The sequence below is a fragment of the Allobosea sp. GW823-FHT01F03 genome (assembly GCF_058798075.1).
Genome location: NZ_CM179505.1, coordinates 818207 through 875877 on the forward strand (window position 1 = coordinate 818207; position 57671 = coordinate 875877).

Below are 57671 nucleotides of genomic sequence, written 5' to 3' on the forward strand. Positions count from 1 at the left end.
CGGAAGGCCTAGCTCGATCAGGCGTTCCGTGAGTTCGAGCGCCTGGGGAAACGTCGCGGCCGGAAGCGCAGCTGCAGCCTCCGAGGCGGCGATGCGGTTGATCCTGGCCAGCTGATGCCGCTCAGCCTGAACGATCCGATCGAAATCTGCATGGCTGATCCCGCCTTCCATCCAGGTCAGCAGTTCGGGCTGACTACGGTGGAAGGCTGCCCCTTCGACAGGCAGCGGCTGCTCCGGGATGACGAGCGGGAGATCGCTCGACACGAGTCTCGCTAGATCGTCAGCCCGCCAGACGGCAAAATCGATCCGTGCGATCGTGGCGTGGTCCCCGGCCGGAACGAGTTGCAGGGCACTTTTACGCAGGTCCCATGTCATCGCAGCGAAGGCGGTGCTGCGACGGCCCGTCCGTTCATAGGCCCGCAACGCGTCGTCACGGAATGAGGCATCGTAGGGGAGGGCCGGACTCATCACCAGCACCGGCTCGTCCGGTGTGGCCTCGCCGATCAGCGCGATCAGCCGGGCGCGGGCGCGTTCCACCCACGTCTCCGGTGCTTCGTCGCGCAGATCAACCACGCTGATCGCTCCGGCCGCGCTCCTGAGCGCGTCCACCTTCCCGGTTTCGACGACGGGAAATTCCGCTATCGCGAGTGCCGGCTTGCCGGCTCGTCGCCCGCCCTCCAGACGCGCTCCGATCAGCAGGCGCCGCGCTCCGAAGCGGGATCGATGTCCCTGCAGGCTCACGATCTGCTGCGAGCCCGACAGATAGGCCAGAACGGGCCAGGTTACGGCTCCCGCCGGCTGCGCCTGGCCGACATCGCCACGCAGATGTATTGTATCATCGCCGGTGCGCTCAGCCGCATCCGTGACTACCGTCACCGAAGCTGTTGCGTCCAGCGCCTCCAGAAGATCGACCTGCGGAACCTGCAAGAGCTGTCGCAGGCAAAGCCAGCGTGCGCGCCGCGCGCCATTGCCCTCGTCCGCAGCCTCCTCCGCCAGTGCGGCGCGCGCGTCCTCGGAGAAGGCGGCGATCCATTCGGCCGGGAGCAAGGCGAGGCGCGTTGCTCTGTCCGCGCCTGCGACAGCGGCCAGGCCCTGCCGGATTTCGTTCACGCCGAGGACGTCCTCGAAGGATCCATACATGACGGCCGGATCATCCATCTCGTCGCGTAGGATGCAATCCAGCACCAGGCGCCTTGCGACCAGCTGCGGATGCCGGTCGGCTTGCGCGATCGCCAGCAGGAAAGCGCGTTCGATTCCTGCGGAGACCAGCGCGTCGTCGATCGCCCTGGCCGCTTCGACGACGCCCGGAGCATCGACCGGCAGTTGTCCTTCGCGCTGCGGCCCGAAGGGCTGCCCATCCTCGAATGTCAGGGTGAGCCCAGCACGCTCGCCCGGTTGCAGGAGCCTTGCGAGCGGCACGGCAAAGCCACAAGGCAGCGGCTCAGTCAGGCCCGCCTCCCGAGCATGGGCCGGCGCATCGGCCGTCACTCGGACGGAGCGCCCATTATCTGCTGTGATGACGAGATCGAGCGGTTCGGCGATGACCGAAAGATTCGCCGCCCAGCCGGAAATCAGCTCACCGGAGATAATCCAGGCTCCGCAGGCATCGACCCGGCCATCGTGGCGCCGCGCACCGCCGCCGGCGCGCAGCGCCATCTGGACATCCGGATCGCGCAAGGATCTCGGCGCGATCGCGCGTGCTTTCTGTTCGCGAGCTTCGGCATCGCCGTGCAGGCGCACCGGCACGCCGAACAGGGCGAGCGTGGCGATGGCATCGTCCTTGGCCAGGGCGCCGGAGGACTCTGCGGCGCCGTCCCCGGAGCGCTCGTGCTCGGTCCTGTCGAAAACGGCTCGCAGTTGTGTCGTTCCCTCCGCTCGAACCGTCCGTCGCAGGGTCTCGCCTCGCCGCGTCGTGGCTTCGACGATTGCGGCGCCTTTGACTGCGACCGGAAGCGCGATGTCGAAGACGCCCGGCGAAACCTGTTCCGCCTGCGCGGCGGCCGCGAGCAACGATGCCAGTGGGAGTGTCTGAAGCGTGAGGCTGGCAGGCACCTCGAGAGTGAGCTCGCTGTCGAGGTCGAGTGCGCCGACGCTGCTCAGATCGAGGCTGAATCGTGCGCGGCCGAAGCCGGCGGAGATATCGGCCTCTTCGACAACCGCCAATGTCGAGGTCAGCGGAAAATCCTGCGCTGCGAGCACGATGCTCAGATCGGGGCGCGGTGCTCCGTAGACAGAGCCAACCAAACGCCCCGCATCGAATGCAAGCCGCCCCCACCGCAAGCCCGGGGTTGCGTCGGCCACGAAGGCTTTGCGGAAGCGCGCCAGCTCGATCGTCCCGGTATCGGTGTGTGCCTCCACGACGGCGATGCGTGTCTGGCCGTCGACGAACAGCCGGGGCGGCGTGAAATGGAAGGCAACCGCATCGGTGCCGGAAAGGCTCTTGGGCTGGAGGTAGGCGGAGCCCGCCAGGGCGCCATCAAGCTTCAACGAGATACTGGACAGGCGCTCGAAAGGCACTGCGAACCAGCCCCGGACGCTGCCGGCGAGATTCGCGTCGACGAAGGCCTCGCCCGCGCCCGGCGCATCGCTTCCAGTGGACATATTGCCACCCGGCATGGTCAGCGATGTGCCATCCTCAAGAAGCACCTCGACCGGCGTGCCGATCTCGAAGTCTTCGGGCAGCTCAATCTGAAAGCCATCGAAGCTGCCTGATACTGTCGAAAAATGGCAGGCGAGCCCCGTGATCTGTCGCCCCCCGCTTTTGACGACGACTTTGGCCGGGCGTTCCCCGGCCATGCCGCGCGCGCGCCCGACGATGACACGGCCGTTACGGAGGCCGTCGAGGCTCCCGGAGAAACGCTGCGGCGTAGGACGCTCCTTGCGCCTGTCCGAGCTCCCATTGGCGCTGGGCTGTGCTTCCACCTCGCGTGCCGGCTCCGCACGTGGCTCTTCAGGCTTCTGGCCGCGCCTGGCGGCGGCCCTCAGAACGAGGATTTGCAGCTCTTCATCCGTCTCGGCAAGGATGCGGGGGTCCTTCGACAAGGCCTTCACCGCCTCGAACGCCTCGCGCGTGCCGGGGTCGTCGAGCCGCTTGAGCAGATGCGCCAGATGAACCCAGGGATCAGCATCTTCCGGCGCGAGTTTTGCTGCGCGCCGATAGGCGGTGGCGGCCTCTCCCAGCTGTCCGCTCTCCTTCAGCGTATGGGCGTATTGCACCCACAGACCCGCTTCATCGGCCGCTACCGCCACAACTTGAGCGTATGTCTCGGCGGCTTCACGCCATGCGCGTGCATCACGAAGGCCATCTGCCTTGGTAATCAGATCACGAATGAACTTGTCGTCCGCGCCCCCCGCGGCGAGTGCTTCGCCAGCCGGCAAAAGCTTCTTCGACGAAGGTCTTAGCTTCCGAGTAAGGCGCATCAAGTTCATATCGCCGACCTTCCCCACGTCGAAGCGCCACGCCTCGCCTAAGCAGACGAGTATTGTAGAATGCCGAAATTGCCGCGGGGAGCCTTACCTAATCAAAGCGTTATATGCGAGAGTAAAAAACGGTAAGGATTACCTATGACTATCTCCTGGTTGCGTTTCGTCAGACGGTTCTCCTCTGCCCGGGAAGGCGGCGCTCAGCCCCATTTCGCCAACGATGCGGTCCTGGCCGAGGCCGACGCGCTGCGTGATGGCGGCCGTTGGGTGGAGGCTGCCGCTGCCTATGCGCGTTTCCTGCAGATCAATGATTCACAGCCGGCGATCCATGTCCAGCACGCGCATGCGCTCAAGGAAGCTGGCCGGCACCGGGAGGCCCTCGCGGCCTATGCCCGCGCCATCGCGCTCGCTCCGGACGATCCGGAGGCGATTCTTCATCAGGCCCATCTGCTGAAACGAATCGGTGATCCGGCGGCCCTTCAAAGCTTCCGCCGCCTTGCCGTGCTCGATGCCACCGCCGTCTCGACAGAAGAGCTGTCGCGGCTCGAGGCGCTGTTCGGCGATTCGGACCCTGACGTCGAGCCCGAGGCGCCGGTGTCGCCCGCCGCCGAGATCCCGCCGCCACGCCCCGCAACCCGCATCGTCGAGCCTCTGCCGCTCGGGCTGCATCCGCGACGACGGGCGGTTCGCTTCGTCGCAGACGTCGATGTCGAGGCTCCTGCTCCGAAGCTGCGCGTCATGCTCGATGGCGAGATCTGGTGGAGCGGCGACATCGAGACGCGACCGGGATCGCGGTCCCGCCGGATCGACAGCATTTTTTCCTTCCCCGAGCCCGATGGCCCGACGGATCGTCGCGAAGTGCGGATCGAGGCGCTCTCGGGCGGCATCGCCCCGGCCCAGGCCTCGCTCGCCTTGCCCTACGCCGCACGGTTCGAGGGCGAGTTCACGCTTGGGCCGCCCGGATCCGATGGCGACCGCATCGGAACTGCCCGTTTTGTCGACCATGAGGGGCTGACGATCGCGCCGGCCTTGCGGGCGACGGATGCGGATGGTGCGTTCGTCCCGATAGTCCTCACGAGCTGGCGGCGCGAAGGCACGGGATTCGAGATCGTCTTCTCGACCGTTCGCGCCGGGGCTTTGCAGCTCTATCCGATGTGGAGCACGCAAGCGCTCTTGGAATGCGAGGCCGGCGAGGCGGATACGGGCACCTTCGCAGCGGCTTCCACGGTCGAAGCAACCGAGGTCGTCGGCCGCATCCTCGGCGTCGCCGACGGGCATGTCGAGGGCTGGGCGCTGCGCCCTGGCCAGCGCGATCGCGCGGTGATCGTCGATATCTTCGCCGTGGGAATGCTGGTGGGTTGCGGCCGGGCCGATCGACCGCGATCGGACCTGGCCGAGACGATCGGTGATGGCGGTGCCCATGGCTTCCGGATCGTCCTGCCCTGCGGCCTGCGGGAGAACACGCCGCTTACGGCGCGCGCACGCGGCTCCATGACCGATTTCGCCACGGGCCGCGTCCAGGCGCGAGCCGCCGGCGTCCTGGCCACACCGGCGCGGGACGCGGTCTCTGCCGTCGATGCCGCGGCGGCGACGGCAAAAGCCGCGCGATCGATCGCAGCGCTGCTGCTATGTGACGGCGATACGGCCTGGTGTGACGAGACGAGCCGCGTCCTGATCGAGCAGGGCCTGCCTGTTCACCGGATCATCCGCGGCAGTGGGGGGGTCCCCGAGAGCCTCGATGCTGCATTCACCGGGATCGAGCAGGATCTCGTGCTGGTTCTCGGCGAGGCCGCGCTCTGGAACGAGGCGGCGCTCGCCCCGATGGCCCAGGCGCTGGCTGCCACCGGTGCCGTGGTGGCCGTGCCGATCCTGCAACCGTCCCGTTCCTCGAATGGTCCCGGCGCACCGGATCAGTGGGGCTGGTCGCTCGACCTGTCATGCGGCGAGGCGGCCCTGCGGCCGTCGCCGCCATCGCCCTGGCTCGCGCAGGCCGCGGCGGCATCTCCCTTCGTGACCGTGGCCGGGGCGGACTGGACGACTGCAAGCCTGATCGACCGGCGACGCTGGCTGGAAGGAGGCGGGCTCGTTCTTCGATCGTCGACAGAGGCGACGGCTTCGCCGCACAGCCCTGCCGCACCCATCGCGGCTCTCGCCGAGACCGAAACGATCTTGGCGACGCAGGCGGTGATCCCGTTGCGCGGCACGCCGTCGGAGGCGCCTGTCCCGCTGCCCGCGGCCTCCGCTGACAGGCTGGCGCGGGCGCAGAGGCAGAGCCCGCTCCTGGCAGGAGCGCTTTTCGCGAGGCCGTCCGTCATCGCGCTGCTGGTCACGTCGACGCGGACCGATGCGCTCGAGGGCGATGCGATCGTCGCGCGCGAATTCGCTTCGGCGCTCTCGGCGGTGCTGCCCTCAGCCGAGTTTCGGCTGATTCCGCGCGAGCCCGATGGCGGGGCGGATCTGGCCGGCATCGATGCTGTGATCTCCCTTCGCGAAGATTGCGATCCGCGGCGTTTCCGCCATCTCTCGCCGTCCTGCCGTGTCGTGTTCTGGATCCGCAACTGTTTCGACGCCTTCCTGGAGAACGAGAACTGGCGGCGTGCCGACGAGGTGTGGATGTCGTCCGAGCATGAATGCAGGCGGTTCAGCCGGCATACCGGGCTTCCGGCTCGTCTCCTCAGGATCGCGACCAATCTGCAGCTGTTCGGGGCTGCGAGGCCCGATCCCGACCTCGCCTGCGATATCTGCTTCACCGGTTCCTATTGGGGCGTCCATCGCGAGATCGCGACCAGCCTCGCGCCCGAGATCCTGGATGCCACGGTGCGCATCTTCGGCGCCGGCTGGGATGCGGTGCCGGAGCTCGCCGCGGTGGCACAGGGGCCGGCGCCCTATGCCTGGATGCCGGCGATCTATGCGAGCGCCAAGCTCGTGATCGACGACGCCAACCATGTGACGATCGACAGCGGTTCGGTGAATAGCCGGGTCTATGACGCGATCGCCGCCGGCGCCCTGCCGATTACCAACGGCGTCGCGGGGGCGCAGGAGACCTTCGGCGACCTGCTGCCGACCTATCGGGATGCTCATGGTCTGACGGGGCAGATCCGCCGGTGGCTGACGGATGAGCCGGGCCGCCTCGAGCGTGTCGCGGCGCTTCGGCGTCTGGTCATGGAAAAGCATGGATTCGAGCATCGTGCCCGGGACGCCGCGCGTTTCCTGTCGGAGCCGGCGCAGATCCCGTTCGTCGCCGTGACCGGAGACGGGCCGGAGGCGGGAGCGACGGCGGATGCCCGGCCTGCCGGGCTCGCACCGCTCATGACGGCGCTGGCCCGCGCCGGCTGGCGCGCCGACTGGATCGGGCAATCGCACTGGGACGGGCGCCTGGCGGCGAGCGCCGATCTGCGCCTGCATGTCGGCGCCGCGCCGCCTCCCGCGACGCGAGCCGGCCAGGGTTCCGTCGCCTGGATCCTGTCCGAGGCCGACAGCTTGTCGGCGCGTATCGTCGGGCGCGAGAACGCCGTCTTCGTCCCTGCGGCGACGAGGCAGGCCGTGCCGGACCTGCCGCGAGCGGTCCGGACCCTGGACTGGCCGACGCGGGATGAGGAATTCGAGGCGATCGTGGCGCGTTTCGCAGGCCCGCGATGATGGAGCTCCGACCAAGACCGGCGCCGTTGAACAGGCGGCTCCATCGCTGTAACGATGCAGCCGCCCGGAGAGGTCCTACGCAACCTGGGATATCGCGCAGCCTGATGCCTTCCTATCACGGTCAGTTTCGGGCGATCGCGCCATGATGTCGGCTGCGTCCTTGCTCTATCCCGCCCCACCGACGATCGAAGAGCGCAGCGGTAGCGAATTCATCCCCGCTCACCCCATGCCCTTGCGGCGTGATCCCAATCTGCTTCAGATCGTCATCGGCGCCCGCCGCAGCCTGATCGAGGGCTGGACCGAGAGCTATTACCGGTCAGGGATCGACAGCTTCCGCATTCTGCGTCGCCAGATCGTCTTCGTGAACAGCCCGGAGCTCATCCGATACGTCGTGGTGACGCGGCACAGCAATTTCGAGCGCAAGAGCCCGCAGATGCGGCGTGCGCTGGAGGCCCTCCTCGGAGACGGGCTCTTCATCAGTGATGGCGAGACCTGGAAGAGGCGGCGCCCGCTGGTGGCGGACATCGTCCACAAGCGCAGGCTGCCCGAATTCGGCCAGACGATGGAGGATGCGGCGCTCGCCGTCGCAGAGGAATGGGGCGCGTTGCCGGCGGGCTCCGAGGTCGAGCTGACCGAGGAGATGGGGCGCCTGACCGCCACGATCATCTCCCGGGCCGTCTTCGGCAAGAACATCCCGCGCGACGCGGCCCAGCGGGTCATCGACGGTTTCAGTGCCTATCAGCGCCAGACCGATGCGTTCAATCTCGGCTATTTCCTCGGCGCTGATGACGGCTGGCCGGCCTTTGGCGGCAAGCGGCGGCGCCGTGCGATGGCGATGGTTCACGACGTCATCGAGAGCGTGATCAACGCTCATCTGGCGGGCGAGGGGGATGCGGGCTCGATGGTCGACCTGCTGATCCGCCGCAACCAGAAGAGCGGGGGAGAGCCGCTGGATCTCGCGGCGCTGCGCAACGAGGCGGCGACGATCTTCATGGCTGGGCACGAGACGACGGCGACGACGCTGGCCTGGGCCTGGTATCTGCTGGCCAACGCGCCCTGGGTGGCGCGCCATGTCCACGAGGAGATCGAGACGGCCTGCGGAACGCGTGCCCCGAGCCTGGCCGATCTGCCGCGATTGCGCTGGTGCCGCGCCGTCATCCAGGAGACGCTCCGGCTCTATCCGCCGGTCCCGCTGCTGCCGAGGCAGGCTCTGGAGGCCGACCGCATCGGGCCTGTCGACGTCGAGAAATCGGCCCTGGTCATGATCGCGCCCTGGCTGCTGCACCGCTCCGTCGATCTCTGGGAGAAGCCGAACCATTTTCTGCCGGAGCGCTTCCTGTCCGGCACGCGGATCGACCCCTTCGCCTATATTCCCTTCGCGGTCGGCCCGCGAATCTGCCCCGGCATGAATTTCGGACTCGACGAGGCGACTCTGTGCCTGGCGATCCTGGCGCAGCGCTTCGAGGTGCGTCCCCGGGAGGGCTACAAGGTCGAGCCGGTCTGCCGCCTGACGCTGCGCCCGAAAGGCGGCCTGCCCGCCCGCATCGTCGCGCGCTCTTCCCGCCCACCCCTCTGAGACGGACCGCCACAGCCATGCAGAGCCTGGAGAGAATGGCGCATCGGGCTCTACGGCGCCTGCCCATCCCGGTGGTGTCGAATCTGGGCGCCCGGCTAGCTTGGCTCAAGATCCGCTTCATCGATCCCGACGTCGCCCGCAAGGCCCGGGCCAATGTCCGGCGGCATCATCCGGAGATGCCGGAGGCGGAGGTCGAGAAGCTCGTCTGGCGTTTCGTCGAGAATGTCGGTCGGCTGATGGCCGAGTTCTCGATCGTGCATCGCTTCGCCTCGGCCGACCGGATGGAATTCGTTGGCGTGGAGGCGCCGCGCGCCAATGTCGGCAAAATCCCGACCATCGCGCTCTGCCTGCATCTCGGCAATTGGGAGGTGCTGGCTTCGGCAATGCAGATGATCGGCGTTCCGATCGCTTCGATCTCGGAGATCCCCGACAATGCGGCGCATCGCGACATCGCCGATGCGACGCGCGGCGGCTTCGACGTCAATGTGCTCGCTCCCGATCGGAACGGCCTGCGCCGTGCGCTGTCGATCCTCGCCGGAAACGGCGTCCTCGCCATCTTTCCGGATGAAAAACGCGGCGACACGATGATGGCGCCCCTGTTCGGACGCGCGCCTCACCTCAAGGGCAATCTGGCCATGGCGGCGAAACTCGCCCGGCGCAGCGGGGCGCAGCTCGTCGTCGTCTATTGCGAGCGGGTCATGGAGACGCGCTTCAGGCTGCATTTCGAGGGACCGTTCTACATGGATCCGGCGCAGACCGACCCGCTCGCCGATGTCGCCTATCTCAACGGCCGGATCGAGCCCGCCATCCTGCGCCATCTCGACCAGTGGTACTATCTGGACGATTCGATCGGGCCGATCGCATAAGGGACCGACCTCGTGACGGCCCGTTCGGAGAATGCTCCCGTGCCAAGCAGCGATCCGCTGAAGGTTGCCGTCGTCTCGGGCGGCTCGAGCGGCATCGGGCTGGCATGCGCGCGCGTCCTGCTGCAGCGCGGCCATCGCGTCGTCCTGCTGGCCCGAGACGCGGATCGCCTCGCCAGAGCCGCCGCGGCGCTCGATCCGGCGCAGGAAGGCCGTGTCGATGTTCTGGCCTTCGACGTCGCCGAGGCCGGAGCTGCGCAGGAGGCGATCGCCAAGGTGGAGGCCCGCCATGGCCGTATCGACTGGCTCATCACGGCCGCGGGGATCGTCGAGCCGGGACTGTTTCGCGATCTCGATCTGGCGGACCACCGGGCGCAGATGGAGATCAATTATTTCGGGACGCTTCACCTGATCCGGGCAGCGCTTCCCGTCATGCGCCGCCATGGCGGCCGGATCACGCTCGTCTCCTCGGGGGCGGCCTTCATCGGCATCGCCGGCTATAGCGGCTATGCGCCGGGCAAGTTCGCGGTGCGGGCGCTCGCGGAGATCCTGCGCGTGGAGCTGGCCTGCGAAGGCATCTCGGTCAGCGTCGCCTTTCCGCCCGATACCGAGACGCCGCAACTGGATGGCGAGAGGCCGAAGCGGCCGCTCGTGACGCGGCTCGTCTCCGAGCAGGGCGGGGTGATGACGGCGCAGCGGGTCGCGGAGAGCATGATCGCCCAGGCCGAGAGGGGGGCCTTCGTGCTGGCTCCGTCCAGGACGATCGCGCTGCTGGCCCGGTTCCACAGCCTGTACAGACCTGTGCTGGCATGGCAGCAACGGCGTATCCTGGCACGAGATTCCGGTCGGCGCCCGGAGTCGTGAGAGGGGGATAGCGGTCCATCGTCCTGCGGCGGCAGGCGTTCCCGGCAAGGCAAGGCATGATCTATATCTGCTACGGCATCACGAAATCGGCCAGCACCTTCCTCTATCAGTTGACGGAGGAGGTCTTCAGAGCGGCCGGTCGGCCGGTCGCCAGGCTGGGCAAGCCGTTCAGGAAGCTTGATTCTGTCGAAAACTACTTCAACTTCATCGACCACGAGCTGCTCGGGGAGATCGAGCGCCATATCGACGGCGCGGATGTCGTCCTCAAGACGCATGGGCCGCCGCGCGGCGATGTCGCGGCGCTGGTGACCGCGGGCCGGGTCCTGGCGAGTGCGTCGATCAGGGATCCGCGCGAGATCGCGCTTTCGATGCTCGATCACGGCACCCGTTCGCGGCGCTGGCGGAACAAGCCGTTCTCGGAATTCGTGACCGTGGCGGACACGTTGAACTCGCTCGACATCCAGCTCGGCTGCTTTCGCGAATGGGCCGCGGCCGAAAAGGTCGCGATCTTCAACTACAACGAGGTCTGCTACGATAGCGGCGCCGTGGTCCGTGCCATCGCAAGCCAGATCGGCGTGAGCGTCGATGTCGACGGCGTTCTGGGGAAATTTCGCGACAAGGGCGTCATCGGGCAGTTCAGCAAGGGCAAGGCGCTGCGCTATTCCGAGATGAGCGAGGCCGACCAGGCGACGTTCCTCGAACGTTACGCCGAGCTCTACGCCGCCCATGCCTTCGATACCGAGAAGGCCCGCCGGGTGGCCGCGGAACAGTCCTCGCTCGAAATGCGGGCCTCGGGCGAGCTCGCCCAGCACATCACCAATCTCAGGCGCCGCCTGCGCATCTGAGGGAAGCGGAGCCCGGCCGAGCCGGCGTCAGCCCAGGACCTTGTCGTAAACGGCTTTGACCCGCTCGGCGTGCCGCTCTGGCGAGAAGAATGCGGCCCGGCTGCGCCCGCGGCTCGCCAGTTCCGCGCGTAGATCGGCATCGGCATCGAGGGTCCGGATCGAATCGCGGATCGCCTCGATCTCGTAGGGGTTCACCAGCATGGCGGCATCGCCCGCGACCTCGGGCAGAGAACTGGTCGTCGAGGTGATGACGGGCGTTCCCAGCAGCATCGCCTCGAGTATGGGCAGGCCGAAGCCCTCGTAGAGCGAGGGAAACAGCACGGCCCGCGCGCCCCTGATCAACGATATCAGCGATCCTCGCGGCACATAGGGCAGGCGCTGGACGCGGCGCTCCGGCCGGATATGTGAGCCGTCGAAGCGCCAGCTCAGCAGGCGCTCGTCCTGGAGCGTCTCGAGATCCTTGTCGTATTGCCAGCCGAGGCCACCGACGAGAATGAGCGGCCGCGTCGATCCGGAAGCTGCATAGGCTTCGACCAATCGCGAGATGTTCTTCTTCGGCTCGACGGCGCCGAGGAACAGAAAGTACTCCTTGAAGGCGAGGCCATAGCGATTCTCGATATCGCGGGCCACCACATCATCCGAGGTCGAGACGAGGGCTTCGTCCAGCGAGACGGACTGCCATGTGTTGGTGATCCGATTGTCCGGAATGTCGAAGAATTCCTGCACGTCACGACGCGTATGCTCGGATACGGTGACGATATGATCGGCCTCTTTAACGAGATGGCGGATCATCGTGTAGAAATACTTCTTGTTGTCCAAAGTCGCGTAGGGCAGGCGCAGCGGGACGATATCGTGGATGGTATAGATATTGGCCGCGCCCTTCACGAAGGCCGGGGTCGGGCGGGTCACGTGGAACAGATCGTGACGCCCCTCGGATTTCACCGCCATTCGCCGCCCGAAGCGATTGAAGTGGAGAAATGCGCGCTCCCAGAACCGGACGGCCCCATGCGTCGGATGGCGCCTCTGCGCGGTGGTGCCGGAGCCGGGGTCGAGAACGATGCGCGGCGCCGGCAGGCGCTGGGTCCGGGCGCCCGCAGGCACGCCGATCGTCCAGTCGACCGCACGGCCGATCATCTTGAGCGGATCGATGGTCTTCGGAGCGGCCGCCTCGTTGAGAACGACTTCGGACAGGAGAGCCTCGCGCCGGTTGATGGCGCGTTCGATGCCGATCAACAGCTCGACGTCATGACCGAGGCCGGTCGCGGTGCTCGCGAGATTGCGGGCATAGGTCGCGATTCCCGTGCCCTGCTTGAGCGTCATCGCATGGGCTTCGAGAAGGATGTTCTTCGGCACCGGCTGGGTCCCTGTTGGCGATGTGTCGTCGAAAGTCGCCGATGACGGAGTGGGCGCAGCCTCGCGTGCCACGGGACGAGGAGAGGTCATTCGGCCCCGCCGCGCAGAATCTGCTTCAGCGAGGCGTCGCCGAGGTTCCGCACTTCCCGGACCAGACAATCGACGGCGTCGTCGATCTGGGCGTCGCTATGGGTGGCGTTGATGAAGAAGCGCAGACGCGCCGCCTTCTCCGGCACCCCCGGCGGCACGATCGGAAAGGCGTTGACGCCCTGATCGAGCAGGCGCTCGGCCAGCATGACGGTCGGAACCGTCTCGCCGATGACGATCGGAACGACGCCGAAGCCCCAGCTCTCGCCGGTGTCGAGGCCGGCCTGCCGCGCCCGCTCGCGGAAGCGCTGCGATTGCCGCTGCAGGCGCAGGACACGCTCCGGCTCGCGCCGCATGAGATCGAGCGCCACGGTGGCGGCGACCGCGTTGGTCGCCGGCATCCCGACGCTGTAGACGAAGCCCGGAGCCTGATGCTTCAGCAGATCGACCGCTGCGGCGCAGCCCGCGACATATCCGCCGCAACTGACGAGCGATTTCGACAATGTTCCGAGCCAGAGGTCGACGCCCTGCGGTGCAATGTCCTGATGCTCGAAGATGCCGCGTCCGCTCCGCCCGAGGACACCCAGACCATGGGCATCGTCGATCATCAGCCAGGCGGAGAAGTCCGTCTTGATCTCGATCAGCCGCGCGAGGTCGGGGCCGTCGCCATCCATCGAGAACAGACCCTCGCTGACGATCAGCACCCGCTCGAACTGGTGCCGGTCCGCCTCGAGCATGGCCTGGAGGGCATCGAGATCATTGTGGGGGAAGATTCGTCGGGTCGAGCCGGCGAGCTGAGCGCCGACCACGACACAATTGTGGATCAGCGCGTCGTGAAGGATCAGATCGCGCGGCCCGAGCAGCGTGGCGATTGCCGATACCGCGCCGGCATGGCCGGACACGAAGGCGACGCAATCATCGGTCTCGTAATTGCGGGCGAGCGCACTCTCGAGGTCCCGATGGACCCGGCGTTCGCCTGCGGTGATCCGGCTGGCCGAAACGGAGCTGCCGTATTCCGCGACCGCCTTTGCGATCGCATCGGCGATCTCCGGGTGACCGTTCAGACCGAGATAGTCATAGGAGGCGAAGTTGGTGACCTGCCTGCCTTCGACGACGGAGGTCGCGCCCGCCCTGGCCTCGTGGAGGCGATAATACGGGCTCTCCAACTTTGCGAAGTCGGCAAAGCTCCTCTGGAACGCCATCTGCTGATAAAGCGGATGATCCTCGAAAGCCATGCTGACGCGCGGCAGATTCCGAACGCCGCGACCGGCCAGGGCCGGTGCGGCTTGCGGAATCTCCTCCATCTGCACCAGGAGTTTCGCCAGGGCGCCGTCTGAAAGGGGGCGGTTGTCGTGGCTCATTCGGCGGCGCCGCGGCGAGGCTGACGAACCATCGTCTCGATCTGGCTCGCCTGTTCGGGTGAGATATCCATCTTCGAATGCACGTTCGCCAGCCTGATGATGGTCGCCTGCATGCTCTCCGCCGAGGCCGGATCGGTCTCCTCCTCGGCCTGATCCAGCTGGTCGACGATGGAGCCCGCCATGTCGAGGAGGCTGCGGTCGCCGGCACCCACCACCGTGATCTGGACGTCGATCGCCGCCTCGAGTGCCATATGCAGCTCCAGAGCCATCAGCGAGTCGAGCCCGAGATCGGCGAGCGGCCGTGTGAGGTCGACATTGCTTTCCGCCATGCGCAGGATCTCGGCCACCTCTCGGCGCAGGACGCCCGTCACGATCCCGATGGCCTCCTCGCGGCTCTTCCCTCGCAGGCTGGAGCCGAGGTCTTCGGCATGGGCCGCGCGCGCCTCGCCGCCGGGATTGCCGAGATCGATGAAGGCCGCGCTCTTGAGCAGGTTGAGTTTCTCGGCCCCTGCACCCGGTGTGATGCCCGCGAAGAACTGCACGGGATCGACGGCGTTGCCGAGTCTCAGGAGCCGGCCGAGATGTGCCAGAGCCTCGAAAGAGCGCATCGGCACCACACCGGTCGCCCGGCGCAACCGCTGCCCGAGGCGCTTGTCGCGGGCGATGAGGCCGACATCGGAGATGGCGCCCCAGCCGATGGCGAGGCCGGGCTTCCCCAGGCTCCGGCGGCCGCGCATGAAGCCTTCGAGGAAGCCGTTCGCCGCGACATAGGCGCTCTGCCCGGGACTGCCGATCAGCGTCGTCGCTGACGAATAGGCGACGAAGAAATCGAGCTGATGGTCCGCGGTCGCCTCCGACAGGTTGATGATGCCGTCAACCTTGGTGCGCAACACCGCCTCGAGCCGTTCCGGCGCGAGATTGGCGATCAAGCCGTCGTCGAGATGCACCGCCGCATGGATCACGCCGCGAAGCGGGCCATGGTCGCGGGCGAGACGCGCGACGGTCTCCCTGACGGCAGCTCCATCGCAGATGTCGAGCGCTTCGACGATGACCTGCGTGCCAGCGGTCCGCATCTCGGCGAGCTGCGGTGCGAGCTCCTCGTCCACCGCGCCGCGGCGGGAGAGCAGCGCGACATGCGAGGCGCCCTTGCGTGCGAGCCATTGGGCGGTGGCGAAGCCGAGGCCTGCCGTGCCGCCGACGACGATATGGAGCCCGGGCGGAACCGTGTAGTCCAAAGACGCCAGATCGGTCCGCGCCGTCCGAGGCGGACGGATGACGATCTTGCCGACATGCTCGGACGCCTGCATGGTCCGGAATGCCGCGCCGACTTCGTAGGCTTCGAAGCTGCGATAGGTCAGCGGCCGCAGACCCTGCGTCCGGAAAGCCTCCGACAGCTCGGTCATCATCCCGCGCACCAGGTCGGGATCGACGGCGAGCAGTTCGTCGAGGTCGACACCGCTATAGGCGATGTTGCGCAGGAAAGGCCGTAAGGCCAGCTGCGTATTGTCGAGAAAGTCGCGCTTTCCGAGTTCCAGGAAACGCCCGAACGGCTTGAGCAGGCGGAAGCTAGCCAGCATGGCCGGGCCGGCCAGTGAATTGAGCACGACGTCGACCGGGCCGAATTGCCTGCGAATCTCGCCGGCGAAACGTTCCTGACGCGAATCGAAGACCGCGTCGGCGCCGGCCGCGGTGGCGATGGCGCGTCGCGCCTCGTTGCTCGCCGTCCCGAAGACACGCGCCCCGTGCAGCTTGGCGATCTGGATCGCGGCGAGGCCGACGCCGCCGGCCGCACCGTGGACGAGGACGTCTTCGCCGGCGCGGACATGGCCCCGCGCGACCAGGGCATACCACGCCGTCGAAAAGGCGACGGGGATCGTGGCCGCGGCTTCGAGGTCGAGCCCGTCAGGCGCCGGGAAGAAATGCCAGTCGGGGCAGGTGATGTGGGAGGCGAACGCGCCGGCGGCGAAGCCCATCACCGGATCGCCCGGCCGCAGCCGCGTCACGCCCGGGCCGACCCGGCTCACGCGCCCCGCGCATTCGAAGCCGAGTGCCGCGCGGGTCAATCCGGCGCCGAGCAGATCGTCGTCGAGGAGACCGAGGCCGACCATCACGTCGCGATAGTTCAGCCCGGAAGCGACGATCTCGACCTCGATCTCGCCGTCCCGCGGGGCCTCACGCGGCTGGCGTTGCCATTCGAAGCCGTCGAGACCAACGCCATCGGCGAAATGGAGGACGGCACGTTCATGCGGACCGAGCGGCGTGTCGAGCGCGATGCCGCGCCGAACACGGCTGACCTCGACGCCCGAATCGGTGATCCGAATGTCGCGCTCGGCATTGTCGAGGGCGAGAATTCCGGTGAGATCGACGCCGGCCGCATCCGAGATATCGACGAGGCGCAGGTCGATCTCGGGAAATTCGTTGATCGCGACGCGTGTGAAGGCCGAGACGCCGGCATCCTCGCCCAGGCGAGCGCCGTCGCCGGTATGGGCGTTCTGGGTCAGGACCAGCATGCGGCAAGGCCGCCCTGCTTCGGCGAGCAGCTTCAGCAGCGCCGCCAGGCTCTCGATGCGCGCAGCCAGTCGGCTGGTGGGCGGCGCGTCCGGGGCCTCGGGCGCGACGACGACCGTCGCGCGCTCGCCGGGCGGCAGCGCCGCCAGCCAGGTGCCGAGCGCCTCGATGTGGTCGCGATCGACGATCTCGGGATTCGCCAGGCCGTAGCGCGCTTCGTGAGCGCCGACGATCGCGACATGGTCGGATGCAGCGGGCGCGATGTCGGAGCGGACGGCGCGAGCGCTGGCCAAAGCCAGAACGCGATCAGCGTCGTGGCCGGTTTCGACGGCGGCGACACGTGCCGACTCCAGACGCCGCCGTAAGCCGTCCGGCCCGCCCAGCGACGGGTTGCCACGATCCTGCCAGATGGACGGGGTCGAGCTCCCGAGCAGGAAGGCGAGGTGCAGATCGTCGACGGGCGCGGCGAGCAGGATCGGCGCACCGTCTTCCAGGAGGTCGATGGCGCTGCGCTGCGCCGCCTCGTTCGTCTCCTGGAACGGCGAGAGCGGCATGCCGAAGCCGATGAGCGCATCGAAGCGCCACGGGGCCGATTTCTCGCTCCCGTCGAGGACCAGCATGTCGAACAGGCTACCGACGCCCGGCCAATGCCGCTGCTCGTCGGCCCTCGCGGCGTTGGCGACAGCGAGCATGACCTTGATGCGCCCATCGCGGGTCGCGGTCGCCAGCGCTTCCGCCAGTCCGCTGTTCCAGTCGCCGGCGACGAGCACCCGCAGCGGCCGCGTGGCGGCGGCGGTCCAGAGGTCCAGCGTGTGGCCGACCGCATCGCGCAACGCCCCGGAAAGCCCGAGCAGGCTCCACTGGTCATGGGCGAAGCCGGCGGGGCGCGCATCGATCTCGCCTGTGCGGAGGAAGGGCCCGGCCTGGGTCAATGCCTGCGCCGCCAGGCGCAATTCACGGTTCGCCGCCGGGAAACGCTGCATCAGCGTGCCGAGCAGGGCTTCCGGCGAAGGCATGGCGAAGGTCGCGGAGAGCCGTGTGCCGGCCTCGGTGCTCTCCAGCCCTCCCGCCATGGCGAGAATGTCGCGCGCCATCCCGAAAAGCGGCTGGGCGGCTGTAGCAATCACACCACTGGTCGCGGCGCTCTCGAAGCTGTCGCCGCTCTCCGGCGGCAAGAGATCGCAACAGAGCTTTCGCGCCAGGGAAACGGCGAAGGCCTTCAGCAGCAGCGAAAGCTGCTTCGCCTCGCCGGGTTGGCCCCGACCGGGGTCGGCCGCAGCGAGCGGAGGCGGCGGCAGGGCGACGGGAGCGACCGCCAGACGCTCCTCCCGAAAAGTCCGCTCGACCATGAAGGGCTTGACCAGATGGACGGAGCGCAGGACCGCAGCCTCGATCGAGGCGACGAGTTTGCCCCGATCGCACATGAGGGAGACGGAGAGCGTCTTGAAGCGGTCGGTTTCCCGCAGCAGCTTGGTCACCGAATGCGTGATCTTCGCCCCCGGCTTCCAGACGCGGATCTGCCGGAAACGGATCGGGAGATGCGCCTTGCGCTCCCCGTCCCGCTGCGGCCGCGCCAGGAAAAGCCCATGGAAGCTTCCGTCCAGCGAGACGGGGTGCAGCACATGCAGGTCGTCATAGGCTCCGACGCCGCCATCGGGCACGGAGAGGCGGCTTTCGCCAACGGTGTCGTCGCGCCGTGTCGAGAGTACGACCTGGAAGCGCGGTCCATAGTCGAGACCTGCGCGCTCGGCCGCAGCGTAGATTTCCGCGCCCTCGTTCAGGATCGGGTTCTCGACCGCGGGGATCTCGGGCGTCTGCGCCGCAGAGGCGGTGTGCAGCGGCCCGAGCACGCCGCGGGCGTGCAGTATCCAGTCGCTGCCGGCGAAACGGCGCCGGCTCCAGATCTCGATCGTGCCGGTATGCTCGAAATGGCGGGTCGAGATCTCGCGCGTTTCGTCATCGGCGAAGGTCATCGCCTTGGTGATGTCGAATTCCGCGATCTCCAGGGGCACCGCTCCGAACAGCTCCCGGCCGGCCGCCAGGGCCAGCTCGATCAGCGCCGCCGCGGGCATCACCACGCCGCCATCGACCCTGTGATCGCCGAGATAGGGCAGCAAGACAGGGTCGAGCAGATTGCGCCATTCCGGCGAACCGTTTGAAACGCGCGCTCCGAGCAAGGGGTGTAGCGGCAGGCTTGCTATCAGGCGACCATGGGCGTTGAGCGCTTCGCTCGTGCCGTCGAAGTGATACTGCTCCGGCTGGAACGGATATGGCGGCAAGGCTTCGACCGCAGCCGGCGGCTCGCCGAAAACGGCCTGCTGCTCGTGCCGGACGCCATTGACCACCATGCGAGCGACCACGCCGCGGATCGGATCCCGATCCGCGGGGTCGCTTGCCGACAGCGTCGACAGGATCGGGTTCTGGGCCTGGCTCGCCCGCAGGATATCGGCGATCGGTCCGACCAGGATCGGGCGCGGGGCGATTTCGACGAAGGCAGCTTCGGGATGGGCCGCCAATGCCACCTCGATCGCCTCCGCGAAGCGCACGGGGCGGCGGATATTGTGCCACCAATACGACGCGTCCAACATGGCGGGAGCCAGCGAGTGCCCGGTCACCGTCGAATAGAACGGGATCTGGGGCTCCTGGCCGGCAATCCCGCCGAGGTCGCGCAGAAGGCCCTCGCGCACGACCTCCAGCGCCCGCGAGTGGAAGGGATAATCGACCGCCAGGGGCACGCTGGCGATCCGGCTCCTGCGCGCCAGCCGGGCCAGGACGTCGAGCTGGTCAGCGGGCCCCGACACCGTTGTCGAGGTCGCGCTGTTGTAGGCCGCGATATCGATCTCCGACGTACCTGCCTGCCGAATGAGATCCTCGACATTGGCCGGGTTGCTCGCCAGAACCAGCATACGGCCTTTGCCGCGCACCGTTTCCTGATGCCGGCTTCGCTTGTGCATGACCCGCAAAGCGTCGCGACGCGACAGCAGCCCGCAGCATTCCGCCGCCGCGACCTCGCCGACGCTGTGGCCGAGCGCGCCAAGGGGGCGGACACCATACTCTGCGAGAACAGCGGCGAGAGCCGACTGGATCGCGAAGATCAGCGGTTGTGCCACCGAGGTGAGCTCGAGCTGCTCGTCCGGGACCCCGTCGCGCAGATGGTCGGCGATCGACCAGCCGGCGATTTCGGCATAGAGGCGATCAATGTCGTCGATCTCGCGCCGGAAGGACGGATTGGTCCGATAGGCCGCGACGCCCATCTGCGCGAATTGCGCACCATTGCCGCTGAATACGAAGACTGCGCCGCGTTCCGCCCCGTGAACGACCGCGGCCGCGCCGCGCCCCTGCAAATCGGAACCCTGGCCGAATGCGCGCAGGCTCGCGGCCACATCCGCCGCTGCGGTAGAGCCATCCGGGACGGCAATCGCCAGTCGATGCGGCAGCAATTCGCGCTGATGCGCGAGGGCGCTCGCGACGCGCGCGACAGCGCGTCCATCCGCAACCGTCTCGGCGATCTGCAGCGCGCGGGTCTTCAATGCGTCGGCCGTGCCGCCGGAGACGAGCAGCACCTCGGCCTGGCGCGCGCCTGATCCATTCGCCCCGGCAGGCTGGTGATCGCGCGCCGCGCGCAGGATCGCGTGTCCGTTCGTGCCGCCGAAACCGTAATTGCAGACGCCGGCGAAAAGATCCCCGTCACCGGAGGTCAGTGTGAGCGGCTGCGTCAGTGGCGACAGATTGAGCTCATCGAAGGCGATCGCCGTGTTTCGCTCTTCGGTGAACAGCGAGCGCGGTGCGAGGCGATGCTCCAGCGCCAGGCTCGCCTTGAGCAGACTGGCCAGCCCGGACGCCGCTTCCAGATGGCCGATATTCGATTTGACCGATCCGATCGGCAGCGGCGCACTGCGTCGCCGACCCAGCCCCTCGCCGATGGCGGCGGCCTCGATGGGGTCGCCGATCTTCGTGCCCGTCCCGTGCGCTTCGACGAATGCGAGCGCTTCGGGCGCTATCCCCGCTGACCGGTAGACCGTCTCGATCAGATTCTGCTGCGATTCCTGCGAAGGCAGCGAGATGCCGTTCGTCCGGCCGTCCGCATTCGTGCCGGCGGCAACCACCACGCTGCGGATACGGCGGCCGGCAGCGACCGCTTCCGGCTCCCTTTGAAGCAGCAGCACCACGGCCCCTTCGGAACGGACATAGCCGTCCGCAGCCTCGGAAAAAGGCCGGCACAACCCGGTGGACGAGAGCATGCGTGCCTGAGAGAAGCCGATGAAGGGCACGGGCGAGAGCAGCATGTTCACACCGCCGACGATCGCCAGCTCGATGTCGCCGGCACGCAGCGCCGAGACCGCCTGTGTCAGCGCGACGAACGAGGACGAGCACGCCGCGTCGACCGTGAAGCTCGGGCCCTTGAGGTCGAAGACATAGGACAGCCGGTTGGCGAGAACCGACAGCGCATTGCCGGTCATGAAGTGGCTGCCGATCACGGCGGGATCGAGCGCCCCAACGCTCTGGTAGTCGGCCAGGGAGGCGCCGACATAGACGCCGATATTGCGGCCAGCGAGCGAGGAGGGCGGCAGGCCGGCATCCTCGCAGGCGCGCCAGGCTGCCGTCAGCAGCAGACGCTGCTGCGGGTCCATCTGCTGCGCTTCTCGCGGCGAGATGTTGAACGGTGTCGGATCGAAGCCGAACGCGTCGTCGAGATAGCCCCCGGCGAAGGTGTAGGAGAAGCCGGGAGCAGGGTCGCCCGGACGAAGGAAACGCTCCACATTCCAGCGCCCATGAGGGCGGGCCGAAACGACGTTACGGCCGGCCGTCAGCAGCTCCCAGAAGGATTCGAGACTATTCGCACCCGGAAGGATGCACGAAGCGCCGATAATCGCGGCTTCGGTGGGAATTGACTGCTGTCGGAGCGACATGGACTTAGACAATCCTAGCGAAATGATACGACCCGCCCGGCGCTTCTCGGCACTATTGTCCCACCATATGCTCCCTGCTGATAAGGGGGCTTCAGGCAAAAAACAATCCGAGTCACGTCCGGGCCGCCTGATCGGTCAGGATCGTGTGAATGAAATGTGACAGTGACGAAAAGTAATCCGACCAGGTGAGCTCGGCATAGCCGGGAGACGGGGCCAGACGGCGGGGCTCCCCGGACAGCAGCGCGGCGATGGCGGCCTCCCAGCCCGGGCCGTCGATCGGGTCGACGAATGTCGTCCCCGGATGTCCCACTTCGCGATGCGCAGGGATGTCGGAGGCGATGACCGGCGTGCCGAGGACCGCCGCTTCCACGACCGGCAGGCCGAAGCCCTCGATGAAGGACGGCATCAGCAATGCGCGCGCGCCGCTGATCAGCCGCTTGAGCGCCGGGGTCGAGAGGCCGTGAAGCACATGGATGTAGTCGCTGACCTGGCCGGAGCGCCGCAGGCGATCGAGAATCAGATCGCCCTGCCAGCCCTTGGCGCCCGCGATCACGAGATGCGGCGTGGCTGGACCATGCTTGCGATACAGGCGCTTCCAGACCTCGAGAAGCAGAAGATGATTCTTTCTCAGCTCTACCGCGCCGCAGATCACGAAATACGGGACGCCGGTCAGGGTCGGATCCGGGTCGGGTGTCCCGCGAAAGATCGAGGGGACGGGCAAGGGCAGCGCAAGTGTCGGCAGTGCCTTGGCGCCGCGGCGCTCCAGCTCCGTTTCGATCGCCTTCTGGGCCGTTCGTGTGGTGACGATCAGGCCGGCGGCATAGCGCGCGGTCTGATCGACCATGGTCGCGTGCGCCTTGACGGCGTGCGGGGCGACGTATTCCGGTGTCTCCAGCGGAATGACGTCGTGCAGCATGAAGAGCGGCCGGATATCGGGCCGCCGGTTCAGCCAGCGCAGAAGGAAGGGCACCGTCAGACCGACCTGGCCGACATTGACGTAGACCGTGTCGCGCCCGAGGCGCGCAACCGCATCCTCGCCAAGGCCGATGCCCGTCGCCTTGAGCAGGGCGGTCATGCGCGCCGTCAGGGTGAGAGCGCCGTTCGAGGGTAGGTACCAGGAGGATTTGCCCGCCTGGATCGTCGGAGCGAGCGATGTCCAGGCGCCGTCGATCGCTGGCTGCCTGTTCTCCGCCCAAAGTTCCTCGAGACGCGTGAGGCCACGCAGGACGCGCTCGCGCGAGAAGGTCCGGGTGCCCCATGCCGTGGGCAAGATCGCGCAGCAATCTTCCGTCGAGTGCTCAAAGAAATGGCGCGCATAGGCCAGATCGACGCGGTCGATGCCCCGCGGCGTCAGGGACAGCGGTCCCAGCAGAAGGCGAGTCGCGTCATAGGCAATAGGCACTAAAGATCCTAAAATTCGTTTAGTTGTGACGGTCGGCCATCGTCGCCTGCTTGCCAAGACTGCCGAGTAGAACGGACTTCATGTCGAAAATCAATCCGATCTATACGCCCGGCGATACTTGCAACCAGCGATCCGTTCGGCGATAGCTGGTTCCACGATTGGCATCAAGCAGTCACCGCCTTTGATACGCATCCACAACAGCCTGGTCCGCTCCCTTGAGAGGAAGGCGCTGGACTGGCTCGTCAGGCGCGCGCCCGCGCGCGTCACGCCCGATTTCCTGACGGCTTTCGGGATCGCCGGCGCCGGGATCACGCTCGTCGGCTATGTACTGACCAGCTGGTCTCCCGGCTTCCTGTGGCTGGCCACATTGGGCCTCGTGCTTCACTGGCTCGGCGATTCGCTCGACGGCAGCCTGGCGCGCTTCAGGAAGATCGAGCGCCCGCGATACGGCTATTTTCTCGACCAGTCGATCGATGTCGTCGGGAACCTGCTGATCTGCGTCGGCATGGGCCTGTCGCCCTATGTACGCATGGATGTGGCGCTGTTCGCGCTCGCCGGCTACCACGCCTTGTCGATCTATTCCCAGGTCAGGGCCTGCGTGTCCGGCGAATTCCACGTCTCCCTGGCCGGCTGGGGCCCAACGGAGATGCGCCTGCTCATCATACTGATGAATACGATGGTCTTCTTCTTCGGCGCGCCGGTCTTCGAGGTGGGCGGCCTGGCGATGACCTGGTGCGACGTCTCCGTCCTGCTGATGGCAGCCGGTTTCTTCGTGACCTTCGTGCACTTGCTCGCGAGCTATGCCCGGCAGCTGGCTCGCGAGGAGGGCGACAACGGCAAATAGCGACGCATCGCCACCCGAAACGGCGTTGGATGGCTATCCGTAATAGGCGATGTATTTCCGGAAATACGCCTCCCAGGTCAGCCATTCGCCCCGAACCAGGTACTTCCGACGAGCGTCCGCCCAGCTCATTCCCAGCGCCGCCGCGACTTTCGGGTGGATTGGCACCTGCAGGCGACGCAGCGAGTTCAGCGAGCCGGGCAGCAGGAAATGCAGGGGCAGTCCGAGCTCGCGCGAAACCTGCCGGACCAGCATTTTCATGATTCGGCCATTGGGATGGGCCGTCGTATAGAAGGTCTGCTTGCTCCTGAAATTCTCGAGGATGTAGGCCCCGATCCCGGCCGCGAATTTTCGGTCCATGTCCTCGAGGCGCGCCTGCTCGAAGCGATGCAGGCGGTTGAAGTCGATGACCCGCTCGATATCGAGCGACTCATAAGCCCGGAAGCGTTGCTCGTGATCGGGGATTTCCTTGCGCAGCCGCGCCAGGAGGCCGTCGAAATAGGTGAACTCGAAATTCGGGAAGTCGCGGTTGCGGGCCAGCTTGTCGTCCGGCCCGTTGAAGGCGTCGAAGGGCCAGGGCGAGGCGAAGCGCACGCAGGGGTAACGCAGCGTCGGCAGATCGCTCGGCACATGCGCGCGCAACGGATACTGGTCCCATTCCCGAATGTCCTGGACGAGGAGGAGATCGCATTCCTCCAAATCGCGCCGGCCCTGCTCGTGCAGATTGGCAGGCAGCTCCATATAGTGGTGCTTGACCGAGAAATGGCGCGAAAAGCCGGAATGATGACGAAGCGCCTCGGCGAGAAGATTGCCCTGGCAGTTCCCGAAGATGACGATCTGCTTCCTGGCGCTTCGGCGGGGGGCCGGCCTCCCGGAGGATTGCTGCGATGGTGGAGCGAGGGGTTCCGCGGAGAACCGGTGCAGATCGAGCGCGGTGAGGAGGATGTCCGCATTGCGGAAGTGGCTCAGGCGGATATCGATCGAGCGCGGCACGCCGGCATCCAGGCCCAGATCCCGCGGCACGGTGAATTCGAAGGAAAGGCGGCCAGATTCCAACTCGCTCGTCCCGAACCGGCCCTCCCCGAGCGGAATGCCGTCCCGTGTCCTGACCGTGACTGCGAGTGCCTCGTCGGAGATGTTGCGGGCGCGCCTGAGAACGCAGCCGATTTCTGCGCGATAGCTGCCAGCCGGTAGCCGCAGGATCGCCGAGCTGCGGCCGAGCTTGAGGCGTGTGACGGACAAGGGCGAAAGGCGCACTCCGCCAGGGGCGGGAAGGGTTCGCAGCCGGCCGAGCAGCCGCCATGGCGCGAGTTCGGCCGGCGCTTCGGCAGCGCAGTCTGCGGACGCCTCGCGATGCAGCGTCACCGCGAGCATGGTCAAGAAGGCATTGCCGAAATGCGTGAAGCGGAACTCGAAAGGGGCGTCGGCGCCGCTTTCGATGCTCAGATCTGCTGGAACTGTGAATGACAGGCTCTGCTCGCCGTCGCGAAGCTCGGCTGCGCTGTAGTCGCGCCAGGCCCGCAGGATCCGATTCTGCGCGATAACCTCGAGACCCATGACGGGGTGCTCGCCCTGCAGCGGCATCTTCACCTGACAGCGGAAGGACAGGCGGTATCGCCCTGCCTCGAGACGCAGGAAGGGGCCGTAGAGAAAGGCCTGGGCCGGGATCAGGAACACGACCGACACGGTGCCGTCGGCCCAGCGCCTTGCCGGCTCGCGAACCTCCATCACGGGCAGGAGCGGCCGGGCCTCGTCATCGGGAGACTGCCGAGCTGCCGCCGGCATCGTCTTGACTTGATCTAGAGCATCCATCCTCTGTTCCAACAGGTCGGGCCCGGCTCCTCTGCGTGATCCGCGACGATCCTGCAGAACGGCCCGCCTCGCAAGCCGACCCGGTCCAGCTCTAACATCACTGACGCGGCCGTGCAGCCATGGCGCGTCGGCTTTCCAGGTTGATCTGGTCGGAGGTGCGCTCCATAGAAGGCTACGGGCTCCTTCCAGGTCCTCTCCATGGCAGAGAAGACGGCAGTATACTATTCGAAGATCGCTGACGGCGCTCGTTCCACAGATGGATCGCTATGAGTCATTTTTCGTCCCTGGCAGAGGTCTTGCAACATCAGGCCATGACGAGGCCGGACATCGCCGCCGTGACGGTCTATTCCGACCGCCCGGGTGAGCCTTCGAGACTGAGCTTCGCTGAGCTCTACGCGCAGGCGGCGCATCTGGCCCGGCAGCTCGCGGCCGAGACGGTGCCGGGCGACCGCGCCCTGCTGGTCTTTCCGTCCTGCCTCGAATTCGTCGTCGCCTATTTCGCCTGCCTGATCGCCGGGGTGGCGGCGGTGCCGATGATGCCGCCGCGCCGCAATGCGAACCATGATGCCAGCGCTGCCATCATCGCCGACTGCGCGCCGCGCCTGGCGCTGAGCCCGGCATCGGATCCTGATCCGCGCGGCCTGCTGCGCGAGCGCCTGGCCGCGCGCGGCATCCGCCATCTCCCGGTCGCCCTGGCATCCCGGCCGAACCAGGCCGGAGAACTCCGGAGCAACCCGACGGGCCTCGCCTTCCTGCAATACACTTCGGGTTCCACCTCCGCCCCGAAGGGGGTCATGGTCAGCCATCGCAATCTCCTCGCCAATCTGGAGATGATGCGGCAGCGTCTGGGGAACCATGCGGGCTCGGCGCATGTGAGCTGGATTCCGCTCTATCACGATCTCGGCCTGATCATGAACCTGCTGCAGCCGATCTATCTCGGCGCGCCTTGCGTTCTCATGACGCCATCGGGGTTCATGCATCGCCCGCTCAACTGGCTGAGGGCCATTCACGAGTATCGTGCCGAGGTCGCTGCGGCGCCGAATTTCGCCTTCGATCTCTGCGTCGACCGTTTCCGGCCCGAGCAGATGGAGGGCATCGACCTCGGCGGATGGAAGATCGCGCTCAACGGCGCCGAGCCGGTGCGTGCGGCGACGCTGGAACGGTTCAGCGCCACCTTCGCCGCCTATGGCTTCGCGCCCGAAGCGATGCGGCCGGCCTACGGGCTGGCAGAGGCGACATTGCTGGTGAGCGCCGCGGAGCGGGGCAGCCTGCCCCGGACGCGCGAGGTCAGCGCCCGGGCGCTGAAGGCCGCGCAAATTGCCTCGCCGGAGGGGGAGGGCGACTGCCAGAGAATCGTCAGCTGCGGCTCGCCGATGACCGGGCTGTCCATCGCCATCGTCGACCCGGACACGCTGCATCCGGTGCAGCCGGGCCGGATCGGCGAGATCTGGATCCGGGCCGACAGCGTCGCCGACGGCTATTGGCTGCGTCCGGAAGAGAGCGAGCGGATTTTCGAGGCCCGGCCACGGCGGGCGGGGACAGGTGCCGAGGACAATGGCGACTGGCTCAGGACCGGCGATCTCGGCCATCTCGACGAAGCTGGCGAACTCTATGTCGTCGGCCGGATCAAGGACGTCATGATCATCCGCGGCGTCAACCATTACCCGCAGGACATCGAGGCCACGGTCGCGGCGAGCCATCCTGCCCTGCGGCGGGATCATGGCGCGGCCTTCACCATCACGGACGAGCATGGCATCGAGCGCATCGTCGTCGTCCAGGAAATCGAGCGCAGCCGGCGCCACGCCGTCGTCGAGGCGGAGGTGGTCGCGGCGATCCAGGCGGCGGTGGTGAACAATCACGACGTTGCCGCCGACCGGATCGTTCTGATCCGGACCGGCTCGCTGCCGAAGACCACGAGCGGCAAGGTCCAGCGCGATCTGACCCGGCGCCGCTTGTCGGAAGGAACGCTCGAACGATGGAATCTGCCCGAGCGGCCAGGGGAAACCATCCCCGCCTGATACGGGCGTTCCGCTTCGCTTGAAATTGCTCTCGCTCCCCACCCGACGGATCGCCATGCCACCCACTTCCGAGATCGAACGCTTCTGTACCGCCCGGCTCGCCGCCATGTTGGAGATCGACGAGGCCGGCATCGCGCCGATGACGAGCTTCGCCAGCCTGGGGCTCGATTCGGCCGCCGCCGTCCATTTCGTCCTGGAGGTCGAGCAGGAATACGGCGTCGAGCTCTATCCGGGCGTCACGCAGGATTATCCGACGATTGCGCAGTTCGCCGAGCACCTCGCTGGCGCGACAGCCCCCTAGGCTGCTGCCGGTCCGTTTGCGCGTGCGGGCGGGGTTTTGCGTCTGGCTCCGCCATTGCCGTGCGATGCAGCCTCGACGGGTTGCGCTGTTGACGATAGGTAGTCGCCTGCCGACGAACCGATGCGGCAGGGGACCCACCGGGATGGACCAGAGCTGATGGCACATGCTCCGAACGCGGCCGGCGGCCAGCACATGGCGAATGCCGAAGACATCATCCCGCGCGACATCCGGTTCGGTATCCTCGACAACGCCCAGCGCCATTGGCTCGAGGACGACATCATCAAGACGGTGCTGATCGACGGGCTCTCGATCTTCCTGCCCGAGGGCGAGCGCTTCTTCATCCGCTCGCTGAAGCATTACGGGCCGAAGCTGCAGGACCGCGAGCTCGCGGCCGAGATCAACGGCTACTCCGTGCAGGAGGCCTATCACACGCGCGAGCACGAGGAATACAACCGCGCCATGGCCAGGCTCGGCTACGACGTCGAGAAGATGGAGGCGCCGATCCGTCGGGGGTTCGACATCGTCAAGAACCCGCTGCACCGGCTGTCGATCACCTGCGCGATCGAGCACATGACGGCGACGCTGTCGACGCTGACCTTGCGCCATCCGGAGCTGATGGACAAGGCCGCGCCGGCCTATCGGCGGCTGTGGATGTGGCATGCGCTGGAGGAACTCGAGCACAAGGCCGTGGCGCTGGACGTGCTCAAGGCGGCGACCCCGGAAATGTCGAGCTGGCAGCGCTATTTTGTCCGCGTCCTCGGGATGAACGGGACGCTGTTTCCCTTCCTCGTGCTCTTCCTGCGCAACGTCCCGATCTATGCGAAGACGGATGGGGTGAAGACCGGGTTTCGCTTCTGGCTGCGCTTCTTCTGGGTGACGATGGTCTATCCCGGCTATTGGCGGCGCTGCTTGCCGAACGTGCTGCGCTACTACCTGCCGGGTTTCGACCCGCGCAACAGCGATGACCAGGAGCTGATGCGCAAGGGGCGCGACTGGCTGGCCGCCAATCTCCCGCCCGCGCCCGGCGCTTCGCCGCATTCGGCCTCCTGAGCATCGGACATGGCGAGCCAAGCCTTCTCCGGCCTGCTGGAAGCCATCGACCGGGGTGCCTTCCCCAAGACCCGCAAATGGCTGTGGCGCGGCCTCTACAACATCCTGTCCCGGCGCTGGCGCGACGACGACTGGCGTTTCATGAACTACGGCTTCCTGCCGCCCGCGCCCGGCATTCCGCTGGAGCAGGAGGACGAGGCGGACCGGCCCTTCATCGGGCTCTATGCGCAGGCGGTCGCCGGATTGCCGATGAAGGGCGCGCGCGTGCTCGAGATCGGCTCGGGACGCGGGGGCGGGGCGCGCTACATCGCCCGCTATTGCGAGCCGGATTCCGTCATCGGGCTCGATTATTCTCCCGCGACGGTCGCTCTCGCCCGCCGTCTAAATCGCGACACGCCGAGGCTGGCCTTCGAGATCGGCGACGCCGAGAAGCTGCCTTTCGCAGACGGCGCCTTCGACGTGGTGATCAACATCGAGTCCTCGCATTGCTATGGGGATGTGGCGGCCTTCGCGCGGGAGGCGGCCCGCGTCCTGGCTCCCGGCGGCTGGTTCAGTTTCGCCGACATGCGCGGCAGGGCGACACTCCCACTGCTGCGGCAGCAGCTGGCGGTGCCAGGGCTGGTCCTGCGCGGCGAGACCGACCTCTCGCAGGGCGTCATCACCGCGCTCGACGCAGCCGAGCAGCGCAAGCGGGCTCGCATCGGCAAGATCCGCTTCATGCGCGGCTTCATCAGCGAGTTCGCGGGCTCGCAGGGCTCGATTCTCTACCGGGAACTGAGCGAGGGCGGAGTCGTCTACCTCGCGCAGCGCTATCGGAAGGAAGACGATTCCCGCGAACTGCCTCCTCCGACGATCAGCGACGCTCCGAAGGCGTAGGTGGGGCTGGCTCCGCCGCCTCGCCGCCGGACGGCTCGAAGCTCTTCAGCGTGTCGTCGTAGCGCGGATGCAGCGTGCCCATCCAGCGGTCCCACAGCGAGAAGGTGTGGCCGTAGTTGAAGCGGAACGTGCCGTGATGCTGGTCATGAAACACGGTGCTGGCGAGCGGCCAGGGCGAACGCCCGGCGGGCGAGGCAAAATGCTCGAAGCCGGCATGCCCGAGCATGCCGCTGATCTGATCGTAGAGCTTCTGCAGCACGAGCATCTGCCACGGGATCGGCAGGATGAAGACGATGATCGCGTAATAGGCCTGGTTGAGCAGCGCCTCGACGAAGCTTTCGTGATGATTGCTCCACACGGTCGGCGCCACGCTCTTATGGTGGAGCGCGTGAAAACGATAGAAGACGCGGCCGTGGAGCAGCCGGTGGACCCAGTAGAACCACGCATCGTAGAGAACGACCGAGAGCAGCAGCGTCAGCGGCCCGGACCACCAGCCGAGTTCGAGCGGGGTGAGAGACCAGCCCTGTTCCTGTGCGAACAGGCCGAAGGCGAAGCAGGCCGACAGCGTCAGGATCGAGATCGGGGCCTGCCGCAGTTCCTTCCATTTGCGCCGGTTGACACGGTCGTTCTGGATGCGGCGTTCGGGATGCCGACGATTCATGACCTCGAAGAAGAGGCCGGTGAGCAGCATCACCAGCACGACGGCAGCCACCACCAGACCGAAGAGGCGGAGGAAGTCGTTCAGCAGCGCCACGGTCGCAATCCCATCATCGATCCGGTTCAGGCGGCGCCGTCCAAATAGAGCAGGCGATCTTCCTGGTTGCCCGGGTCGAGCAATTCCTCATCCGTGACGGGCGTGACTTGCGCATCGTAGCCAAGGCATCGCAGCGCCGGATAAGGGCCGCGCAGCCGCGCGAGCAGGCCTCGGGGATCCCGGCAGCGCCCCGGGTTGAATTCGAGGATGATTCGCGGCCGCCAGCGTTCGATGGTCCGACCCAGCCCGAGCGCGATGTCCTCCTCCGCCCCTTCCGCGTCGATCTTCAGAAAATCGATGCGGGGGAAGCCGGCGAAAAGCGCGTCGAGGCTGCGGATCGGCACGGCGACCAGCGAGGCGTCGTCGTGCCGATCCGCCACGCCGACGAGGGTGGCATTCTTCGGTTCGCCGGCCGGGACGAACAGGCATCCCTGTCCGTCGCCCGCGCCGGCAGCCGCAGCCGCGATGGTGCTGCGGCCGGCGAAGCCGTTGAGCTCGAGCGTTCGCTTCAGCATCTCGACGACGGGAGGGTTGGGCTCGACGGCCAGGAGACGGCCCGTCGGCCCGATCAGATCGGCCATCAGCAGCGAGTAGTAGCCGAAATTCGCGCCGACATCGGCGACATGCATCCCGGGCGCGACCAGGCGGGCGATGAACTGCGTCAGCCACATCTCCCAATAGCCGTCGAGCATGACATGCGCGGCAAAGCCGCGATCCCGCGTGTCGAGAAACGCCTTGTAGCGTCCCAGGACCCGCGACAGCACGGTATGCTCGCCCAGATAGACGCTTTGCGTCGCCGCGCGGCAGACGCATTCGACTCGGTAACGGTCGGGCCCCCGCAGTTCATCCAGGGACAGGATGCTTCCGGGCAGGATCTGCGCCTGCATGTGCGGATGCTCCGCGATATGCGTCTTGTTCATCAACCCGTCCATTCCGACCGGACATCGATGCGCACCGCGGCGCGCCTGAGCCGGATCCGGTCACGCCACAACGACCCGACCGTGAATACGCTTCTAAACTATTGATAGAGAACGTTTTGCCGATCCGACTGCATGTGCACTCTTATCGGAACGTGCTCTAGGTGGCGATACCCCGTTCGATCAACGATCTCACGACGCGATCGGCCAGTTCGTCGACCTCGTATCGGCTGCTGTCAAGGTGAAGATCCGGAGCGATGGGCCGCTCATAGACGGAGTCGATGCCGGTGAAGTTGCGGATCTCGCCGCGGCGCGCCTTTGCGTAGAGGCCCTTTGGATCCCTGTGCTCGCAGATTTCGAGGGGAGCATCGATGAAGACCTCCAGGAAGGGACAGCCGGCGAGGCGCTCGCGCACCATGGCCCGGTCGGCCGCGAAGGGGGATATGAAGCCGCACAGCACGATCAAGCCGGCATCGACCATGAGCTTGGCGACTTCCGCGACGCGACGCAGGTTTTCGACGCGGTCGCCTTCGGCGAAGCCGAGGTCGCGATTGAGCCCCAGGCGGATATTGTCGCCGTCGAGCAGGATCGTCAGCTTGCGCCGCGCATGCAGCCGGCGCTCGACGGCGTCTGCTATCGTCGACTTGCCGGCGCCGGACAGGCCGGTGAACCAGAGGACCGCGCCCTTCTGGCCCAGCAGGCTCTCGCGCGCCTGCCGATCGACCGTCAACTTCTGCGCGAACAGATTGCTGCCGCGCTCAAGCGCGTTCCGCACCATTCCGGCTGCGACGGTCTCGCCGCTGACGCGGTCGACCAGCAGGAACCCGCCGGTGGCCGGACAGCGGGAATAGCTGTCGAATGCGATCATTCCGGGCGTCGCGAGGTGGCAGATCGCGATCTCGTCGCGTTCGATCTGCGTGCCCGCCACCAAGGCGCCGCCGACGATGTCGAGCTTGCCCCGGATCGCCGTCACGGTCACCGGGGAGGTCAGGGTGCCGAGGCGCAGTTCGTAGTCGCGGCCGGCGAACAGCGCCCGCTCGCCGAACCAGACCACATGTGCCGCAAAGTGGTTCGCGCATGCCGGCGCATCGCCGCCGGCATGCAGCAGGTCGCCGCGGCCGAGGTCGATCTCCGGTGTCAGCGTGACGGCGACGGCCTCTCCCGGCCCGGCCCGCTCGACCGGTCCGTCCGCCCCGATCAGTTCCCGTATGGTGGCTTCAGTGCCGCCTATGGCGGTCCTGACCCGCGCGCCTGAGGACAGCGTCCCGGCGGCGATGGTCCCCGCATAGAGGCGCTCGCCCCCGGCCGTGCGCCAGACGCCCTGGATCGGCAGGCGCAGGTCGCCGACCGGCTTCGGCCTTTCGATCACGAGGCGTTCGAGATGGTCGAGGAGTGTCGGCCCTCGATACCAGGGCATGGAGGGGCTGGCGGTCACGACATTGTCGCCCAGGCGCGCGGAGACCGGAATGGCGACGACCTCGAGATCGAGATGCTTCGCGACCGGGGCGAAGCTCTCGACGATCCGGTCCAGGCTATCCGCCTCGAACCCGACGGCATCCATCTTGTTCACGGCCAGGACGATGTGCCGGATGCCGAGCATGCCGCAGATCGCTGCGTGCCGGAAGGTCTGCGTCCGCAATCCGCGGACGGCGTCGGCCAGAATGATACCGACCTCGCATTGCGAAGCGCCGGTCGCCATGTTGGCGGTGTATTGTTCGTGGCCGGGTGTGTCGGCGATGATGAAATCGCGCCGGGGGGTCGACATGTAGCGATAGGCGACATCGATGGTGATGTTGCGCTCGCGCTCGGCCGCCAGGCCATCGGTCAGCAGCGAATAGTCGATCTCGCCTTGCCGGGTGCCGTAACGGCGCGAATCGGCCTCGAGGGCTGCCAGTTGGTCGTCGGGGACGGCTCCGGCCTCATGGAGGAGGCGCCCGATGAGGGTGGACTTGCCGTCATCCACGGCGCCGCACGCCAGGATGCGCAATGCTGGCGGACGCTCGGGTGGTGCCTCCCGTTCGGTCTCGCCGAAGACCGCGCGATAGGTTGCTGAAACGGGGTTCAAAAATAGCCCTCCCGCTTCTTCGCTTCCATGGACGCCGCGCCGGTGCCGTCGATCAGCCGGCCATGGCGTTCCGAGGTGGTGGTGGCTTCCAGCTCGGCCACGACCTCCGCCACGGTAGCGGCTTCGGATTCGACTGCCGCGCTGAGCGGATAGCAGCCGAGCGAGCGAAAGCGGACGGATCGCAGCTCCGCGACCTCGCCGGGCTGCAACGGAAAGCGCTCGTCATCCACGACGATGAGCGAGCCGCCTCGGTCGACCACCGGGCGCGGGCGTGCCAGATAGAGCGGCACGATCGGAATGCCTTCCGCCAGGGTGTAGCGCCAGACGTCCCGCTCGCTCCAGTTCGACAGCGGAAAGACCCGCATCGTCTCGCCCGGCCGCAGATGCGGGTTCACAAGGCGCCAGAATTCCGGTCTCTGGCTGCGCGGTTCCCAGCCATGTCCGGGGCTGCGCAGCGAGAAGACGCGCTCCTTGGCGCGGCTCTTCTCCTCGTCCCGGCGCGCGCCTCCTATCGCCACGTCGAAGCCTGCCTGCACGAGGGCCTGCTTGAGCGCCTCGGTCTTCATGACGCGGGTATAGGCGTTCGCATCGGCGGAGAAGGGCGAGACGCCGCGCTCCAGCCCCTCGCGGTTGACATGCACCCTGAGCTCGTAGCCCAACGCCCGTGCGAGCCGGTCGCGAAAAGCGATCATATCGCGGAACTTCCACGTCGTGTCGACGTGCAGCAGCGGAAATGGCGGCCTGGCCGGCCAGAAGGCCTTGGCCGCCAGATGGGCGAGAACCGTCGAATCCTTGCCGATCGAATACAGCATCACCGGCCGCTGGAAGAGAGCGGCCGTCTCCCGCAGCAGGAAGATCGCCTCTTCTTCCAGCCTCCTGAGGTGGTTCACGCCATTATTCGTCCGGTTCGGCGGGAGGGGCGGCCCCATTTGCGGGGCTTGGACCCTGTCGGCGCCTCGATTGCGAGAATGCGCGCCTAGTAGAAGCGGCCCGCGACACTGGCGCCTTGAACCACCGGCGAGGACAGGCTCTGGAAGACGGAGAAGGCCTTCTGCAGATCCGTCAGCGGCGCATTCGAGACATAGAGGATGTCGCCCCTCTGCACGCGCAGCCCCTGGGCGATGAACAATCCGTTGGGGTCGCGCAGGTTCACGCGATAGACCACCGGAATCCGCCCGCCACGACCGAGGAGCGGGCTGTCCGGCTTGATCCGGCGCAGCAGTTCGGCGGATTCGAAGCGATACAGGAACACGCCTTCCGGGTCCGCGCGGAAGTCGAGAAGGCCGCCGGACTTGGCGATCGCCTGTGCCAGGTTCATGGCGTCGGCGTCGAACGGAATATCGGTGTTGCGTCCGGTCGCGCCGGCGGCGATGAAGGTTCTCGGGTTCCGGACCAGCGTCAGGGTATCGCCGCCACGCAGATAGATGTTCTCGCGCGGGTTGTTGACGACGGTCATCATCGGAACCGCGACGGAACGCGAGCCGCGCATGAGACGGATCTCGGTCTCGTTGACGGGCGCGCGGATGCCGCCGGCTGCGGCGATGACGTCGAGAATGCGATCGCCCCGGTTGGAAAGAGGGATGCGCCCGCCCGTCGCCACTTCGCCGGTGACCGCCACCGTGCTGCTGACCGGCCGGCTGACCGTGACCAGGATCTGCGGCTGGATCGCCTTGCCGGCGAGGCGTTCCTCGATCGTGCTCTGGACCTCTGCCGCCGTTTTGCCGGCCACTTTGACGCGTCCGGCGTAGGGCACCGAAATCGTCCCGTCACGGGCGACGGCCTGCTCCGGGATCGTGGCGGTCCGCGAACCGGGCGAGAAGCGATCCGTGGTCAGAGGCGCCGAGAAGAGGCCGCCTGCTCCAGCCTCCCAGATCGTCACCGCGACGAAGTCGCCGATCCCGATCCGGGTCTCGACCGCCCCGCTGCGATCGCCGAAGCTGCCGCTGAAGCTGTCGACCGCCCGGCTGTTCAGCGCGGCGAGCGAGGCCGGAGTGAGATCGATCAGCTCGAAGTTGAAGTTCGCGTTCTCGGCCGATGGGGACACGATATCTGAAGTGGACGGACCACTGGCAGGGAGATTGGAGCAACCCGCCAAAGTCATGGCGGACAGAAACACGAATAGGCCTACCCGCACAGATCTCGTCTCCTACGCCACTCGGCGACTACCACTGATTGTCCCGTTTTGAAAACAAAACGAAACCGAGGGAGCGCATTCCCTTTCGGAGTGTGGACTTCTTGCATCGCGAAACGGTTACGCGCTGCGCGGTGAACGGAAACATGGTTACCAGAACGTGAAGGGGCGAGGCAGCCGGCGGTTCGCGGCGCCTATTTCATCTTGATGGCGTGTTCGCGCACGCCGGCGAGCACCAGCCAGCCGACCAGGAACAGCAGGAGGCTTGCGGCGAAGGTCACGACCACCCCCCGCAGCCGGCGGGGCTGTTCGGCGAAGTCGGCGATCCGGGGTTCCACCACCCGCTCGAGATAGAGCTGCTGGCGACGCGCTTCGTTCCGTGCGACTTCGAGGCTGGTCATGGCGGAGGCGAGCGCCTTGACCGCGAATTCCCGCTGAAGATTGAGTCTCTCATAGCCAGCGATCTTTTCCGCCAGGCCGTCCGACGCATTCGAAACGCGCTGGCGCTCCAGTGTGATCTGCGCCTCGAGAGCAGCGATCCGGCGCCGCAGTCCTGGAATCTGCGGGGAGCTCGGCGAAGAAGCCTCGATCTCCCGCAGCTGAGCCGTCACTGCGGCCAGTTCGTCCGACAGGCGGCCGATGAGCGCGGCGATGACGAGCGAGCTCTGCGATGGGTCGAGCATCAGCTCGCGATTCCGGAATTCGGTGATCGCGAGCTGCGTCTCGACCAGGCGTTCCTCACCCCGTTTGACCTCGGCTTCGGCGAAGCGGATGGCGTCGGCACGGATTCTCTCGTTCATGCGATTGACCAGTGCCTCGCCCAGATTGAGCAATGTCCGGTTGATCTCGACCGAATCCTCGGGTCGGAAAGCCTCGACGGTCAGGGTCGTCAGCCCGGTCGTCGCGCCGTGGAGCACGCTGACGAACGATTTGTAGTGCTGGAACAGCTCCTCATCGCTCGAGCCGCGCAGCAGATTGGGATAGCGCGCCACGAAATCTGCGCCGGGGCGATCGAACATATCGCGCAGGGGCAGGCGCTCCGAGAGCGCAGTCACCGCATCACGCGACAGCAGATATTCCTGGACCGAATAGCTGTCGTCCTGTGACCGGGTGACGCCGACGATTTGCAGCAGCCCGCCAAGGCCGCCGGCAAGCGGCGCCTTGGCGGAGCGAACCACGAAAGTGGATTCGGACACGAACCGGTCCGAGGCGATCAGGCCGAAATAAATCGCCGAGAGCGCCGTGGGCAGCGCGACGAACAGAAGAAACGCCGCCTTGCTCCAGCTCAGGCGGATGGTCGGGCGCGGACGCAGCTCGGCATCGGGCGCCACGTCGGGAGCGCGATCTGTTCCGGGGAGCGGCAGGCGAAAATGCTTGGCGGCGAGCGGCCGTGCCACATGGGCGATCGGACGCAGCCGCCGAGAGAGTTTCTCGAAGCGCTGCCTCATGCCGGGACCTCGCTCCCCTCGCCGATTCGCAGAGAAGCGTTCATGTCAGGTCGATGTCGCGAGTGTCCGGAACCATTGGTTCGGCATTCCTATCGAAGAGGCGGCCTGCTATCTAGCACTCAAGTGTCGGGATCAGAAGTCGACGATGTCTCAAGGTATAATGCAGGAAAGTGCCACCGACTATGTTGAGCTCGTTCCCTTGCGGGTCAACGAGGCCGGTGTCGGCTTGCCCGCCAAGAAGCCTCTGCCCGGTTGGCTGGCTGCGCTGTCCCGGCACGCGCTGATCCTCGTAACCTTCGTCCTGCCCTGTTTCCTCGCCGTGCTTTATTACGGGCTGATCGTCGCTGACCGCTATACTTCCGAGGCGCAGTTCGTGGTCAGAAGCCCGAGCCGGGCAGGCCTCGACCAGCTGACGGGCATGATCCCGGTCACGGGTGGGGAGCGAGCCTCCGACGAGGCCAGTTCCGTTCACGAGTTCGTACGCTCGCGCGATGCCGTCGAATTGCTCGTGCAGAAGGCCGATCTGCGGGCGATCCTGTCGCGACCGGAGGGCGATGTCTTCTGGCGCTTCCCCGGATGGTTCTCCAGGGATCTGCGAGAAAAGCTCTTCGAGCGTTATCTGGATTTCGTCTCGATCAAGCCGGACGGCAGCACGGGCATCAGCACGCTGGTCGTGCAGAGCTTCCGGCCGGAGGATTCGGTGAAGATGGCCGAGGTCCTGCTCCAGGGATCGGAGGCGCTGATCAACCGGCTGAACGAACGCGCGCGCGCCGACACGATCCGGGCCGCCACGCGTGAAGTCGAAACGGCGAAGGCGCGTGCCTTCGAGCGGCGCGAGGAACTCACGACCTTCCGGACGCGCGCGGGGACAGTCGATCCGGCGAAATCCTCCCAGAACCTCCTGGAAACGATCGGGAAGCTGTCTTTCGAGGTCGCGCAGCTCAATGCGCAGCTCGCCGAAGCGCAACGGAACTCGCCCCAGGGGCCGCAGATCACGAATCTGCGCAACCGCATCCAGGCGGTCGAGCAGCAGATCGTCGAGGAGAAGCGGCAGATCGGCGGGTCGGCCCAGGCGCTGGCCCCGATCATCGCCGAATATGAGCGCCTGGTGCTCGAGCGCGAATTCGCGGACCGCGCGCTCGCCTCCGCGCTCGCCTCGCTGGAAAACGCCCGGGCCGAATCCCAGCGCCAGCAGCTCTATCTCGAACGCGTCGTGGCGCCGCACGCCGCCGATTATCCGAGCCAGCCGAGGCGCTTGCTCTGGATCGGCATTGTTTTCCTGCTCAGCCTCTCGGTCTATTCGATATGCCGTTCGCTGCGGGACTATCTTCGTCAGCGCGAGCATTGAGATGACGTCGCCTGCCGCCCTTTCGTCTCGGCCCGACACCGCCCCTGAAGCCGGCGCGGAGCGGGTGGTGCGTGCCGACGACATCGTGAAGGAATTCCATACCGAGCACGGTCCCCGACGTGTGCTGGACGGAATCTCGTTCAGCGTCGGGGCCGGCGAACGGATGGCGATCCTGGGCCGCAACGGTGCCGGCAAGTCGACCCTGATCAAGATTCTCGCAGGCGTCGAGCGGCCGACCTATGGCAAGATCCATCGCGGCCTGAACATGTCGTGGCCCTTGGCCATCGGCGGCGGTTTTGAAGGGCAGATGACCGGCTACGATGCCTGCCGGTTCGTTTCCGCCCTGTATGGCGCGCCGCTCAAGGACACCGTCGAGTTCGTCGCCGATTTCACCGAGCTGGGCAGCCAGCTCTTCACGCAAGCGCGTTTCTATTCAGACGGCATGCGGGCACGCCTGGCCTTCGGGCTCTCCCTGGCCATCGACTTCGAATGCTACCTCATCGACGAGGTCATCCTGGTCGGCGACCGGCGCTTCCAGCAACGCTGCCATGACGAGCTTCTCGTCAAGCGCAAGGACCGGGCCATGCTCATGGCGATCCATTCGATGGAATTCGCCCGAGAGTTCTGCAGCTCGGCGCTGGTTCTGAAGCAGGGGCGCGGCCGCGTCTTCTACGATCTCGATCTGGCCTGTTCGATCTATGCGACATTGTGAACCGTCACGCGGACCTATCTCTCGCCCGGTGACCTTCCGGGCATGACCACCATCGTTCTGGGCATCCCCAGCGCCTTCTCTGCCTGGGGTTTCGAGGTTGTGCGCCGCTTGGTCAAGGCGTCGCGGCCTGCGACTGAGCTGCGTCTCGTCGATCGTTACGATCAGTTCGACGAGGATCCGGATGCCGAGGTGATCGTCTGCTCGCAGTTTCCTTCGCGCTCGCTGCGCGAGGCGGCGCAGAAACCTCGGGCGCGCCTTGTCGTCTTCGCTGCCGACAGCCTGGCTGCCGTCAGCTTTCAGCGGCGCCGGCAGCCGAAACTGGTCGAGGCCTTGCGGACCGTCGGTGCCAGTGCCGCTCTGATCAGTGACTGCCGGCCGCAGAAGCGGGCGCTCTTCCTCGACGCCGCCGGCCTGACCTCGGCCGAGTTGGCGACGCAGCTCATCGCGGATCACATCGATTGCCCCATTCCCGCGGATTTCGCCGAGACATTGGCTTCCCTCGGGCCGATCCCGACGGAGGACGCGACCGGCTCTTCGCTGACGGAAGCGGATAAGGGGATCATCGCTCTCGTTCTCGACAATGCCACGGCCCATCTGCGTGATGCCGGCGTTCCGCTGAAATCCATTTGGCCGCATCGGGTGTTCTTTTCGGGCGATCGGCCAAACGAAGAGGCTCCGCTCGTGGTGGATGCCACAGGGGGTTCGCGGGTCCTGTATTACGGCCCGTATTTCCATCTTTCCGAAGGACGCTGGCGCGCCAAGCTCACGGTGGGCTTCACCAAGGAAGCGGCAGGATTGCCGTTCAAGATCTCCGCCTTCGGGCCGGAGCTGCTGGGAGAGGCCCGCCTGAGGCCGCGCCAGGAAGGGATTTTTTCAGCGCAGTTCAGTTTTCTGGTCTCCGAGCCGGAACGTCCGGTCGAGTTCCATATCCGCACCGAGGAAGGCGCGATCGAAGGACGGGTCGCACTGGCGCAGGCGGAACTCTCCCATCTCGGCGACAAGCGCCCGGCGGATTGATTTCGGCGGAGCGTGCCAGGAAGCCAAGGCGCTGGCGCTCGAAACGGATACGCTAATAGTGGAAGGTCCAGAGCAGGCTTTCGCTCAGGCCCTTCAGCGCCTCGACGGCGTCGGGCCGCTCGCGCGCCAGGGTCGCGATCAGCGCGTCGGCCACGGCGAAGGCCGCGGTTGGCGAGTTCGGCAGGAAGCTGTTGCGGGCCGGGGCGAAGAGCGTCATGTCGGCCAGCGGCACCAAGGGCGATGACGGTCCGTCGGTGAGGGCGAGCAGCACGGCGTTGCGTTTCTTGGCGAACCTGGCGAGCTCGAGCGTTGCGCGCGAATAGCGCGGCAGCGAGATCGCGATGACGGCATCCTCAGGCCCGGCCGAGAGCATGTGGCGCACGGCGCGCTCCGGCCCGCCGCGCGAGGAGGCGAAGACCACGTCGGCGTCGAGATAGAGCGCCAGCCCGTCCTCGAGGAAGGCGCCGACATGATGGCTTGCGCCGGAGCCGACGATGAAGATGCGGCGCGCCTTCAGCAGAAGGGCGATGGCGCGGTTGACGGTCTCCTCTTCCAGCGTCGCGATCGCCTCGTCGAGATTGGCGGCCTCGCCCTTCAGCGTCGTCGCCATGGTGGCGAAGACCGAGCCGGCTGCCGCGCGCGCATCGGCGAGGCCTTCGACCGGCGCGAGCGCGACCTTGAGTGCCGTCGACAATGCGGCGCGGAAATCGCCGTAATTGCGATAGCCCAGCGCCCGGACGAAGCGGGTGACCGTCGCGGTCGAGGTGCCGCTCTTTTCGGCCAGGCCCTCGATCGTCACCGTCGCGGAATCGAGCGGGCTCTGCAGCACGAAATCCGCCGCCTTGCGATGGCCCTCGCTGAGCGAGGGGTAGATCCGGGCAATGCGGTTGGCGAGGTCCGTCGTCGGCTTCAGGGCGCGTGACATGGCTTTTCCGCTGATTGACGTCGGATCATTTTCATGTTTGCTACCGCGTGAAAATAAAACTGTCAAAAACGCTCACCTATGGGAACGGAGAAGGACCGATGCGGCAGCGCGCACTGATGACCATCCTGCTCGGCGCAAGCATGCTGAGCGCGCCCGCCATGGCGCAGACCCTGCGTGTCGCGCTTTCCTCGGAGCCGACCGCGGTCGATCCGCATTATCACGACCTCACCCCCAATAATGCGCTCGCCCTGCACATCTTCGACCATCTCGTGCTCCAGGACGAGAAGCAGGCGCTGAAGCCCGGCCTCGCCACCGCCTGGGAGAATGACGGCAAGAACCGCTGGACCTTCAAGCTCCGCCAGGGCGTCAAGTTCTCGAACGGCCAGCCCTTCGGCGCGCAGGACGTGGTCTTCACCTTCTGCCGCACCCTGAAGAACGAGACCAAGGTCTCCGGTTCCTTCGCCGACATCACCGGCAATTTCGCCAAGGTCGAGACCCCCGACGCCAGCACGCTGGTGATCGAGACCAAGACGCCGGAGCCGCTGCTGCCGACCCTGCTCTCGGGCCTGCCGATCCTCTCCGCCTCGATCGTCCAGCACGGCGACATCACCTATGACGTCGAGAAGAATTGCGGCGTCACCGGTCCCTGGCCGACCGTCAACAACTTCAACGACGGCTCGATGGCGATCGGCACCGGGCCCTACAAGCTGAAGTCCTATGTCCGAGGCTCGGCGATCGAGCTCGAGCGCAACCCCAATTACTGGGGTGCGGCCGAGCCCTGGGAGAGCGTGCGCTTCCTGCCGGTGACCAATGCCGGCCCGCGCCTCGCCGGCCTGCTCGCCGGCGATTATGACGTGATCGAAAGCCCGGCGGCGCGCGACCTCAACCGCATCAAGGGCGACAAGCGCTTCAGCCATGTCATCACGCCCTCGACCCGCATCATCTATTTCCAGCTCGACGTCGCCCGCGACGACAGCCCCTTCGTCAAGGCGCCCGACGGCAAGAACCCGCTGAAGGATGCCCGTGTGCGCAAGGCGATGTCGATCGCCATCGACCGTGACGCGATCGCCAAGCGCATCATGGACGGTGCCGCCGAGCCGGCCTACCAGTTCCTGCCGACCGGCATGTTCGGCACGCTGTCGAACCCGGCGAAGATCCCCTACGACCCCGCCGCGGCCAAGAAGCTGCTCGCCGAGGCCGGCTATCCCAACGGCTTCCAGCTGACATTGTCGGCGACCAATGACCGCTACATCAACGACAGCCAGATCACCCAGGCGGTCGCCCAGTACCTGACCCAGATCGGCATCAAGGCCGAGGTCGACGCGATGACCCGCGCGATCTATTTCCCGCGCCGCGCCAAGAAGGAATTCAGCGTCGCGATCGGCGGCTGGGGCTCGAACACCGGCGAGGCCTCGTCCTTCCTGCGGCAGTGGCCGCCGACCCCGAACGAGGACAAGACGATCGGCGGCTCGAACTATGGCGGCTACAAGAACGACGAATACGACAAGGTGATCCGCGCCGCGATCTCGACGCTCGACGACAAGAAGCGCGAGGAACTGCTGCAGCAGGCGATGACCATCGTCCTCGCCGACGGCGCCTTCATCCCGCTGCACTTCGAGAGCGGCATCTGGGCGGGCAAGGCCGATCTCAAGATCACCGGTCGCGCCGACCAGTTCACCCTCGCCATGTCGGTGAAGCCGGCGAAGTGAGCCGTGCTTAGCCCGCTGGCGACAGCAAGCAACATCGTCATTCCGGGCCGGCGCCCAGCGCCGAGCCCGGAATGACCTTTCGAACGGTCGAGTATTCCAGATGACCGCCTATGTCCTGCAACGGCTGATCCAGAGCGTGCTCGTGCTGCTCGCGGTCTCGGTCGTGGTCTTCTTCGCCGTCTACGGCATCGGCGACCCGATCGAGCTTCTGGTCTCGCCGCAGGTCAGCGATGCCGAGCGGCAGGCGCTGATCCGGCGCCTCGGGCTCGACCTGCCGGTCTGGCAGCAATACCTGACCTTCATGGGCAATGCGTTGAAGGGCGATCTCGGCCGCTCCTTCGTGCATGGCGTGCCGGCGGTGCAGCTCATCCTGGCCCGCCTGCCGGCGACCTTCGAGCTCGTGCTGCTGGCGATGACGCTGGCACTCGTCTTCGGCATCCCGCTCGGACTGATGGCGGGGCTCAACCCCGACAGCCGCCGCGCCCGCATCGTCATGGCCGGCACGGTGCTCGGCTTCTCGCTGCCGAGCTTCTGGAAGGGCATGATGCTGATCCTGCTCTTCGCCGTGCTGCTCGGCTGGCTGCCGACGGCGGGCCGCGGCGAGACGGTCTCGGTCCTCGGCGTCCAGACCAGCCTGCTGACCCTGGACGGGCTGCAGCACATCGCCCTGCCGGCGCTCAATCTCGCCATCCCCAATCTCGCGCTGATCGTGCGGCTCGTCGCCGCCGGCACCACCGAGACGATGACCCAGGACTATGTGAAATATGCCCGCGCCAAGGGCGTGCGGCCGCGCCGCATCGTCAACCGGCATGTGCTGCGCAACATCCTGATCCCAGTGGTCACCGTGGTCGGCGTCGAGTTCGGCAGCCTCGTGGCCTTTTCGACCATCACCGAGACGGTCTTCGCCTGGCCGGGCATGGGCAAACTGCTGATCGACTCGGTCTACCAGCTCGATCGTCCGGTGGTCGTCGCCTATGTCCTGCTCGCGACCCTGCTCTTCGTCACCGTCAATTTCATCGTCGACGTGCTCTATGCCGCGCTCGACCCGCGGGTGAAGCTCGCCGGAGAACAGGCATGAGCATGGACGCTTCCCGCCTCGCCGGGCCGGCCAAGGCCGACACGCCCCTGCGCGAGAAGGTGCTGCGCCGGCTGCGTAACCGCCCAACGACCCGCGGCGCCATGATCCTGCTCGGCATCATGGTGGTGCTCGCCCTGTTCGCACCGGTGATCGCGCCGCAGAACCCGCATGATCTCGGCTCGCTCAGCGTGATGGACAACAGGCTCGCGCCCGGTGAGCAGGGCATGAGCGGCTTCACCTTCTGGCTCGGTAGCGACGCGCAGGGACGCGACATGCTGAGCGCCATCCTCTACGGGCTGCGCACCAGCCTGCTCGTCGGCCTCGCCTCGACGATCGGCGCGCTCACTATCGGCATCATGGCCGGGCTCGCCGCGGCGCAGTTCGGCGGCACCATCGACGCCCTCATCATGCGCATCGTCGACTTCATGCTCGGCTTCCCCTCGATCCTGGTCGCGCTCGTGCTGCTGGCCTCGATCGGCCGCGGCGTCGACAAGGTCATCCTCGCCATCGTGCTGGTGCAATGGGCGCAATATGCCCGGCTGATGCGGGCTGCGGCCATGGTCGAGCGCCGCAAGGAATATATCGAGGCGGCGGTGAATTTCGGCCTGCCGACCCGCCACATCATGCTGGCCCATCTCTTGCCGAACTCGGTCGGCTCGGTGCTGGTCGTCGCCTCGATCAGCATCGCCTCGGCGATCACGCTGGAGGCGACGCTTTCATTCCTCGGCGTCGGCGTACCGGTGACGCAGCCCTCGCTCGGCCTGCTGATCGCCAACGGCTTCGAGTTCCTGCTCTCCGGCGAGTACTGGATCGCCGTTTTCCCCGGCATCGCGCTGGTGCTTTTGATCATGTCCCTCAATCTCGTCGGCGATCGTCTGCGCCGCAGCTTCAACGTGCGCGCATGACCGACGCTCCCCTCCTTTCCGTGCGCGGTCTCAAGACCGTGTTCCATGCGCAGGACGGCGCCTGGCCGGCGGTCGACGGCGTCGATTTCAGCGTCGCCAAGGGCGAGGTGCTCGGCCTCGTCGGCGAATCCGGCTCGGGCAAGTCGGTGACCGGCTTCTCGCTGGTGCAGCTGATCGACCCGCCGGGCGAGGTCGTCGCCGGCGAGGTCATGTTCGACGGCACCGATCTGCGCGCCGCCTCCCAGGAGCAGCTGCGCCAGCTCCGCGGCGACCGGATCGCGATGATCTTCCAGGACCCGCTGATGACCCTGAACCCGGTGCTCAGCATCGGCGAGCAGATGGCGGAGGCGATCCTCGAACACCGCGCCTGCAGCCGCGAGGAAGCGCTCGCCAAGGCGGCCAAGGCGCTGGCGCGGGTCGGCATCTCGTCGCCCGAGGCCCGTCTCAAGCAGTATCCGCACGAATTCTCCGGCGGCATGCGCCAACGCGTCGCGATCGCGACCGCGCTGCTGAACGACCCCGATCTGATCATCGCCGACGAGCCGACCACCGCGCTCGACGTCACCATCCAGGCGCAGATCCTCTACGAGGTGCAGAAGCTCTCGCGCGAAAGCGGCGCCGCCGTGATCTGGATCACCCACGACCTCGCCGTCGTCGCCGAGCTCGCCGACCGCGTGGCGGTGATGTATGCCGGCCGCATCGTCGAGATCGGCGATGTCGAGACCGTGCTCGACCGGCCGCGCCACCCTTATACGCTCGGCCTGCTCAACTCCTCGGCCGCGATGACCCGGCCGGGCGAGCGCCTGCACCAGATCGACGGCATGGCGCCGCGCATCGACTCGCGCCCCTCCGGCTGCCCGTTCCGGCCGCGCTGCGAGCGGGCTCTGCCGGTCTGCGCCGAAAGCGATCCGCAGCCACAGGCCCATGACGGCCGCACGCTGCGCTGCCACAACCCCGTACCTGACCGGGTAGCGGCATGAGCGAGACCCTGTTCGAGCTGCGCGGCGTCCGCAAATACTTCCGCGGCAAGGCCAACATCGCCGAGCGCGTCCTGACCGCGATCGGCCGGCATGCGCCGCCCTCGACCCTGAAGGCGGTCGACGGCGTCGATCTCAGCGTCCGCAAGGGCGAGGTGCTCGGCCTCGTCGGCGAGTCCGGCTGCGGGAAGTCGACGCTGGCGCGGATTGCGACCGGCATCCTGCCGCCGACCGAAGGCGAGGTCTTCTACAAGGGCCGCTCGGCCGCGGCGCTGAAGGGCAAGGACCGGCTCGATTATCTGCTCAAGGTGCAGATGGTCTTCCAGGACCCTTATGCCTCACTCGACCCGCGCATGCGGGTGAACCGCATCGTCGGCGAGGCGCTTTCGGTCCACAAGCTCGTGCCGAAGGCCGAGCTCGACGGCGCGGTAGACCGGGCCCTGACCGAGGTCGGGCTCGATCTCGCCTATCGCGAACGCTATCCGCACCAGTTCTCCGGCGGCCAGCGCCAGCGTATCGGCATTGCCCGCGCGCTGGCGGTGAAGCCCGAATTCCTGGTCTGCGACGAGCCGGTCTCGGCGCTCGACGTCTCGATCCAGGCGCAGGTGATCAACCTGTTCATGGATGTGCGCGAGCGTCACGGGCTGACCTATCTCTTCGTCAGCCATGATCTCGGCCTGGTCCGCCATATCAGCGACCGGGTCGCGATCATGTATCTCGGCCGCATCGTCGAGATCGGCAGTGCGACCGCGATTTTCGCCGAGCCGGCGCACCCCTACAGCGCGGCGCTGATCAAGGCGATTCCCTCCGCAGAACGCCGCAAGAGCAGCTTCCAGCCGCTGAAGGGCGAATTGCCCTCGCCGCTTTCGCCGCCCTCGGGCTGTCCCTTCCACCCGCGCTGCGAGCACGCCATGGCGGTCTGCCGCGAGGTCCGTCCGGAACTCGCCGAGATCGCCCCAGGTCGCAGCGCCGCCTGCCACCTGCACACGACACCGAAGGCCGCATGACTACGCTCACGCTCGATCCGCCGCAGGGGCGCAGCACCCTGCCATTCACCGATGCGCGCCATCCGCAGCGGCCGCTGGAGGTCAATTTCTATCGCCCGGCCGCGCATGGCCCGGATGACGAGGTCGTCTTCGTCCAGCACGGCATGCTGCGCAACGGCGACGAGTATCGCGATTTCTGGATCGAGGCAGCTGAGAAGCATAATCTGCTGATCGTCGCGCCGACCTTCGGTAATGCGCATTTCCCGCAGCCCGAGAGCTATAATAACGGTCTCGTCGTCGGCGAGGACGGCGCGATCGCCGCGCAGGACGACTGGCTCTACGCAGTGCCCGGGCGCGTTCTGGCGGCTCTGCGCCAGGCCGGCGTCACCCGGCGCGACAAGGTGAGGCTGTTCGGCCATTCCGCCGGCGGCCAGTTCGCCCATCGCCTGCTGGCGACGCAGGCCGAGACGCCGTTCTCGGTCGTCTTCGCCGCCAATTCCGGCTGGTACACGCTGCCGACGCTGGAGCGGCGCTTTCCGGAAGGATTAGGCGGGCTCGGCTTCGGCGAGGCGGAGCTGGCGCGCTGGCTTGCCCTGCCGATGGTGATCTTCGCCGGCGATCAGGACATCGTGACGGGCGATCCCAGCCTGCCTTCCCAGGCCGAGGCGCTGGCCCAGGGGCCGATGCGCTATGCCCGCGCCCATTTCATGCTCGACTTCGCCAGCAAGGAAGCCGCCCGGCTCGGCCTGACCTGCAACTGGTCGCTGCTTACCGTGCCGGGCATCGGCCATGACGGGGCGGCGATGTCGCGCGCCGCGGCCGCCTATTGGTATGAGGGGCGGATTCCCTCGGTCGAGGAATTGAAGCCGGAGGCGATGGCGGTCGCCTGACCCGCGACCGAGCCCGGCCCGTTCCGCCGCGCTGCAGCCAGCTATGGCAGCTGCGATCGGTGCGTGACGTTCAGGTGATCCGGCGCACGCTTGCGCGGATCTCCTCCGGTTCGAACAGGCGCTTCCAGTCCGGCTTCAGGATGGTGTCCTTGCCGAAGACGATCGCCTTGTTGCAGGCGTCGGAGAACACGCCCTGAACCTCGCCGAAGGTCACGGCGGCGAGGATGTTCATGTGGCCGAGCAGGAAGTCGCGGGCCGCCTCGCGCGGCACGCCGCGCGCGATCGCCTCCTCCATCGCCTCGCGCATGGCGTCGAGCAGCGTGGCGCAGACCGTTTCCGACAGGCCGGGCTCGAGGATCGCGATCTGCTCGACCGTGACCCGGTGCGAGCGCATCACCGGCGCCCAGATCGTACGGGCCACCTCCTCGCCGAGGGCATAATGCTCCTCCGGCCCCTGCATCAGCGCGTTGACGATGTGCTGCTTGGCGGCGATGCCGCCGAAATGATCGGCCTTGGCCGCGGGGTCGGTCTCGTCGTTGAAGATCGGCGGATGGCAGGGATGGGTGATGAAATAGGTGATGTCGGCCCGTTCGGGCAGATGTCCGGCATGCGGCGCGGCGGCGTCGAGAATCACGACGATGCTGCCCGCGGCGAGCTTCGGCAGCAGATCCTTGGCGACTGCGCCGACATGGGTGTCCGGAACCGCCAGGATCACCACCTCGGCGCCGGTGATCGCCTCCTCGGCCGGCACGCAGTCGACGCCAAGGGCGTCCTTCACGCGCTGCTGCCCGGCGGGGCTGACCTCGACATGGCGGGTCTGGAAGCGTGAGCCGGCGAGGTTGCGGCCGAGGCGCATCCCCATCTTCCCGCCGGCGCCGAAGAGCGCAACCGTGGTCATTCCTCACTCCCCTGATATGGCACTGGCTGGGCGAACCTCTTGATCGGGTCGTTCCCATGGAGGCGCTTCGGCCGCCAATCCGGGATGATGACCATATGGTGATCCTTTTGCCAACATTGCGCGGGAGCGCATCTGCTGACGGCCGATACGCGATCGAAGTGGCGTGTCCGCGCCGAGGCCGGCGATACGCACCAAGGCGCCGCGTGCTCGCGCTTGCGTGCAAAGGCGGCCGAACGGGCCGATGCGCCGGGGTCGCGCAGCTGGCGCGACGTCTCGAAGCGCAGCGGCAGGCCGATCTTCGTCGCGCCAGCGGATATGCCAACCGAGAGCCCATGGCCGTGATGGCCCACCCGCAAATCGGGACTTTGTGACTAGCTTTGGGATTCCCTGCTGATCCGCCTTTTGGACAGGGCAGGCATAATCAGCGATGGGTCGCATGCGTGGTCGGTCGCTGCTACCGGTATCGTTGGATCCGCGGCGCGGTGGTACCGGCCCGGCAGGATAGATGGTGCAAATCATGGCGCAGCATTCAAGCAACAATTCCAGCCACAGCCTCGCCCGACTGGTTTCGGGCAAGCTGATCGCGCTGGGCATCGTCCTCATCGTCGCCGGGATCGCCGCGATCGCGAGCCCGGCGCTGTCGACCATGGCGGTGACCCTGTTCCTCGGCCTGCTGCTCGCCATCGTCGGGGCGCTGAAGCTGTTCCATGCCTTCTCCATCAAGGAATGGGGCGGTTTCCTCTGGCAACTGCTGATCGGGCTGGTCGAACTCCTCGGTGGGCTTCTGGTCTATTTCAACCCGATGAAGGGGGCGATCGCCATCACTCTGGTGATTGCGCTGGTGCTGATGGCGGAGGGCATCGCCCAGCTCGGCCTCGCGGTCAGGATGCGGGCGCAGAGCGGCGTCGTCTGGATGTTCCTGTCGAGCATCGTCACCATCATCGTCGGCGTCGCCCTGGCGATGCGGCTCCCTGCCGGCGGCATCTACACGCCCGGTACGCTGGTCGGCGTCTCGCTTCTCTTTGCCGGCTGGGCCTATATCGCGATCGCGCTCGCCACCAGGCGGGCGGCGGCCTGAGCTCAGATCGCCGAGCGTTCTGCCGGACGCGAGCTGGCGATCCATCCCTTTGTTCAGTCATCGGGTCTGCCCGAAAAGTGGATTCCACTTTTCGGGCAGACCCGATGCTCTAGCGCTCGGTCGGCAGCGGCAAGGTCTCGAAGGTTCAGGGCATGCGTAGTTTCATCGGCAAGACGTTGAAGCGCGGGGGCGCCGTTCTCGTGATCGTCGCGCTGTCCCTGTTGGGCCTGCGCATTTACGACACCCAGAGGGGCGCGCCGCTGGAGCCCTGGCACACCTTCGTGCCGGAGGAACTCTCGATCAAGGAACTCGACCGCGCCGGCTGGGCCGACTATCTCAAGGCCGAGGACAAGGCCTTCGCCAGCGTGCGGGCCGAGGTCACGCAGAAGCTCGACCCGGAGGAGCGGGTCCCGGTCAACCGCTATTTCGACGGCAGCGCGATCCACCCGGCCCATTTCAAGCAGGACTGGAACCGCTCCTATGTGATGGAGCCGGAAGGCAAGCCGGTCGGCGTCGCCGTCTTCCTGCACGGGCTGACGGATTCGCCCTACAGCCTGCGCCATGTCGCGCGGCAATATCGCGAGCGCGGCTTCGTCGCCATTGCCATCCGGTTGCCCGGGCACGGCACGGTTCCGGCGGGGCTGACCGAGGTCGAATGGCAGGACTGGCTGGCGGCGACGCGCCTTGCCGTCAGGGAGGCGCGTAAGCGCGTCGATGCGGCCGCGCCGCTGCATCTGGTCGGCTTCTCCAATGGCGGGGCGCTCGCCCTGATGTATGCGCTGGAAGCGCTCGAGAACAAGGAGCTGGCGCGGCCGGAGCGGCTCGTGCTGATCTCGCCGATGGTCGGGATCACCGCCTTTGCGCGCTTCGCCGGGCTGGCGGGCCTGCCGGCGATCCTGCCGGCCTTCGCCAAGGCGGCCTGGCTCGGCGTGCTGCCGGAGTTCAACCCGTTCAAATACAACTCGTTCCCGGTCAACGGGGCACGGCAGTCGCATCTCCTGACCCAGGCATTGCAGCAGAAGATCGTCCGGCTGGCGCGCGAAGGGCGGTTGACGGAGCTCGCGCCGACGCTGACCTTCCAGTCGGTCATGGACTTCACCGTGAGCACGCGGGCGATCATCACCTCGCTCTATGCGCATCTCCCGGCCAATGGCAGCGAGCTCGTGCTGTTCGACCTCAACCGCTCGGCCAAGTTCGGGCCGCTCTTGAGTACCACTTCGGACACGCTGCTGACCCGAATCCTGCCGGCCTCGCCGCGGAACTTCCGGCTCACGGTGATCACCAATGCCAACGAGGATTCCAGTGATGTCGTCGAGCGCGTGACGGAAGCCGGCGCCTCGACCGAGACCGTGCGCGATCTCGGCCTGTCCTATCCCTTCGACGTGTTCTCGCTGTCCCATGTCGCGCTGCCGTTCCCGGTCACCGACTCGCTCTATGGGCTGAAGCCCGATCCGACGGAGGATTTCGGCATCAAGCTCGGCTCGGTCGCGGCGCGCGGCGAGCGCGGCACGCTGATCGTCAACCTGGATTCGCTGCTGCGGATGTCGTCCAATCCGTTCTTCCCCTATCTGATCGACAGGGTCGACGAAAAGCTGCGGGCGGGCTCTTCCGCGGCCACGGCGGAGCCGGCGAAAAACTAGAGCCAGTTTCGCTCGGGTTTGCTCGTCGTTCCGGACAAGCCGCGAAGCGCGCCCGGCTCCGGAAACCATCGTAGATCATCGATCCCCACGATGGATTCCGGTGTTCCGCTTCGCTCCAGCCGGGAGGACGGTGCCAGCTGATTGGAACCTGCTGCAGCCTTCAGAAGCGCCAGACCAGCGGGACGTAGAAGACTGCGATGACGAAGAACCAGATCATCAGCGGCGTGCCGAGCTTCCAGTAGCTGTTGAAGCTGTAGCCGCCTGGGCCCATCACCATCATGTTGGTCGAGGTCGCGATCGGCGTCAGGAAGGAGGCCGCGCCGGCGACGCACAGGCTCATCAGGATCGGGCGCGGCGAGACGCCCATGCCGGATGCCGCCGCCATGGCGATCGGGATGACCAGCATTGTCGTCGCGGTATTGCTCATGATCTGGCCGAGGCTGGCGGTCAGCACGAAGAGCCCGGCGAGGAAAACGGCCGGGCCGGCGCCGCCGGTCAGCGCGACGAGATGGTCGGCGACGAGTTGTGCCGCGCCAGACTGCACCATGGCGGTCGAGAGCGGCATCATCGCCCCGACCAGGATCACGGTCGTCCAGTTGATGGCACGATAGGACTGCTCGACCGTGATCGTGCCAGCGAGGATCAGCAGGCCGGCGCTGACCAGCCCCGCCACGGCGGGCGGCACGATGCCGGTGGCGAGCATGACGACGAGGCCGGCCAGCACCGTGACGGCGACGCCGGCGCCGGCGCCCATCGGTACGGCCTGGCGTCGGACGAGGTCGGGCGAGTTGACGACGAGCACGTCGGGATCTTCGAGATGCAGGTCGAGCGCCTTCCAGCTGCCTTCCAGCAGGATGGTGTCGCCGGCCTGCAGCACGTCTCCCGTTTCGAGATCGACACCGCCGCGCTGCACCGCCAGCACCACGAGGTCGCCGCTATCGGTGATCATGCCCGGTAACATCGGCCGGCCGATCAGGGCGGAGCGCGGCGGGATGACGACCTCGGCGAGGCCGGAGCGGCGGTTGAACAGGCTCGGCCCGGTTTCGTCCTCGGCCCCCTCCTCGCGCAGGGCGAGATGCTTCTCGGCGGCGAGATTGGCGATCGCTTCGGCCTCGCCCTTCACCAGGAGATAGTCGCCGACGGAAATGGCGGGTGCGCGCAAGGGCTTGCCGGTGGCGCCTTCCTGGGCGGCGATCAGCTGGAGACGCGGATCGCCGGTGAGATCGAGCTCGGTGGGCGCCTTGCCGAGATAGAGCGAGGTCGCGCGCACGCGCAGGCGGAAGACGCCGTCGCTGAGCCCGTAATGCTCGACCAGCGTTTGGGCGTGGCGGCTGAAATCCGCGGGCAGCCGGGCGCTGCTCTGCGCCGGCAGCAGGTGTTTTCCGAGCAGGAGGATGATCAGCATCGTGCCGGCGAGCAGCGGCAGGCCGACCAGAGCGAACTCGGCGAAGGCGAAGCCCTTCATGCCGGCATCCTCGAGCGCTTCCGAGACGAGGATGTTCTTCGGCGCGCCGGTGAGCAGCAGGTTCGAACCGGCATGGGCGGCGAAGGCGAGCGGCATCAGGAGCTGCGAGGGCGACTGGCGCAGGCGGATCGCCGCCATCACCACGACCGGCATCAGCGCCGCGACCGCGCCGCCGCCGCTGATCAGGGCGCTGAGGCAGCCGACCGCCGCCATGATGATGATCAGCAGGCGGGTGCTCCTGTTCTCGCCGGCCTTGGCGATGAGCAGCTGACCGGCCCAGGCGGTGACGCCGGTCTTCTCCAGCGCGGCGCTGACGATGAACAGGCTGGCGATGAAGAGCACGGCGCGATCGCCGAAGCCGGCCATCGCCTGTTCGAGCGTGACGGCACCGGTCGCCCAGAGCGCCAGCGCGGCACCGATGGCGACGATGATCACCGGCAGCCTGTTCCAGGCGAACAGGGCGATCGTGATCGCGGTGACGACGGCTGTGCTCTCGATCGGGGTCAAATCGGCTCTGGTCCTGTACTTGCTCTGCGCGGTCCGTCAGGCCTGGAGCATCAAGGCGCCGCCAATGAGGATGGCGAGCGCCAGCAGCAACAGCCCGGCCACCGGCCAGCGGCGCAGATGAGCATCGGCCCGCTCGACGAAAGCGGCAAGACGGGCAATGGCGGGCGTCCCCGCTTCGGCGAGGACGACGATATCGCCTTCCGGGATGGCTCCCTGCAGGCGTTCAAAACGCCGGACGAGCAGCAAGGCGAGGGTGCCGAGCAGCATCGGCCAGATCAGCTTCCAGAGCGCGTCGGGCTGGATCAGGCTCGCCAGCGGCTCTCCGGAAATCGCCGGGTAGAGCGACCAGGGCAGGATCAGCGAGGCGGCGGCGACCGCGAGCCAGGGGACGAGCTGTCCAGCCGGTGCGATGGAGGCGGGATTGTCCCTGACATCGCGGGCGACAATCAGGGTGAAATGCAGCATCAGCATCGTGCTGCCGGCGCCGGCCAGCGCCATGGCGTGGCTGACGAGCCCGTATCCGAGCATCGGCTTGCTCGCGAGCTTGGCCAGTGCACCGCTGGTCAGCGGCATGCCGCCGAGGCTGAGCGCGAGGACGGCGGTCAGCAGGAGCATCGGCCTCAGCCGCTGCCCGCCCGTCGCGGCGAGGACGCCGACGGCGAGGAAGAGCGCGCCTTTCACCAGCGTGTGATGGACGGCGTAATAGGCGACGAGGCTGGTCGCGCCCGGGTCGGCGTTTTCCAGCCCGGTGCCGAGCAGTACGGCGAGCAGGCCCATCTGGCTGACCGTGGAATAGGCCAGGATGGTCTTGGCGCGTGTCTGGGTGACGCCGACGATCGCGGCGTAATAGGCGGTGACGAAGCCGGCGCCGATCAGCAGCGTGCCCCAGAAAGGCAGGCCGGCCTCGAAAGGCAGGAAGCGGATCAGCCCGATCGCGCCGGCCTTGACCACGACGCCGCTGAGCACCGCCGAAGCCGGCATCGGCGCGGCCGGATGGGCGAGCGGCAGCCAGACATGCAGCGGGACGAGGCCGAGCTTCAGGGCGAAGCCGAGCACCAGCAGGGTGACGATCGCATCGCGCAGCGGCGCGGCGGGCAAGGTTGCGACCACGTCCCGGATCGCCGGGTTGGGGTCGGGATGGCCGGCGGCGAGCATAACGAAGGCGAGCAGCAGGAAGGCCTCGGCGAGCAGCGCCAGCACGACATAGACGGTTCCGGCCCGGTGGGCCCGCGCGGTCTGCTCATGGACGATCAGCCCGTAGGCAGCGAGGCTCGCCAGGGTGAAGAGCAGGTAGAAATTGGCGATGTCGCGGACGATGAACAGGCCGAGGCTGCCGGCGAGGGTCAAGAGCCACCAGACCGCGAACCCGGCCCTGGCCGGATCGCTGCGCATATAGGAGGCGGCGAAGGCGCCGGCGGCGCTCCACAGCAAGGCGGCGCCGCCGAGCAGGATGGCGCCAGGGCGGTCGAGCATCAGCGACAGGCGCAAGGGCGGCGGGAACAGGGCCGAGGTCCCATCCGGCACCAGAAGCGCGGCGAGCAGCGCGGGGAGCGGTGCGAAGACGAGCAGGGACGGTGCCCGCGCCCGGAAACCGCCGGACAAGCAAAGGGCCGCCATGGCCAGCGGCAGCAGGATGGTCGCGGCGAGGAGCGAGCCGGAGGCGGTCATGGCGCCACCGCCGTCGCAAGGCCGGAACGGCCGATCTGCAGGAGACCGAAGGGCTCGAGTGGGATGAAGCCGAGCAGGACTGCCGCCACGGCGAGGGCGAGCGCCGTCATCTCGAGACGTCGCGGGATCGGCCTTTGCACGGCGAGCGGCGTGGCGGGGCTGGCGAGGGCGGTGTTGATCACCCGGAAGACATAGCCGCCGGCGAGCAGGCCGCCGGCCAGGATGGTGGCGGCCAGCCAGGGATGGCCGTTGATCACGGCCGCGGTCAGCAGCAGGCATTTGGCGATGAAGCCGCCGCTCGGCGGAATGCCCATCAGCGAGAGGCCGGCGAGGCCGAAGGCGGCGGCGCTGAGCGGCAGGGCGCGGCCGAAACCGCCGAGACCGGCGATGCGGTCATGGCCGAAAGCCTCGGCGACGACGCCTGCCGCCAGGAACATCGCGGCCTTGGCGAGCGCATGCGAGACGAGCTGGAGCGTGCCGCCGGTCCAGGCGATGGTCTCCCAGGGCGGTGTCCCGTCCGGCCCCGAGGCGAGCGGGAAGACGATGAAGAGATAGCCGATCTGCGCCACCGTCGAATAGGCGATCATCAGCTTCAGCCGCGCCTGCCTGAGCGCCATGACGCTGCAGAACAGGATGGAGGAAGCCCCGAGCACGGCGAGGAACTGTCCGGCGAAGGCTGCCGCCTCCGGCGGCGCGATATCGAGCACGAGCCGCAGGATCAGGAAGACCGGCGCCTTGATCACCAGCGCCGAGAGCACGGCGCTCGCGGCCGCCGGGGCCCCCGCATGGGCGGGCGGCAGCCATAGATGCAGCGGGAACAGGGCCGCCTTGGCGAGCAGCCCGGCGATCATCAGCGCCAGCGCGACCGACAGGGCCGGGCCGCCATCGCTCAGCCCGGACAGGATCCTGATGTCGAGCGTGCCGAAGGCGCCATAGATCAGGCCGACGCCGAGCAGATAGAGCAGCGATCCGAGCAGCGCGAACATCAGATAGCGCAGCGCTGCCGCCATGGTCTCGGCCCGGCCGTCGAGGCAGACCAGCGGCACGGCGGCGAAGGTCAGCAGCTCCAGCGCGACATAGAGGTTGAACAGGTCCTCGCCGAGGAAGACGGCGTTCAGCGCGCTCCAGGTCGCGAGCAGCAGGGCCCAGAAGGTCGTCGCTGCCCGGCCATCGCGGGTCTCGGGCGAAAGATCCTGCATGCCTCGCGCGAACAGGCCGGTTGCCGAGATCACCAGCGCGGTCATCGCGATCAGCGCGGCGGAAAGCCCGTCGGCGCGCAGGGCGATGCCGAGCGGGGGCTGCCAGCCGCCGACGACATAGGTCAGCGCATCGCCGGTGCGCAGGAGTTCGGCGAGGATCGCGATAGCGACGGCAAGCCCTGCCGCCATGCTGGCGAGGGCAACCTGCCTCGCGCGGTGCGGCGCGAGCGCCAGGATCGCCAGCACGCCGATGACCGGCAAGGTCAGCGCCAGCACGAGCAAATAGCCGCCCGGGGTCGTGACATGGACAGGGGCGAGGGCGAGCGGCGTCATGACTCGGCTCGCGGCGTTTCGCCGGCTGCCGGCTGCTCGAGGCTTTCCCGGCCGGTGAGATCGAACAGGCGCCGCAGCAGCGCCACGGCGAGCGCGCTGGCCGAGAAGGCGACGACGATGCCGGTGATCACCATGGCCTGCGGGACGGGGTCGCCCGGCAGGCCGGCCGCGGCGCCGCGGCGCGCCACAGCCCCGAAGACCATGAAGATGCCGGCGCCGAGGATATTGAAGCCGACCAGCCGACGCAGCAGGCCGGGATGGGCGATCACGACGAACAGGCCGATGCCGGCGAGCGCCGCGCCGCACAGGCCGAACAGTGTGGCGCTGTCGAAGATGGCGGCGGTCACGGTGCCGGCGCCCTGCTGGACGGCCCGGCGACGAGCAGGCCGAGCGCCAAGGCGATCGCGATCGTCAGGGCGGCTTCGATGCCGACGATCAGCGCCTTGGCCAGGGGCTCGGGATAGGCGAGGAAGTCGCCGGCGACGGCAAAGCCGAGGAAGCCGATGGCGAAGAACAGCGCTGGCCCGCCGACCAGGAGCAGCCGCAGCAATCTGCTGCGCGTTTCGGGCGCCGGACTGAGCCCGGCCAGCATGACGAGCAGCCACATCGCCGCGAGGATGCTGCCGGCCTGGAAGGTGCCGCCCGGCGCGTCGGCGCCGACCCAGACCATGTAGACCGCAATCAGCACCCCGAAGGGCGGCAGGGTGCGGGCGAGATAGAGCAGCGGCTGCGGCGGGTTCGCTTCCTTCAGCGCTGGCGCGCCGCCCCAGAGATGATCGGGGGTGAGCGCCCAGACGCCGAGCAAGGCGAGCAGCACGACGACCTTTTCGAGCAGCGTGTCCAGTGCCCGGTAGGCGAGCAGCACCGCCGTCACCGGGTTGCCGAGCCCGGTCGCGTCGATCGCCGCGAGCGCCGGCGGCGCCAGCGTCGGTGCCGGCGAGGGAAAGGCGAGCACAGCGACGCCAAGGCCGAGGGCGACCGCGGCGCTGGCCAAAGCCGCGACGATGGTCGTGGCAGCATTGCTCCGACGGCGGGCACTGCCCGCCTGCCGGCCGCGGCGCAGATGCGCTTCGGCGCGCAGCAGCAGCAGGCCGGTGATGCCGCCGCCGATCGCCGCCTCGGTCAGCGCGACGTCGATCGCCCCGAGACGGGTCCAGGCTAGGCCGAGCAGCAGCCCGAAGGCGATGAAGGCGATGATCGCATTGCGGTCATCGCCGGTGCGGGCGACATGGATGGCCAGCACGATGAGCCAGGCGACGAGCGCGAGGTCGAGGAGCAGGTTCATCGGCCGG

General features: G+C 67.1%; 41 protein-coding genes (2 of these 41 running past the window's edge). 21 read left to right on the forward strand and 20 right to left on the reverse strand.

All coding sequences use genetic code 11. The features are described from left to right. A protein-coding gene (locus AC3RCC_RS03840) for a glycosyltransferase (RefSeq protein ID WP_492257642.1) crosses the window boundary here: on the reverse strand, positions 1–3429 show its 5' portion. The gene continues 1716 nt to the left of window position 1, outside the view; only the first 3429 of its 5145 coding nucleotides appear in the window; its start codon is at positions 3427–3429; its stop codon lies off the left edge, out of view. Positions 3430–3564: 135 nt separating this feature from the next. On the opposite strand from AC3RCC_RS03840, the gene AC3RCC_RS03845 reads away from it, so the two are divergent. From AC3RCC_RS03845 to AC3RCC_RS03865, 5 genes are all read left to right on the forward strand, one after another. Further along, entirely contained in the window at positions 3565–7062 is a 3498-nt protein-coding gene (locus AC3RCC_RS03845; protein ID WP_492257643.1) for a glycosyltransferase family protein, read from the forward strand. A 142-nt stretch (positions 7063–7204) separates the two neighbouring features. Further along, on the forward strand, positions 7205–8638 hold the full coding sequence (locus AC3RCC_RS03850) for a cytochrome P450 (protein WP_492257644.1): 1434 nt from the start codon (positions 7205–7207) through the stop codon (positions 8636–8638). Between the two features lie 35 nt (positions 8639–8673). Continuing rightward, positions 8674–9504 carry a lysophospholipid acyltransferase family protein gene (locus AC3RCC_RS03855; RefSeq protein ID WP_492257645.1) on the forward strand — a complete coding sequence of 277 codons (831 nt, stop codon included), beginning with the start codon at positions 8674–8676 and terminating at the stop codon, positions 9502–9504. A gap of 39 nt (positions 9505–9543) precedes the next feature. Continuing rightward, positions 9544–10365, forward strand: a complete 822-nt coding sequence (locus AC3RCC_RS03860; protein WP_492257646.1) for an SDR family NAD(P)-dependent oxidoreductase — start codon at positions 9544–9546, stop codon at positions 10363–10365. 56 nt (positions 10366–10421) lie between these two features. Then, positions 10422–11210 (forward strand): hypothetical protein, encoded by a 789-nt coding sequence (locus AC3RCC_RS03865; protein ID WP_492257647.1) that lies wholly within the window; start codon positions 10422–10424, stop codon positions 11208–11210. A 27-nt stretch (positions 11211–11237) separates the two neighbouring features. Here the strand turns inward: AC3RCC_RS03865 and AC3RCC_RS03870 are convergent, their stop codons facing one another. The 4 genes from AC3RCC_RS03870 to AC3RCC_RS03885 form a co-directional block, all read right to left on the reverse strand. Continuing rightward, positions 11238–12563, reverse strand: coding sequence for a glycosyltransferase family 4 protein (locus AC3RCC_RS03870; RefSeq protein WP_291648992.1), 1326 nt, complete (start codon positions 12561–12563; stop codon positions 11238–11240). Between the two features lie 86 nt (positions 12564–12649). Further along, a complete protein-coding gene (locus AC3RCC_RS03875; RefSeq protein ID WP_291648994.1) occupies positions 12650–14011 on the reverse strand; it encodes an aminotransferase class I/II-fold pyridoxal phosphate-dependent enzyme in 1362 nt (453 codons plus the stop codon). Then, on the reverse strand, positions 14008–21429 hold the full coding sequence (locus AC3RCC_RS03880; RefSeq protein ID WP_492257648.1) for a type I polyketide synthase: 7422 nt from the start codon (positions 21427–21429) through the stop codon (positions 14008–14010). Before AC3RCC_RS03880 ends, AC3RCC_RS03875 begins: the two co-directional genes overlap by 4 nt. A gap of 112 nt (positions 21430–21541) precedes the next feature. Beyond that, complete coding sequence (locus AC3RCC_RS03885; RefSeq protein ID WP_492257649.1) at positions 21542–22888, reverse strand: glycosyltransferase family 4 protein; 1347 nt, start codon at positions 22886–22888, stop codon at positions 21542–21544. 124 nt (positions 22889–23012) lie between these two features. On the opposite strand from AC3RCC_RS03885, the gene AC3RCC_RS03890 reads away from it, so the two are divergent. Then, positions 23013–23675: a CDP-alcohol phosphatidyltransferase family protein gene (locus AC3RCC_RS03890; RefSeq protein ID WP_492257650.1), complete on the forward strand. Its 663-nt coding sequence runs from the start codon at positions 23013–23015 to the stop codon at positions 23673–23675. Positions 23676–23708: 33 nt separating this feature from the next. Here AC3RCC_RS03890 and AC3RCC_RS03895 read toward each other — a convergent pair whose 3' ends face one another. After that, the gene (locus AC3RCC_RS03895) at positions 23709–25484 is read right to left on the reverse strand and encodes a WcbI family polysaccharide biosynthesis putative acetyltransferase (RefSeq protein ID WP_492257651.1); all 1776 of its coding nucleotides are present in this window, start codon (positions 25482–25484) and stop codon (positions 23709–23711) included. A 311-nt stretch (positions 25485–25795) separates the two neighbouring features. On the opposite strand from AC3RCC_RS03895, the gene AC3RCC_RS03900 reads away from it, so the two are divergent. The 4 genes from AC3RCC_RS03900 (at position 25796) to AC3RCC_RS03915 (ending at position 29729) form a co-directional block, all read left to right on the forward strand. Further along, complete coding sequence (locus AC3RCC_RS03900; protein WP_492257652.1) at positions 25796–27502, forward strand: fatty acyl-AMP ligase; 1707 nt, start codon at positions 25796–25798, stop codon at positions 27500–27502. Between the two features lie 55 nt (positions 27503–27557). Beyond that, the gene (locus AC3RCC_RS03905) at positions 27558–27803 is read left to right on the forward strand and encodes an acyl carrier protein (protein WP_492257653.1); all 246 of its coding nucleotides are present in this window, start codon (positions 27558–27560) and stop codon (positions 27801–27803) included. Positions 27804–27959: 156 nt separating this feature from the next. Next, positions 27960–28853, forward strand: a complete 894-nt coding sequence (locus tag AC3RCC_RS03910; protein WP_492257654.1) for a metal-dependent hydrolase — start codon at positions 27960–27962, stop codon at positions 28851–28853. A gap of 9 nt (positions 28854–28862) precedes the next feature. Beyond that, positions 28863–29729 (forward strand): class I SAM-dependent methyltransferase, encoded by an 867-nt coding sequence (locus AC3RCC_RS03915; RefSeq protein WP_492257655.1) that lies wholly within the window; start codon positions 28863–28865, stop codon positions 29727–29729. Here AC3RCC_RS03915 and AC3RCC_RS03920 read toward each other — a convergent pair. The 6 genes from AC3RCC_RS03920 to AC3RCC_RS03945 all read right to left on the reverse strand — a co-directional run bounded on the left by AC3RCC_RS03920 (position 29707) and on the right by AC3RCC_RS03945 (position 36993). Continuing rightward, positions 29707–30483: a sterol desaturase family protein gene (locus tag AC3RCC_RS03920; RefSeq protein ID WP_492257656.1), complete on the reverse strand. Its 777-nt coding sequence runs from the start codon at positions 30481–30483 to the stop codon at positions 29707–29709. The two genes, AC3RCC_RS03915 and AC3RCC_RS03920, sit on opposite strands and share 23 nt — an antisense overlap. A gap of 26 nt (positions 30484–30509) precedes the next feature. Continuing rightward, a complete protein-coding gene (locus AC3RCC_RS03925; RefSeq protein ID WP_492257657.1) occupies positions 30510–31403 on the reverse strand; it encodes an FkbM family methyltransferase in 894 nt (297 codons plus the stop codon). Positions 31404–31560: 157 nt separating this feature from the next. Continuing rightward, positions 31561–33465 carry an adenylyl-sulfate kinase gene (gene cysC, locus AC3RCC_RS03930; RefSeq protein WP_492257658.1) on the reverse strand — a complete coding sequence of 635 codons (1905 nt, stop codon included), beginning with the start codon at positions 33463–33465 and terminating at the stop codon, positions 31561–31563. Beyond that, positions 33462–34394, reverse strand: coding sequence for a sulfate adenylyltransferase subunit CysD (gene cysD / locus AC3RCC_RS03935; protein WP_492257659.1), 933 nt, complete (start codon positions 34392–34394; stop codon positions 33462–33464). Before cysD ends, cysC begins: the two co-directional genes overlap by 4 nt. Before the next feature lie 47 nt (positions 34395–34441). Next, positions 34442–35566, reverse strand: coding sequence for a polysaccharide biosynthesis/export family protein (locus AC3RCC_RS03940; protein ID WP_492258744.1), 1125 nt, complete (start codon positions 35564–35566; stop codon positions 34442–34444). A 224-nt stretch (positions 35567–35790) separates the two neighbouring features. Beyond that, positions 35791–36993 (reverse strand): KpsE/RkpR family capsule polysaccharide export protein, encoded by a 1203-nt coding sequence (locus tag AC3RCC_RS03945; RefSeq protein WP_492257660.1) that lies wholly within the window; start codon positions 36991–36993, stop codon positions 35791–35793. A 49-nt stretch (positions 36994–37042) separates the two neighbouring features. Here AC3RCC_RS03945 and AC3RCC_RS03950 point away from each other — a divergent pair, with 49 nt between their 5' ends. The 3 genes from AC3RCC_RS03950 to AC3RCC_RS03960 are packed head-to-tail and all read left to right on the forward strand — an operon-like array spanning position 37043 to position 40121. After that, complete coding sequence (locus tag AC3RCC_RS03950) at positions 37043–38392, forward strand: KpsE/RkpR family capsule polysaccharide export protein (RefSeq protein WP_492257661.1); 1350 nt, start codon at positions 37043–37045, stop codon at positions 38390–38392. Between the two features lies 1 nt (position 38393). Further along, on the forward strand, positions 38394–39104 hold the full coding sequence (locus AC3RCC_RS03955; RefSeq protein WP_291649018.1) for an ABC transporter ATP-binding protein: 711 nt from the start codon (positions 38394–38396) through the stop codon (positions 39102–39104). 42 nt (positions 39105–39146) lie between these two features. Further along, positions 39147–40121 (forward strand): hypothetical protein, encoded by a 975-nt coding sequence (locus AC3RCC_RS03960; protein ID WP_291649019.1) that lies wholly within the window; start codon positions 39147–39149, stop codon positions 40119–40121. A 52-nt stretch (positions 40122–40173) separates the two neighbouring features. Here the strand turns inward: AC3RCC_RS03960 and AC3RCC_RS03965 are convergent, their stop codons facing one another. Continuing rightward, positions 40174–41046: a MurR/RpiR family transcriptional regulator gene (locus AC3RCC_RS03965; protein WP_291649020.1), complete on the reverse strand. Its 873-nt coding sequence runs from the start codon at positions 41044–41046 to the stop codon at positions 40174–40176. Between the two features lie 98 nt (positions 41047–41144). On the opposite strand from AC3RCC_RS03965, the gene AC3RCC_RS03970 reads away from it, so the two are divergent. The 6 genes from AC3RCC_RS03970 (at position 41145) to AC3RCC_RS03995 (ending at position 47591) form a co-directional block, all read left to right on the forward strand. Further along, the gene (locus tag AC3RCC_RS03970) at positions 41145–42755 is read left to right on the forward strand and encodes an ABC transporter substrate-binding protein (RefSeq protein ID WP_492257662.1); all 1611 of its coding nucleotides are present in this window, start codon (positions 41145–41147) and stop codon (positions 42753–42755) included. Between the two features lie 100 nt (positions 42756–42855). After that, the gene (locus AC3RCC_RS03975; protein WP_291638035.1) at positions 42856–43833 is read left to right on the forward strand and encodes an ABC transporter permease; all 978 of its coding nucleotides are present in this window, start codon (positions 42856–42858) and stop codon (positions 43831–43833) included. Positions 43834–43835: 2 nt separating this feature from the next. Further along, positions 43836–44738, forward strand: a complete 903-nt coding sequence (locus AC3RCC_RS03980) for an ABC transporter permease (protein WP_465247503.1) — start codon at positions 43836–43838, stop codon at positions 44736–44738. After that, positions 44735–45718, forward strand: a complete 984-nt coding sequence (locus AC3RCC_RS03985) for an ABC transporter ATP-binding protein (RefSeq protein ID WP_492257663.1) — start codon at positions 44735–44737, stop codon at positions 45716–45718. The genes AC3RCC_RS03980 and AC3RCC_RS03985 overlap by 4 nt, the downstream gene beginning before the upstream one ends. Continuing rightward, complete coding sequence (locus AC3RCC_RS03990) at positions 45715–46722, forward strand: ABC transporter ATP-binding protein (protein WP_492257664.1); 1008 nt, start codon at positions 45715–45717, stop codon at positions 46720–46722. The genes AC3RCC_RS03985 and AC3RCC_RS03990 overlap by 4 nt, the downstream gene beginning before the upstream one ends. Further along, positions 46719–47591, forward strand: a complete 873-nt coding sequence (locus AC3RCC_RS03995; protein WP_291638039.1) for an alpha/beta hydrolase family protein — start codon at positions 46719–46721, stop codon at positions 47589–47591. Before AC3RCC_RS03990 ends, AC3RCC_RS03995 begins: the two co-directional genes overlap by 4 nt. Before the next feature lie 70 nt (positions 47592–47661). Here the strand turns inward: AC3RCC_RS03995 and AC3RCC_RS04000 are convergent, their stop codons facing one another. Beyond that, complete coding sequence (locus AC3RCC_RS04000; RefSeq protein ID WP_492257665.1) at positions 47662–48489, reverse strand: phosphogluconate dehydrogenase C-terminal domain-containing protein; 828 nt, start codon at positions 48487–48489, stop codon at positions 47662–47664. A 517-nt stretch (positions 48490–49006) separates the two neighbouring features. Between AC3RCC_RS04000 and AC3RCC_RS04005 the strand changes: the two genes are divergently transcribed. Beyond that, positions 49007–49567, forward strand: coding sequence for an HdeD family acid-resistance protein (locus tag AC3RCC_RS04005; protein WP_291638041.1), 561 nt, complete (start codon positions 49007–49009; stop codon positions 49565–49567). A 152-nt stretch (positions 49568–49719) separates the two neighbouring features. Beyond that, positions 49720–51207: an alpha/beta hydrolase gene (locus AC3RCC_RS04010; protein ID WP_492257666.1), complete on the forward strand. Its 1488-nt coding sequence runs from the start codon at positions 49720–49722 to the stop codon at positions 51205–51207. A gap of 160 nt (positions 51208–51367) precedes the next feature. Here the strand turns inward: AC3RCC_RS04010 and AC3RCC_RS04015 are convergent, their stop codons facing one another. The 6 genes in view from AC3RCC_RS04015 to AC3RCC_RS04040 are tightly spaced (at most 36 nt apart) and all read right to left on the reverse strand, a layout consistent with a single transcriptional unit that may run on beyond the window. After that, positions 51368–53179 carry an SLC13 family permease gene (locus AC3RCC_RS04015; protein ID WP_492257667.1) on the reverse strand — a complete coding sequence of 604 codons (1812 nt, stop codon included), beginning with the start codon at positions 53177–53179 and terminating at the stop codon, positions 51368–51370. A 36-nt stretch (positions 53180–53215) separates the two neighbouring features. Then, positions 53216–54847 carry a complex I subunit 5 family protein gene (locus AC3RCC_RS04020; protein ID WP_492257668.1) on the reverse strand — a complete coding sequence of 544 codons (1632 nt, stop codon included), beginning with the start codon at positions 54845–54847 and terminating at the stop codon, positions 53216–53218. Continuing rightward, a complete protein-coding gene (locus AC3RCC_RS04025; RefSeq protein WP_492257669.1) occupies positions 54844–56379 on the reverse strand; it encodes a complex I subunit 5 family protein in 1536 nt (511 codons plus the stop codon). The genes AC3RCC_RS04020 and AC3RCC_RS04025 overlap by 4 nt, the downstream gene beginning before the upstream one ends. Continuing rightward, complete coding sequence (locus tag AC3RCC_RS04030; RefSeq protein ID WP_492257670.1) at positions 56376–56726, reverse strand: NADH-quinone oxidoreductase subunit K; 351 nt, start codon at positions 56724–56726, stop codon at positions 56376–56378. The genes AC3RCC_RS04025 and AC3RCC_RS04030 overlap by 4 nt, the downstream gene beginning before the upstream one ends. Next, positions 56723–57664, reverse strand: coding sequence for a hydrogenase subunit MbhD domain-containing protein (locus AC3RCC_RS04035; protein ID WP_492257671.1), 942 nt, complete (start codon positions 57662–57664; stop codon positions 56723–56725). Before AC3RCC_RS04035 ends, AC3RCC_RS04030 begins: the two co-directional genes overlap by 4 nt. Then, positions 57661–57671 carry the final stretch of a monovalent cation/H(+) antiporter subunit G gene (locus AC3RCC_RS04040; RefSeq protein WP_492257672.1) on the reverse strand. It continues 283 nt past the right edge of the window, so the window shows 11 of its 294 coding nt (coding positions 284–294); its start codon lies off the right edge, out of view; its stop codon occupies positions 57661–57663. Before AC3RCC_RS04040 ends, AC3RCC_RS04035 begins: the two co-directional genes overlap by 4 nt.

Bases quoted from the DNA above. Each gene is read 5' to 3' on its own strand.
- AC3RCC_RS03845 (WP_492257643.1), top strand. From the start codon at position 3,565: ATGACTATCTCCTGGTTGCGTTTCGTCAGACGGTTCTCCTCTGCCCGG.
- AC3RCC_RS03850 (WP_492257644.1), top strand. From the start codon at position 7,205: ATGATGTCGGCTGCGTCCTTGCTCTATCCCGCCCCACCGACGATCGAA.
- AC3RCC_RS03855 (WP_492257645.1), top strand. From the start codon at position 8,674: ATGGCGCATCGGGCTCTACGGCGCCTGCCCATCCCGGTGGTGTCGAAT.
- AC3RCC_RS03865 (WP_492257647.1), top strand. From the start codon at position 10,422: ATGATCTATATCTGCTACGGCATCACGAAATCGGCCAGCACCTTCCTC.
- AC3RCC_RS03875 (WP_291648994.1), bottom strand. From the start codon at position 14,011: ATGAGCCACGACAACCGCCCCCTTTCAGACGGCGCCCTGGCGAAACTC.
- AC3RCC_RS03880 (WP_492257648.1), bottom strand. From the start codon at position 21,429: ATGTCGCTCCGACAGCAGTCAATTCCCACCGAAGCCGCGATTATCGGC.
- AC3RCC_RS03895 (WP_492257651.1), bottom strand. From the start codon at position 25,484: ATGGATGCTCTAGATCAAGTCAAGACGATGCCGGCGGCAGCTCGGCAG.
- AC3RCC_RS03900 (WP_492257652.1), top strand. From the start codon at position 25,796: ATGACGAGGCCGGACATCGCCGCCGTGACGGTCTATTCCGACCGCCCG.
- AC3RCC_RS03905 (WP_492257653.1), top strand. From the start codon at position 27,558: ATGCCACCCACTTCCGAGATCGAACGCTTCTGTACCGCCCGGCTCGCC.
- AC3RCC_RS03910 (WP_492257654.1), top strand. From the start codon at position 27,960: ATGGCACATGCTCCGAACGCGGCCGGCGGCCAGCACATGGCGAATGCC.
- AC3RCC_RS03915 (WP_492257655.1), top strand. From the start codon at position 28,863: ATGGCGAGCCAAGCCTTCTCCGGCCTGCTGGAAGCCATCGACCGGGGT.
- AC3RCC_RS03925 (WP_492257657.1), bottom strand. From the start codon at position 31,403: ATGAACAAGACGCATATCGCGGAGCATCCGCACATGCAGGCGCAGATC.
- cysD (WP_492257659.1), bottom strand. From the start codon at position 34,394: ATGGGGCCGCCCCTCCCGCCGAACCGGACGAATAATGGCGTGAACCAC.
- AC3RCC_RS03940 (WP_492258744.1), bottom strand. From the start codon at position 35,566: ATGACTTTGGCGGGTTGCTCCAATCTCCCTGCCAGTGGTCCGTCCACT.
- AC3RCC_RS03950 (WP_492257661.1), top strand. From the start codon at position 37,043: ATGCCGGGACCTCGCTCCCCTCGCCGATTCGCAGAGAAGCGTTCATGT.
- AC3RCC_RS03955 (WP_291649018.1), top strand. From the start codon at position 38,394: ATGACGTCGCCTGCCGCCCTTTCGTCTCGGCCCGACACCGCCCCTGAA.
- AC3RCC_RS03960 (WP_291649019.1), top strand. From the start codon at position 39,147: ATGACCACCATCGTTCTGGGCATCCCCAGCGCCTTCTCTGCCTGGGGT.
- AC3RCC_RS03965 (WP_291649020.1), bottom strand. From the start codon at position 41,046: ATGTCACGCGCCCTGAAGCCGACGACGGACCTCGCCAACCGCATTGCC.
- AC3RCC_RS03970 (WP_492257662.1), top strand. From the start codon at position 41,145: ATGCGGCAGCGCGCACTGATGACCATCCTGCTCGGCGCAAGCATGCTG.
- AC3RCC_RS03975 (WP_291638035.1), top strand. From the start codon at position 42,856: ATGACCGCCTATGTCCTGCAACGGCTGATCCAGAGCGTGCTCGTGCTG.
- AC3RCC_RS03980 (WP_465247503.1), top strand. From the start codon at position 43,836: ATGGACGCTTCCCGCCTCGCCGGGCCGGCCAAGGCCGACACGCCCCTG.
- AC3RCC_RS03985 (WP_492257663.1), top strand. From the start codon at position 44,735: ATGACCGACGCTCCCCTCCTTTCCGTGCGCGGTCTCAAGACCGTGTTC.
- AC3RCC_RS03990 (WP_492257664.1), top strand. From the start codon at position 45,715: ATGAGCGAGACCCTGTTCGAGCTGCGCGGCGTCCGCAAATACTTCCGC.
- AC3RCC_RS03995 (WP_291638039.1), top strand. From the start codon at position 46,719: ATGACTACGCTCACGCTCGATCCGCCGCAGGGGCGCAGCACCCTGCCA.
- AC3RCC_RS04000 (WP_492257665.1), bottom strand. From the start codon at position 48,489: ATGACCACGGTTGCGCTCTTCGGCGCCGGCGGGAAGATGGGGATGCGC.
- AC3RCC_RS04005 (WP_291638041.1), top strand. From the start codon at position 49,007: ATGGCGCAGCATTCAAGCAACAATTCCAGCCACAGCCTCGCCCGACTG.
- AC3RCC_RS04010 (WP_492257666.1), top strand. From the start codon at position 49,720: ATGCGTAGTTTCATCGGCAAGACGTTGAAGCGCGGGGGCGCCGTTCTC.
- AC3RCC_RS04020 (WP_492257668.1), bottom strand. From the start codon at position 54,847: ATGACCGCCTCCGGCTCGCTCCTCGCCGCGACCATCCTGCTGCCGCTG.
- AC3RCC_RS04025 (WP_492257669.1), bottom strand. From the start codon at position 56,379: ATGACGCCGCTCGCCCTCGCCCCTGTCCATGTCACGACCCCGGGCGGC.
- AC3RCC_RS04035 (WP_492257671.1), bottom strand. From the start codon at position 57,664: ATGAACCTGCTCCTCGACCTCGCGCTCGTCGCCTGGCTCATCGTGCTG.